General features: G+C 39.8%; 53 protein-coding genes (2 of these 53 only partly in view). 27 read left to right on the top strand and 26 right to left on the bottom strand.

The window, feature by feature from the left end; all coding sequences use genetic code 11:
• Positions 1-415, bottom strand: the 5' end (the start) of a protein-coding gene (locus tag HMPREF1320_RS07405) for a threonine aldolase family protein (protein WP_009418012.1). The gene continues 614 nt to the left of window position 1, outside the view; only the first 415 of its 1,029 coding nucleotides appear in the window; its start codon is at positions 413-415; its stop codon lies off the left edge, out of view.
• A gap of 152 nt (positions 416-567) precedes the next feature.
• Here HMPREF1320_RS07405 and HMPREF1320_RS07400 point away from each other — a divergent pair, with 152 nt between their 5' ends.
• The gene (locus HMPREF1320_RS07400) at positions 568-1,119 is read left to right on the top strand and encodes a 30S ribosomal protein S16 (RefSeq protein ID WP_009417988.1); all 552 of its coding nucleotides are present in this window, start codon (positions 568-570) and stop codon (positions 1,117-1,119) included.
• A gap of 4 nt (positions 1,120-1,123) precedes the next feature.
• Positions 1,124-1,657: a ribosome maturation factor RimM gene (gene rimM, locus HMPREF1320_RS07395; protein WP_034554348.1), complete on the top strand. Its 534-nt coding sequence runs from the start codon at positions 1,124-1,126 to the stop codon at positions 1,655-1,657.
• A 79-nt stretch (positions 1,658-1,736) separates the two neighbouring features.
• On the opposite strand, the gene HMPREF1320_RS07390 is transcribed toward rimM, so the two are convergent.
• Positions 1,737-2,690 (bottom strand): YbhN family protein, encoded by a 954-nt coding sequence (locus tag HMPREF1320_RS07390; RefSeq protein ID WP_009417995.1) that lies wholly within the window; start codon positions 2,688-2,690, stop codon positions 1,737-1,739.
• Positions 2,687-3,037: an aspartate 1-decarboxylase gene (gene panD / locus HMPREF1320_RS07385; RefSeq protein WP_002672875.1), complete on the bottom strand. Its 351-nt coding sequence runs from the start codon at positions 3,035-3,037 to the stop codon at positions 2,687-2,689. Before panD ends, HMPREF1320_RS07390 begins: the two co-directional genes overlap by 4 nt.
• Positions 3,038-3,361: 324 nt before the next feature.
• Between panD and HMPREF1320_RS07380 the strand changes: the two genes are divergently transcribed.
• The 5 genes from HMPREF1320_RS07380 to HMPREF1320_RS07355 all read left to right on the top strand — a co-directional run bounded on the left by HMPREF1320_RS07380 (position 3,362) and on the right by HMPREF1320_RS07355 (position 9,899).
• Positions 3,362-4,729, top strand: coding sequence for a TlpA family protein disulfide reductase (locus tag HMPREF1320_RS07380; protein ID WP_034554346.1), 1,368 nt, complete (start codon positions 3,362-3,364; stop codon positions 4,727-4,729).
• Between the two features lie 98 nt (positions 4,730-4,827).
• Positions 4,828-6,096, top strand: coding sequence for a M16 family metallopeptidase (locus HMPREF1320_RS07375; RefSeq protein WP_009417965.1), 1,269 nt, complete (start codon positions 4,828-4,830; stop codon positions 6,094-6,096).
• Positions 6,097-6,106: 10 nt separating this feature from the next.
• Entirely contained in the window at positions 6,107-7,477 is a 1,371-nt protein-coding gene (locus HMPREF1320_RS07370; protein WP_009417920.1) for a M16 family metallopeptidase, read from the top strand.
• 517 nt (positions 7,478-7,994) lie between these two features.
• A complete protein-coding gene (gene fbaA / locus HMPREF1320_RS07360; protein ID WP_002672889.1) occupies positions 7,995-9,062 on the top strand; it encodes a class II fructose-bisphosphate aldolase in 1,068 nt (355 codons plus the stop codon).
• 108 nt (positions 9,063-9,170) lie between these two features.
• The gene (locus HMPREF1320_RS07355; RefSeq protein WP_009410716.1) at positions 9,171-9,899 is read left to right on the top strand and encodes a Bax inhibitor-1 family protein; all 729 of its coding nucleotides are present in this window, start codon (positions 9,171-9,173) and stop codon (positions 9,897-9,899) included.
• Positions 9,900-10,005: 106 nt separating this feature from the next.
• Here HMPREF1320_RS07355 and HMPREF1320_RS07350 read toward each other — a convergent pair whose 3' ends face one another.
• The 4 genes from HMPREF1320_RS07350 to HMPREF1320_RS07335 form a co-directional block, all read right to left on the bottom strand.
• A complete protein-coding gene (locus HMPREF1320_RS07350) occupies positions 10,006-11,124 on the bottom strand; it encodes an ABC transporter permease (protein ID WP_009417992.1) in 1,119 nt (372 codons plus the stop codon).
• 7 nt (positions 11,125-11,131) lie between these two features.
• A complete protein-coding gene (locus tag HMPREF1320_RS07345; RefSeq protein WP_009418117.1) occupies positions 11,132-12,262 on the bottom strand; it encodes an ABC transporter permease in 1,131 nt (376 codons plus the stop codon).
• Between the two features lie 37 nt (positions 12,263-12,299).
• Complete coding sequence (locus tag HMPREF1320_RS07340) at positions 12,300-13,034, bottom strand: ABC transporter ATP-binding protein (RefSeq protein WP_009418106.1); 735 nt, start codon at positions 13,032-13,034, stop codon at positions 12,300-12,302.
• Between the two features lie 117 nt (positions 13,035-13,151).
• Entirely contained in the window at positions 13,152-14,057 is a 906-nt protein-coding gene (locus HMPREF1320_RS07335) for an ABC transporter ATP-binding protein (RefSeq protein ID WP_009418039.1), read from the bottom strand.
• A gap of 142 nt (positions 14,058-14,199) precedes the next feature.
• On the opposite strand from HMPREF1320_RS07335, the gene HMPREF1320_RS07330 reads away from it, so the two are divergent.
• Entirely contained in the window at positions 14,200-14,529 is a 330-nt protein-coding gene (locus HMPREF1320_RS07330; RefSeq protein WP_009410711.1) for a DMT family transporter, read from the top strand.
• Between the two features lie 8 nt (positions 14,530-14,537).
• Here HMPREF1320_RS07330 and HMPREF1320_RS07325 read toward each other — a convergent pair whose 3' ends face one another.
• The 4 genes from HMPREF1320_RS07325 to HMPREF1320_RS07310 all read right to left on the bottom strand — a co-directional run bounded on the left by HMPREF1320_RS07325 (position 14,538) and on the right by HMPREF1320_RS07310 (position 18,451).
• On the bottom strand, positions 14,538-15,095 hold the full coding sequence (locus HMPREF1320_RS07325) for a hypothetical protein (protein ID WP_009417941.1): 558 nt from the start codon (positions 15,093-15,095) through the stop codon (positions 14,538-14,540).
• Positions 15,096-15,208: 113 nt separating this feature from the next.
• Positions 15,209-16,138 carry an HlyD family secretion protein gene (locus HMPREF1320_RS07320; RefSeq protein WP_009417943.1) on the bottom strand — a complete coding sequence of 310 codons (930 nt, stop codon included), beginning with the start codon at positions 16,136-16,138 and terminating at the stop codon, positions 15,209-15,211.
• A 154-nt stretch (positions 16,139-16,292) separates the two neighbouring features.
• Positions 16,293-17,618: a TolC family protein gene (locus tag HMPREF1320_RS07315; protein WP_009418128.1), complete on the bottom strand. Its 1,326-nt coding sequence runs from the start codon at positions 17,616-17,618 to the stop codon at positions 16,293-16,295.
• A 218-nt stretch (positions 17,619-17,836) separates the two neighbouring features.
• The gene (locus HMPREF1320_RS07310; protein ID WP_034554341.1) at positions 17,837-18,451 is read right to left on the bottom strand and encodes a TetR/AcrR family transcriptional regulator; all 615 of its coding nucleotides are present in this window, start codon (positions 18,449-18,451) and stop codon (positions 17,837-17,839) included.
• Between the two features lie 829 nt (positions 18,452-19,280).
• Here HMPREF1320_RS07310 and alaS point away from each other — a divergent pair.
• The 3 genes from alaS to rpsA all read left to right on the top strand — a co-directional run bounded on the left by alaS (position 19,281) and on the right by rpsA (position 24,527).
• The gene (gene alaS, locus HMPREF1320_RS07305) at positions 19,281-21,914 is read left to right on the top strand and encodes an alanine--tRNA ligase (RefSeq protein WP_009417993.1); all 2,634 of its coding nucleotides are present in this window, start codon (positions 19,281-19,283) and stop codon (positions 21,912-21,914) included.
• The gene (locus HMPREF1320_RS07300) at positions 21,914-22,477 is read left to right on the top strand and encodes an ACP phosphodiesterase (RefSeq protein WP_009418041.1); all 564 of its coding nucleotides are present in this window, start codon (positions 21,914-21,916) and stop codon (positions 22,475-22,477) included. The genes alaS and HMPREF1320_RS07300 overlap by 1 nt, the downstream gene beginning before the upstream one ends.
• Positions 22,478-22,766: 289 nt before the next feature.
• Complete coding sequence (gene rpsA / locus HMPREF1320_RS07295) at positions 22,767-24,527, top strand: 30S ribosomal protein S1 (protein WP_009418094.1); 1,761 nt, start codon at positions 22,767-22,769, stop codon at positions 24,525-24,527.
• Positions 24,528-24,679: 152 nt separating this feature from the next.
• On the opposite strand, the gene typA is transcribed toward rpsA, so the two are convergent.
• Positions 24,680-26,485, bottom strand: a complete 1,806-nt coding sequence (gene typA / locus HMPREF1320_RS07290) for a translational GTPase TypA (protein ID WP_009418049.1) — start codon at positions 26,483-26,485, stop codon at positions 24,680-24,682.
• Between the two features lie 152 nt (positions 26,486-26,637).
• Between typA and HMPREF1320_RS07285 the strand changes: the two genes are divergently transcribed.
• From HMPREF1320_RS07285 to HMPREF1320_RS07270, 4 genes are all read left to right on the top strand, one after another.
• The gene (locus HMPREF1320_RS07285) at positions 26,638-27,894 is read left to right on the top strand and encodes an ABC transporter permease (protein ID WP_009417933.1); all 1,257 of its coding nucleotides are present in this window, start codon (positions 26,638-26,640) and stop codon (positions 27,892-27,894) included.
• A complete protein-coding gene (locus HMPREF1320_RS07280) occupies positions 27,869-28,318 on the top strand; it encodes an acyl-CoA thioesterase (RefSeq protein WP_034554339.1) in 450 nt (149 codons plus the stop codon). Before HMPREF1320_RS07285 ends, HMPREF1320_RS07280 begins: the two co-directional genes overlap by 26 nt.
• Before the next feature lie 76 nt (positions 28,319-28,394).
• Positions 28,395-29,048 carry a hypothetical protein gene (locus HMPREF1320_RS11685; RefSeq protein WP_232207539.1) on the top strand — a complete coding sequence of 218 codons (654 nt, stop codon included), beginning with the start codon at positions 28,395-28,397 and terminating at the stop codon, positions 29,046-29,048.
• Entirely contained in the window at positions 29,045-29,572 is a 528-nt protein-coding gene (locus HMPREF1320_RS07270) for a hypothetical protein (RefSeq protein WP_009418101.1), read from the top strand. Before HMPREF1320_RS11685 ends, HMPREF1320_RS07270 begins: the two co-directional genes overlap by 4 nt.
• 76 nt (positions 29,573-29,648) lie before the next feature.
• On the opposite strand, the gene HMPREF1320_RS07265 is transcribed toward HMPREF1320_RS07270, so the two are convergent.
• From HMPREF1320_RS07265 to HMPREF1320_RS07200, 14 genes are all read right to left on the bottom strand, one after another.
• Positions 29,649-30,959, bottom strand: a complete 1,311-nt coding sequence (locus HMPREF1320_RS07265; protein WP_009418028.1) for a phenylacetate--CoA ligase family protein — start codon at positions 30,957-30,959, stop codon at positions 29,649-29,651.
• A gap of 80 nt (positions 30,960-31,039) precedes the next feature.
• A complete protein-coding gene (locus HMPREF1320_RS07260; RefSeq protein ID WP_009418081.1) occupies positions 31,040-33,043 on the bottom strand; it encodes a hypothetical protein in 2,004 nt (667 codons plus the stop codon).
• Positions 33,044-33,132: 89 nt separating this feature from the next.
• Complete coding sequence (locus HMPREF1320_RS07255) at positions 33,133-34,386, bottom strand: NAD(P)/FAD-dependent oxidoreductase (protein WP_009418120.1); 1,254 nt, start codon at positions 34,384-34,386, stop codon at positions 33,133-33,135.
• 52 nt (positions 34,387-34,438) lie between these two features.
• Complete coding sequence (locus HMPREF1320_RS07250) at positions 34,439-34,795, bottom strand: 4Fe-4S binding protein (RefSeq protein WP_002672952.1); 357 nt, start codon at positions 34,793-34,795, stop codon at positions 34,439-34,441.
• A 416-nt stretch (positions 34,796-35,211) separates the two neighbouring features.
• Positions 35,212-36,561 carry a cell envelope integrity protein CreD gene (creD, locus tag HMPREF1320_RS07245; protein WP_009418068.1) on the bottom strand — a complete coding sequence of 450 codons (1,350 nt, stop codon included), beginning with the start codon at positions 36,559-36,561 and terminating at the stop codon, positions 35,212-35,214.
• Positions 36,562-36,703: 142 nt separating this feature from the next.
• On the bottom strand, positions 36,704-37,006 hold the full coding sequence (locus HMPREF1320_RS07240) for a winged helix-turn-helix domain-containing protein (RefSeq protein WP_009418140.1): 303 nt from the start codon (positions 37,004-37,006) through the stop codon (positions 36,704-36,706).
• Positions 37,007-37,012: 6 nt separating this feature from the next.
• A complete protein-coding gene (locus HMPREF1320_RS07235) occupies positions 37,013-37,759 on the bottom strand; it encodes a hypothetical protein (protein WP_009418038.1) in 747 nt (248 codons plus the stop codon).
• 16 nt (positions 37,760-37,775) lie between these two features.
• Positions 37,776-38,426, bottom strand: coding sequence for a hypothetical protein (locus HMPREF1320_RS07230; protein WP_009418013.1), 651 nt, complete (start codon positions 38,424-38,426; stop codon positions 37,776-37,778).
• A 180-nt stretch (positions 38,427-38,606) separates the two neighbouring features.
• Positions 38,607-41,534, bottom strand: a complete 2,928-nt coding sequence (locus HMPREF1320_RS07225) for a M16 family metallopeptidase (RefSeq protein ID WP_009417958.1) — start codon at positions 41,532-41,534, stop codon at positions 38,607-38,609.
• Positions 41,535-41,618: 84 nt separating this feature from the next.
• A complete protein-coding gene (locus tag HMPREF1320_RS07220; RefSeq protein ID WP_002672959.1) occupies positions 41,619-41,954 on the bottom strand; it encodes a 2Fe-2S iron-sulfur cluster-binding protein in 336 nt (111 codons plus the stop codon).
• A complete protein-coding gene (locus tag HMPREF1320_RS07215) occupies positions 41,955-43,067 on the bottom strand; it encodes an RHS repeat protein (protein ID WP_009418019.1) in 1,113 nt (370 codons plus the stop codon).
• Positions 43,068-43,099: 32 nt separating this feature from the next.
• Positions 43,100-43,453, bottom strand: a complete 354-nt coding sequence (locus HMPREF1320_RS07210) for a hypothetical protein (RefSeq protein ID WP_009417976.1) — start codon at positions 43,451-43,453, stop codon at positions 43,100-43,102.
• On the bottom strand, positions 43,443-43,694 hold the full coding sequence (locus tag HMPREF1320_RS07205; protein WP_009417916.1) for a hypothetical protein: 252 nt from the start codon (positions 43,692-43,694) through the stop codon (positions 43,443-43,445). Before HMPREF1320_RS07205 ends, HMPREF1320_RS07210 begins: the two co-directional genes overlap by 11 nt.
• A 66-nt stretch (positions 43,695-43,760) precedes the next feature.
• Entirely contained in the window at positions 43,761-44,819 is a 1,059-nt protein-coding gene (locus HMPREF1320_RS07200) for an NAD(P)/FAD-dependent oxidoreductase (protein WP_009418138.1), read from the bottom strand.
• Positions 44,820-45,503: 684 nt separating this feature from the next.
• Between HMPREF1320_RS07200 and HMPREF1320_RS07195 the strand changes: the two genes are divergently transcribed.
• From HMPREF1320_RS07195 to HMPREF1320_RS07140, 12 genes are all read left to right on the top strand, one after another.
• Positions 45,504-46,439: a DUF368 domain-containing protein gene (locus tag HMPREF1320_RS07195; RefSeq protein ID WP_009417979.1), complete on the top strand. Its 936-nt coding sequence runs from the start codon at positions 45,504-45,506 to the stop codon at positions 46,437-46,439.
• Between the two features lies 1 nt (position 46,440).
• The gene (locus tag HMPREF1320_RS07190; protein ID WP_009417929.1) at positions 46,441-47,772 is read left to right on the top strand and encodes an MFS transporter; all 1,332 of its coding nucleotides are present in this window, start codon (positions 46,441-46,443) and stop codon (positions 47,770-47,772) included.
• 2 nt (positions 47,773-47,774) lie between these two features.
• Entirely contained in the window at positions 47,775-48,002 is a 228-nt protein-coding gene (locus tag HMPREF1320_RS07185; protein ID WP_012796932.1) for a hypothetical protein, read from the top strand.
• Positions 48,003-48,115: 113 nt separating this feature from the next.
• Complete coding sequence (locus HMPREF1320_RS07180; RefSeq protein WP_009418037.1) at positions 48,116-48,442, top strand: YtxH domain-containing protein; 327 nt, start codon at positions 48,116-48,118, stop codon at positions 48,440-48,442.
• 6 nt (positions 48,443-48,448) lie between these two features.
• Positions 48,449-48,817 carry a phage holin family protein gene (locus HMPREF1320_RS07175; RefSeq protein WP_009418021.1) on the top strand — a complete coding sequence of 123 codons (369 nt, stop codon included), beginning with the start codon at positions 48,449-48,451 and terminating at the stop codon, positions 48,815-48,817.
• The gene (locus HMPREF1320_RS07170) at positions 48,804-49,046 is read left to right on the top strand and encodes a DUF6327 family protein (RefSeq protein ID WP_009418069.1); all 243 of its coding nucleotides are present in this window, start codon (positions 48,804-48,806) and stop codon (positions 49,044-49,046) included. The genes HMPREF1320_RS07175 and HMPREF1320_RS07170 overlap by 14 nt, the downstream gene beginning before the upstream one ends.
• A 17-nt stretch (positions 49,047-49,063) precedes the next feature.
• Positions 49,064-50,353, top strand: a complete 1,290-nt coding sequence (rodA, locus tag HMPREF1320_RS07165; RefSeq protein ID WP_009418146.1) for a rod shape-determining protein RodA — start codon at positions 49,064-49,066, stop codon at positions 50,351-50,353.
• Between the two features lie 2 nt (positions 50,354-50,355).
• The gene (locus HMPREF1320_RS07160) at positions 50,356-52,116 is read left to right on the top strand and encodes a MutS-related protein (RefSeq protein ID WP_034554335.1); all 1,761 of its coding nucleotides are present in this window, start codon (positions 50,356-50,358) and stop codon (positions 52,114-52,116) included.
• Positions 52,117-52,540: 424 nt separating this feature from the next.
• A complete protein-coding gene (locus HMPREF1320_RS07155) occupies positions 52,541-54,160 on the top strand; it encodes a CTP synthase (protein WP_009418076.1) in 1,620 nt (539 codons plus the stop codon).
• A 21-nt stretch (positions 54,161-54,181) separates the two neighbouring features.
• On the top strand, positions 54,182-56,047 hold the full coding sequence (gene yidC / locus HMPREF1320_RS07150; RefSeq protein ID WP_009418014.1) for a membrane protein insertase YidC: 1,866 nt from the start codon (positions 54,182-54,184) through the stop codon (positions 56,045-56,047).
• Positions 56,048-56,179: 132 nt separating this feature from the next.
• Complete coding sequence (locus HMPREF1320_RS07145; RefSeq protein ID WP_009417953.1) at positions 56,180-57,367, top strand: leucine-rich repeat domain-containing protein; 1,188 nt, start codon at positions 56,180-56,182, stop codon at positions 57,365-57,367.
• Between the two features lie 82 nt (positions 57,368-57,449).
• On the top strand, positions 57,450-57,671 hold the 5' end (the start) of the coding sequence (locus HMPREF1320_RS07140) for a phosphoribosyltransferase family protein (protein ID WP_009418135.1). Its footprint extends 273 nt past the window's final position; 222 of the gene's 495 nt are visible here — the first part of the coding sequence; it begins with the start codon at positions 57,450-57,452; its stop codon lies off the right edge, out of view.

Raw genomic sequence — 57,671 nt, 5'->3', positions numbered from 1 at the left:
TGTATACTAATCGGGGCACTACTTGATGAGGAAAATTGGTGTAACAAGTTGCTACTTCACGAATATCATCAAGTTGTATTTTGCCATCTATTGCAGGAGTTATGTGTATTTTATGTCCGGTAGCTTCGATAGCTCCCGTTTCGCTATCGCAAATATGAGAGGTTTCGCAGGTAATAACGCTTTCATAAGGACGTAACATTGCTCCTAATGCTAAGAGATTGGCTTGTGTACCTCCGCTTACGAAATATATTTTACTTTGAGGATTATTTAGTTTTTCGGCAATAAGAGCTTTTGCTTTATTAGTATAAGTATCGCAACCATATCCTTGTTGTTGTTCGAGGTTGCTTTCTAACATTCGGTTTAAAATAGAAGGGTGAGCCCCTTCGGAATAGTCGTTCTTAAATGATATTTTCATAGTTTGTTCAAAGGTAATAGAGTGCTACTATTACGAATTCAGAATGCAAAAGTAAAACTTTTTTATGTAAGAACGTTGTGAATATGAAAATTTTTATTACTTTTGCGCCCGAATTAATAACGAGGTCGTGAACCTCACTAATTAAATTTTTTATGCCAGTAAAAATTAGATTACAACGTCACGGAAAAAAAGGCAAGCCTTTCTATTGGATTGTAGCTGCTAATTCACGTGCAAAAAGAGATGGTAAATTCCTTGAAAAGTTAGGAACTTACAATCCTGTTAGCAATCCTGCTCAGATTGAAATAGATGTAGATGCAGCTGTAAAATGGTTGAAAAACGGAGCACAACCTAGTGACACAGCACGTCGTATTCTTTCTTACAAAGGGGTATTGCTTAAATACCACTTGCTTGGTGGAGTTGCCAAAGGAGCTTTGACCGAAGAACAAGCAGAGGCTAAGTTCAATGCTTGGATAGAAGAGAAAGCTAACAAAGTATCTACAAAAGAGCAAAAATTAGCTAAAGAGAAAGCAGAAGCAAAAGCAAAGGCTTTGGACGCTGAAAAAGAAACTAATGAGAAACGCAAGAACGCCGCTGTAGCCAAAGCTACCGAAGCAACAGTTGAAGCAACTGAAGAGGTTACAGAAGCTACGGAAGCCCCAGAAGCTGAAGCTCCTGCTGAAGAAAATAACGAAACTGAGGCATAACCCTATGACTTTAAAAGATTGTTTTTATATAGGAACAATTGTGTCGAAGTTTAGTTTTAAGGGCGAGGTGCTAATTAAGTTAGATTCCGACGACCCTGAAATGTATGAAGAAATGGAATCAGTATTTATTGCCTTAGGCAATAATCTGGTTCCTTTTTTTATTGAAAAGAGCACTTTACACAAGTCGGATTTATTGCGCGTGAAGTTTGAAGAGATAGAAACTGAGGCTGATGCAGAAGCTCTATTGAAACACAAAGTTTATTTACCTCTTGCGGTATTGCCTAAACTATCGGGGAATAAGTTTTATTACCACGAAGTGATAGGGTTTCAGGTGGAAGATGTGCACTACGGAGTAGTAGGAAAAATAGTTGGAATAAACGACAGTACATCTCAAGCGTTATTTGAAATTGAGAATGAGAACGGAAATGAGATACTTATTCCTATGGCTGATGAGTTTATTGAGAAGATAGATAGAGCCCACAAGAAAATTATTGTAAAAACTCCAGAAGGACTTATTGATTTGTATTTAGAAAATTAAGAACAAACATAAAATATAAAACAAGGTTATCAAAAGCTGTTTTGATAACCTTGTTTTTTTACCTTAATAAGAAAAAAATCTACGGATTATGCTTCTTCAACAAGGGAAGAAAGAAGAATGAAAAGCTACCCAATAAGAGCGTCATAGCAAATTGTGACGTCCATACAATCCAACCAAAGGCTGTACCCACAGGAGTAGCTACTCCAAACAAAAATAGTACTTCGGCAATAAAAAAAGGATAAGAACCAAAGCCTGCATTGGTGAAGGTCATTGCAAAACTACCCACCACAAAAGCTGTAAGCACATTGGGCAAACTGATATGTGCGGTTTCGGGTAGGGCAAAAAACGGAATATAGAACATCAAAAAGTACATTGCCCAAATGAAAAGAGTATGAAAAAGAAATAATGTTCTATGTTTTATTTTTACGACTGATAGGATTCCTTCCTTTATTCCGTTTAAAAAGACTTTTACCTTGATAAAAAAAGGTTTATCGGAAGCGTAAATGAAATACAAAAAAACTATAAACGAAAAACCTCCTATACCCATCAACCACATTAGTTTTTGAAAAGGGATTTTGGAAAGAAGAAAGTTGCTTATAACCTCGAATTGGAGAATGAAAGCGAGCATAGTGAATAGGAAAAGTAAAAGCAGGTCGATAATTCGTTCGGAGATGATAGTGCCTAATGATTTCTCGAAAGGGACTCCGTCGTAATTGCTTACTACTAAGGCACGAGAGACCTCGCCTGAACGCGGTATGGTTACATTCACCAAATAACCAATGAACACAGCCATTGCTCTATGTAAGAAAGCTGTGCGATAACCCAAAGGTTTTAGCAACAAATGCCAACGTATAGCCCGAGAAAGATCGCTTAAAAATCCTAAAAAAACAGCCAAAATGATATAGAAGTAATCGGCGTTTAGAAAAGTGTGTTTTATTTGGACAAACTGCTCTTCGTTAAATTGGCGATAAGCATACCAACACAAGAAAACGCCTACAAATATCGGGAGGGCTATCTTTAAGAACTTTTTCATTCGATTAGGTTGGTTGTTTCATTAGGGAAGATAATAGAAGGTTTAAAAGTTTTAGCTTCTTCAAAATCCATTAAAGCGTAGGATATGATGATGATGATATCACCTTTTTGTACTTTACGAGCAGCAGGACCATTCAGTACAATAGCACCTGATTTTCTCTTTCCTTTAATAATATAAGTTTCGAAACGTTCACCATTATTAACATCTACAATCGACACCTTTTCTCCCTCAATCATTTGAGCTGCCTCCAACAAATCTTCGTCAATGGTAATGCTTCCGATATAATCTAAATCGGCACCTGTAACCTTAACGCGGTGAATTTTAGATTTTAATACTTCTATTTGCATATTTGTATTGTTTGAAAAACGGCGCAAATGTACGTTAAAAAATTGAAACAGTTGTAAGCAAGAAAAAATTTATGCTTACCTCTGCCCTACCCTTAGCTTATACGAACCTTGGATGAATCTTGGACGATTGTTATATAAAGAGTGTTTATAAGTTTAATATTCAACATTTTAAAGAATAGTAATTTTATATAAATAAAGTTATCATACTCTTAGTTTTTAGTTAGAAAGATTTATTTTGCATAAATTACAATAGAAAAAAATAGGAAGAAAGTGCTTGTTTACTAAAAAATATTCTTATCTTTGCCACCTAATTATATTTTACAAATGATGATGAAAAGACTATTTATTTTGTCGTTAGCCGCAATAGGCTTTGTAGCTTGTAGTAAACGAGCTGATTATATAGTGCTTTCAGGAAAAGTAGAAGGCACTAATGGGATTCCTTTGGAGCTGAAGATAATAGGTGGTGAAGTAGACCAGCCATTGCATATCAAACCCGATGGTACTTTTCAAGACACGCTTCGCGTACCTTCTAATTACTATACTATTTTCAATCCTCAGGGAATAGAAATTCCGTTGTATTTGGAGCAAGGAGACGAACTTGGGGTTAATATCGACCTCACTAAGATGCCTTTAGAAATAAAGTTCTCGGGCAAAGATACGCTTGCAAATGCTTATTTGCACAAGAAAGCTGACCTTACAATGGAAATTCAGAAAAGTGGTGGTATGCAACAACTTTTAGTTAAAGCACCTGCAGAATTTAAAACAGCTGTAAATGAGTATAGCAAAAAGTATACTGACCTTTTGAAAAACACTAAGAACCTCTCTAAAGACTTCGTTAAAAAAGAGGAAAAGGCTATTAACTACGAAATGCTTTACCTAAAATCTATTTACAAAAATGCACACCAAAAACTCACTCAAGAAGAGGTAGCACTTCCTAAAGAGTTTGCTGATGAGCTCGCTAAGATAGATTATGACATCGCTGAAGATTATAATACCTACAGAGCTTACAAAGAATTAGTTACTAATAAACTATTCGATAAGTTTCAAGATAACGAAAACGACGAAAACCCTTGGGGTAAACTCATCGCACACGTAAAAGGTCTGAAATCTAAAAACATTAAAGCAGACCTTACTCGTTATTTTATCAGTGGAGTTTCAGTAGCTAACACTCCTGAAGAAAATGCTGAACTCATCAAAAGTATCAAAGAAAACGTGAAAGACACTGCCGCCTTAAAAGAGTTAGACAGACGTATAGCTGTGCTTGAAAGGCTAAAACCTGGCACGGATTTTCCTCCTTTTACAGCTGAAGATTTGAATGGTAAGCCAGTATCTTATGAAAGTCTTAAAGACAAATTGCTTTACATCGACGTTTGGGCAACTTGGTGTAAACCTTGTATAAAAGAAATACCAAGTATGAAGGCTTTGCAAGAAGCATACAAAGGCAAACCCGTTACTTTTGTAAGTATTTCAGTAGACCAAGACAAAGAGGCTTGGAAAGCTGCTGTACAACGTGAGAAGCTAAGTGGTATCCAACTATATACTAACCTAAGTATGAACCGCGATTTCATAGATAACTACGACCTAAGCGGTATCCCTCGTTTTATGTTAGTAAAGAATGGTAAAATCATTAGCATTAGTGCACCTAAACCATCAGATGCTAAGGTAAAAGAACTTATCAACGCGAATTTATAACAAATACTTTTTTCATATTGAACAACTTTGCTAAAGCCATACAGACTTTAGCAAAGTTTTTTTGCTAATTATCTCATTGACAAATCGACAAATTAACTATGGCTCAATCTCTCATTTTTGAAGAATACGACCTCTCTAATGGACTACACGTGATTCTTCACCGAGATAACTCAGCTCCTGTGGTTACCATAGGAGTAATGTATCACGTAGGCGCCAAAGACGAAGACCCTACCCGCACTGGCTTTGCCCATTTCTTTGAGCATCTCCTTTTTGAAGGCACTCAGCATATAGCACGTGGCAAATGGTTTGATATTGTATCGGCAAATGGCGGACATAACAATGCTTTCACTACGCAGGATAAAACTTATTATTATGAAGTCTTCCCGTCTAACAATTTGCAATTAGGCTTGTGGATGGAAGCTGAACGTATGTTGCACCCTATTATCAATGAGATTGGAGTAAGCACTCAAAATTCAGTGGTAAAAGAAGAGAAAAACCAACGTATAGACAATACACCTTACGGCAGAATAATGTACCGCTCGGCTATCAATCCGTACCTTTTTAAAAAACACCCTTATTCGGGAACAGTAATTGGAAAAGTGGAACATTTAGACGCTGCAAGCTTAGAGGAGTTTATCGCATTTAAGAAGAAGTTTTACAACCCTAACAACGCTGTACTGGTGGTGGCAGGCGATTTCGATACGGTACCGACCAAAGAATGGATAGAACAATACTTTGCGACCATTCCTAATACAGGTAATGCTATACAACGCAACAAAATAGAAGAAGCTCCTATCACTGAAACTATTGAGGTAACCGAATACGACCCTAATATACAAATCCCACTGAAACTATATGCCTATCGCACTCCTGCAATGACGGACAAAGATTCGTTTACTATCGACTTGCTTTCTAACATTCTCACTGACGGCAAAAGCGCTCGCCTCTACAAAAAGATGATAGACGAGCATCAAACAGCTTTGCAGGTATTGGCTTTTTCAGACGCTCAAGAAGATTATGGCGTTTATATAATGGGAGCACTCCCTATGGACGGTGTGAGTTTGGAAACTTTGGCACAAGAAATGGACGAAGAAATTACAAGACTACAAACCGAACTCATCAGCGAGCGAGAATATGAAAAGTTACAAAACCAGATAGAGGCTAACTTTGTGGCTCAAAATAGCCATATGGAAGGAATTGCCCTCTCTTTGGCAGATAACTATACTTTCTACAAAGACACTAACCTTATTAACAAGGCTATAGACCACTACCGCGCTATTACCCGAGAGGATATCAGAGAGGCTGCGCGCAAGTATTTGGACAAAAACCAACGTTTAGACCTCAATTATTTACCTTCAAATCTATAAGTAAACAAAAATGACACATATAGACCGCTCTATACAACCCACCCCAGGAGCTGCTCCTATCATTAATTTAGGGACTCCTGTTACTCATACCCTCCCGAACGGACTCACTCTCCTTATCGTGGAGAACCATAAACTTCCTCAAGTGGGAATTCGCCTTTCGTTAGACGAATGTCCGGAATTAGAAAAAGAAAAGAAAGGGATTGCTGACCTTATTTCGCTAATGGCGGGCAATGGCTCTACCTCTATCAGTAAAGACGATTTTAATGAGGAAATAGACTATCTCGCAGCGACTCTCTCTATCGCTTCTAATGGCGTTTATGCCCAAGTACTCTCTAAATACTTCCCGCGTGTGTTGGCTCTCATTGCCGATGCTGCCCTGCACCCTAACTTCACGGGAGAAGATATGGAAAAAGAAAAAGCGCGCATTATCCAAAGTATTCGTGCCAATGAAAGTAATGCCGAAGTGATTATGAAGCGCGTACAGCAAACCTTACGGTACAGTACGGCTCACCCTTACGGCGAATACATTACCGAAGCTCACATCGCTGCCCTCACCTTAGACGATGTAAGTAACTATTACTGCAAACGTTTTGTACCTAACAACGCCTATTTGGTTGTTACAGGTGATGTAAAGCCCGAAGAGGTAATTACTTTGGTAAACGAATATTTCGCTGATTGGCAACCTTTTTCAGAAGAAGCTCCTGCCTTATATATCCCTGAGAATGTAAGTGAAACACAAATCAACTTTATAGACTTACCCAGCGCGGTACAATCGGAAATAAGGGTTACGAACCTCATCGACCTAAAAATGTCGCACCCTGATTACTTTCCTCTGTTGGTAGCTAACAGTATTTTAGGTGGAGATTTTGGCAGTTATATCAATATGAATTTGCGGGAAGAACACGGCTATACTTATGGAGCTTTTTCTACTTTCAAAACGGATAAATGGACAAAAGGCAATTTTAGCATCAAGACCAAAGTAGGGAATGCCGTAACAGCACCTGCTATTAGGGAGATACTCAAAGAAGTGAAGCGCATACAAACTAGTGTAGTGAGTGAAGAAAAGTTGGCACAAGCCAAAGCACAGTACTTAGGTCAGTTTGTACTGGCCACCGAGCGTCCGCAGACGATTGCCAATTACGCTATCAATATAAAAGTGCGCAACCTACCCGAAGATTTTTACAAGAACTATATTGCGAACATCAATGCAGTAACCAAAGAAGACGTACATCGAGTTGCTAATAGCTATTTTCTATTAGAAAACTTCAGAATCATCATTGTAGGCAAAGGCAGTGAAATAGCAAGAGAGCTTGAAAATATTAGCTTTGACGGGAAAAAAATCTCTGTGAAGTATTTTGATAAGTATGGGGAAGCGATTTAGTAAAAAATGAATAGTTAAAGGTGCGAGTCGCACAGGCAGTCATAGCACAGTGCGAGCCACACGGGCAGATAGTGCGAGCCACACGGGCAGATAGAGAAAAGACGAACAAAATATCCTCTCCCCAACCCTCTCCCAAGGAGAGGGAGTGTAGTAACGGAAAAGTGGGACGAAGGAATGACGAACAAATGACGGTGCGAGCCACACAGGCAGATAGAGAAAAGATGAACAAAAGACGAACAAAAGACGAACAATGAACGAACAAAAGACGAACAAATGACGAACAAATGACGGTGCGAGCCGCACGGGCAGATAGAGAAAAGACGAACAATGAACGAAGAAAGGGAACATCTAAACCAAATATAAGTCGAAGATAAGTGGTGAAAAACACGAAGTAATTTTGGTTATTTGAACTAAAAAATATAAGATTTATTTTGAAGATATATGAGAAAATCGTATCTTTGCCGTCAATTATGACATAATGAGTAATTCTGAAAACTAAAATTAATTATATTAAAGAATGGCACATAACATTAAAAAAGGCGTAATTCTTGGAAAAGAAGTACAAGAAGTATTTAAATACGCTAAAGAAAAAGGCTTTGCTCTTCCTGCAGCCAACGTTATCAGTTCAAACTCTATCAACGCTGCATTAGAAACTTCAGTAGCTGTAAATGCCCCAATGATTATCCAATTTTCTAACGGTGGTGCTCAGTTTATGGCTGGTAAAGGATTGAATAACGACAACCAACGCGCTTCAGTTCTCGGAGCGGTAGCAGGTGCTAAACACGTTCACCAATTGGCAGAAGCCTACGGAGCATCTATCATTTTGCACACTGACCACTGCGCTAAAAAATTACTTCCTTGGCTTGACGGTATGCTTGAAGCATCAGAAAAACACTTCAAAGAAACAGGTAAACCATTGTTCAGTTCTCATATGATTGACCTATCGGAAGAACCTATCAAAGAAAATATTGAAACTTGCAAACGTTATCTTGAACGTATGAGCAAAATGGATATGACTTTGGAAATAGAACTCGGTATGACCGGTGGTGAAGAAGACGGGGTAGACAACTCACACGTAGATAGTAGCAGGCTCTTCACACAACCAGAAGACGTAGCTTACGCTTACGAAGAACTTTCTAAAATTAGCTCACAATTCACCATTGCAGCTGCTTTTGGTAACGTTCACGGGGTGTACAAACCTGGCAATGTGAAATTGACACCAAAAATTTTAAGAAATTCACAAGACTACGTTTCAAAGAAATACAATTTGCCTCACAACGCACTTGACCTCGTATTCCACGGAGGTTCAGGCTCTACCCTCGAAGAAATCCGCGAGGCTATTTCTTATGGTGTAATCAAAATGAATATTGATACTGACTTGCAATACGCTTTCACTGAAGGTGTTCGCGACTATATGAAAGCTAAATCGGCTTACTTGCAAGGACAAATAGGTAACCCAGAAGGTCCCGAAGCGCCTAACAAGAAATACTACGACCCACGTGTATGGCTTCGTGAAGGCGAAAAGACATTTGTTACTCGTTTGAAAAAAGCGTTTGAAGACCTTAACAACGTAAATACTTTATAGTAGTATTTACCCACCTGATAACTTTGCCAAGAAGCTACAGCAACCTCTGCCAATAGACTTTTTGGCAAAGTTTTTGATATATGAACACAAATATTTTTAATTAAACATATGGGATATAATTCAAATTACGACAGCTACAACACTAACTATCAATCACCTCAAATAGTAAGCTATGCTACTAATGAGGCACAAGCTACCTTTTACCGCAAAACTTACTCACACGTAGCAATGGCACTTTTGGCATTTATAGCTGTAGAAGCTATTTTGCTAAATGTAGTACCAGAAAGCCTTATCATCTCTATGGTAAGTGGCAAATGGGTATGGCTATTGATTTTAGGAGGCTTTTGGTTAGGCTCAATCCTTGCCAGCAAATGGACGCAAGCACAAGATAAGAATACCCAATATATGGGCTTAGGGCTTTATGTGTTACTTGAAGCTGTTATCTTTATGCCAATAATCTTTTTGGCGATGTACTTTACTGATGGTACGGCTATCCTTTCGCAAGCTGGTATTATTACACTTGCTTTGTTTGGCGGACTTACAGCGGTGGTATTCCTCACCCGTGTAGACTTTTCGTTCTTGCGTAGCATATTGGTAATAGGAGGTTTTGTAGCCTTAGGACTTATTGTGGCAGGAGCTATCTTTGGTTTCGATTTAGGACTTTGGTTCTCAGTAGCAATGGTTGCTTTGGCAGCAGGTGGTATACTATATGAAACTTACAACATCAAAAATGTATATAGCACAGACCAATACGTAGGGGCAGCTTTACAGTTGTTCTCTTCTATTATGCTACTTTTCTGGTATATATTGAGAATACTTATGTCGAGAAGAGACTAATCTGTTCTCCTAAAATATTAAAATGATAAGTTCCATCATTGAGTACAATGAGATTAGTACTCTTGATGGAACTCTTGTATTATATGAGGTTATATGAAGGATTATGTTAGCTTGTCTTCTTATAATTCCAAATAGCCCAACTATTAAGCAGCACAGCGAATCCTACAAGATACAAAAACTCTATGTGTAATTGTGCAAAACTACTGCCTTTGAGCACAATTAAGCGGACAGCATTCACAAAATGGGTTACCGGAATAGCATTACTTACTTGCTGACTCCAAGCGGGCATACTGTCTACACTGGTGAGGAAACCGCTCATCAAAAGGAATATCATTATAAAGAAATAGGCGATAAACATAGCTTGCAACTGTGAATCGGCATAGGTGGAGACCAGAAGTCCGAAGCCGAGAATCGCAATGAGATACATTGTGGCAAAGGCATACAAGGTGAGTAGATTTCCTGCGGGGAAGATACCATAGACTACATACATCACCGTAAGCCCCAAGGTGAAGAGGATTAACCCTACTACCAAAAAGGGTATGAGCTTTCCTAATATAAACTGCCACTTCTTAATAGGGGTAACATTAATCTGCTCGATAGTGCCTATTTCCTTTTCTTTGACTACATTGAGTGCTGAAAGAAAACCCCCGATAATGGTGAGCAATATAGCTAAAATACCTGGAACAATGTAGCGCGTATATTGCATATAGGGGTTGTACCAATGGGTGCTCTCCACCCCGATTTTGGCTACATTGCCTATGCGCTGAGGGGCTTTTACATTTACATCGAGTTGGGTGTTGAAGTCACGTATCACCGTAAGCAAATACGCTCCTCCTAAAGACGACTTGCTCCCATTAATCGCATCGATAGAGAGACCAAGTGTCTGCTTTCCTTCGCGTACGAGGTTGCGCTCAAAACCTTCGGGGACTTCTAAAACTACATCAGCTTTGCCGTCTTCTATCAGGGCGATACCTTCCTTATAGGAGAAAGGAGCCTTTACGAGCTTAAAGTACCCTGACGCAGTAATCTTCTGTATCAGTTGGTGAGAATAGGTACTTTGGTCGTGGTCGATATACACGAGGTTGATGTTCTTCACATCGAAATTGGCAACTAAGGGCAATATAATCAGTTGGAAGATAGGTGCCACAAACATCATTGCCAAGATCGTCTTATCTCGGAATATCTGCTTAAATTCTTTTTGGAGTATAAAGCTTAATACTTTCATTTCTTCTTTATTGTAATCTAATCTTAAACTTCTTCATTGCAAGGCTTAAGAAAACTACTGCCATTGCGATGAGAATGAGCGTTTCTTTCCATACGTAAGTGAAATCCAATCCTTTGAGCATTACTTTCTTCACGATAGCGTAGTAGTAACTAGAGGGGAAGACTTTGGATATTCCCTGAAAGATAAGAGGCATATTCTCTATGGGGAACATAAAGCCGGTAAAGAATGCCGTAGGAAGCATCATTCCCATCATAGCGATGAGCATAGCCGTTTGCTGTGAAGCGGTAACGGTGGATATGAGTAGCCCCAACGACAAACAGATGATGATAAACAAGGTGCTTTCGGCGTATAGCAACAGCAGATTGCCACGTATCGGGACATCGAGCATATAGACCGATAGCAGGAGTATCACGGTGAAGTTGATGAGCGAGAGAATAAGGTAAGGCACGGCTTTGGCAATGAGTATCATTATAGGTTTGAAAGGCGATACCAAAAGGATTTCCATAGTACCCAACTCTTTTTCACGCACCACCGCTACCGAGGTGAGGGCAGTGCTCACTATCATAAAGACGAGCGCAATCACCCCAGGGACGAAGTTCATAGAGCCATTTTGCTCCTCGTTGTACAACATTCGGTTTTCAACGGTTATCTGGTAGGGTAGTTGCACAGCAGGGTTCAGCTCTTGCTGATAGCTGGCTACCATAGCCGAGAAGTAGTTTTGCACCGTTTTAGCCGTATTGGGGTCACTCCCATCGGTGATGAGTTGTAGGGGGGTACCACTAGGGGTGTAGAGGTCTTTACCGAAATCGGGAGGGAAGATGAGCGCGGCTTTTATAGTACCACGCTTGAATTGGTCTTCTACTTGATCGTAACGAAACAAAGGGTCTTTCAGCTTAAAATACGGACTTGCCTGCAAGCGGTGTGTGATTTCTTGGCTATAAGTGTTGTTTGCCTCATCTAATACAGCGATACCGATATTCTTGACCTCGCTGCTGAGGGCTTGACCGAAAAGGATAATCTGCGCTATGGGGATACCAAAGAGTATCAGTAGCGTGCGACGGTCGCGGAATACGTGATAGAATTCCTTGCGTATAAAAGCGATGAGCTGTTTCATATTAATAGGTGGGCGAATTGCCATTTAATAGGTGGGCGAATTGCCATTCGCCCCTACGGGGTTATTCATTACGTTTTGCCTTACGGGCGAGTTGGTAGAAAACCTCGTCCATTGAATCGGTGTGAAATTGGTTTTTAAGGTTGGTAGGCGTATCCATTGCTTCCACTTTGCCATCTACCATTATGCTGATGCGGTGACAATATTCGGCTTCGTCCATATAATGGGTGGTAACGAATACGGTGATGCCCTGTGCGGAGGCTTCGTATATCATATCCCAGAACTGACGGCGCGTTATCGGGTCTACGCCACCGGTGGGCTCGTCGAGAAAGACGATTTCGGGACGGTGGAAGATAGCGACCGAGAAGGCGAGCTTCTGTTTCCAGCCCAGAGGTAGCGACCCTACGAGTTTGTTGGCTTCAGCCTCCAAGCCGAGCTTGGTGATAAGGTCGGTACTGCGGGTTTTGATTTCCTTTCGACTCAAGCCATAGACGCCTCCGTAGAAGGTGATGTTTTCCTGCACGGTGAGGTTGTCATACAACGAAAACTTCTGACTCATATAGCCGATGTGTTTTTTAATCTGCTCTTGCTGGCGATAGACATCAAAGCCTGCTACCTGAGCCTCGCCTGAAGTAGGGTAGGAGAGTCCGCAGAAGATGCGTATAGCGGTGGTTTTCCCCGCACCGTTGGCACCGAGGAAACCGAAGATTTCACCTTTTTCAACGGTAAGGGAAATGTTGTTCACGGCTTTGAAATCGCCGAATTGCTTTGTTAGGTTATGACAGTGTATTGCGTACATTTTATTAAATTAGCAAATTAGCAGATGTGAAAATTAGCAAATTAGCTCCCTCTCACTTACTCGGCAACTGCCGACAATCCCGAAGGGGGACAAGCCAGAAAGGTGATAAATATTGCTTTAATTTTCTTCCATTAGGCGGATAAAACTGTCCTCGATGGTGGGGGTAATGGCTTTCCATTCGAGGTGGGGGAAGGTGTTTTTCAGCTGTTGCTCGAATATGGGAATGTTGGTATTTTCTTTGAGAGTAACGTGTAGATACTCGCCAAAGGGGTAACAGCTATCAATGTTGGGGTGCTCGCGCAGGTGCTGGAGCAGTGCGTATAGGTCGGGAGCCTTGACAGCATAGAGTGTCGTAGGGTACTGGGCGATGATTTGCTCGGGGGTGCTGGTGGAAAGCACCTTGCCTGATTGTATTAAGGCTATGCGGTCGCACAGACTGGCTTCGTCCATATAAGGGGTGGAAACGAGTATGCTGATGCCTTGCGCCTTCAGTTTCTTCAGCATCTCCCAGAACTCTTTGCGCGAAACCACATCTACCCCCGTGGTGGGTTCGTCTAACAAGAGGACTTTGGGTTTGTGAATGAGGGCGCAACATAGGGCTAACTTCTGCTTCATTCCCCCTGAGAGCTTGCCCGCGCGACGGTTACTGAACGGCTTTATCTGCTCATAAATATCTTTGATAAGGTCGTAATTCTCGGCGATAGTCGTACCAAAAACGGTAGCGAAGAAGGAGAGGTTCTCCTCGACAGTGAGATCTTGGTACAGAGAGAAGCGCCCAGGCATATAACCCACGTGCTTGCGGATTTCTTTATAATCCTTGACGATATCCCAGCCCTCTATGGTTGCTGTACCCTCATCAGGCAATAGGAGGGTGGTGAGCATACGAAAGACGGTGGTTTTGCCTGCCCCATCGGGACCTATGAGCCCGAAAAGTTCGCCTTTCTCGACCTCTAAGGAAAGGTGTTGCACGGCGTGGGTATCGCCGTAGGACTTGCTGAGATTATGTATAATGATGCTATTCATCTTTCAATGAGTCAATTTGGTTACGAGCTGCAAGCTCTATTCTTGATAGACACGATCCACAGGCTCGCGCCAGCAGGGGGGGTTAATTTCATTTTCAGTAAAATTGTTATATTTTTGCCACGAATTTAGATATTATACTTATATGCATTACCTATACCTTACTTTAGCGATTGTTTTAGAGGTCTTAGCCACCGCTCTTTTAGGTAAATCGGAAGGGTTTACCAAGTGGTTATTTGCCGTAGGCTCGCTGTTGTCTTATGGTGTTTGTTTTTATTTTTTATCCTTAGCTCTCAAGAATATTCCACTGGGGGTAGCTTACGCTATCTGGTCGGGGGTGGGGATTGTACTGACTGCTATTGTGAGTATTCTTGTTTTCAAAAACAAAATAGACTTGCCTTTTGTATTGGGTTCCCTGCTTATCATCGCTGGGGTGGTGGTGATTAACCTCTTCTCAAAGGCAAATGGACACTGATTTTTCCCCTATTTTTTCTCTTTTCTTCTTGTTATCAAAATAAATACTACACATATTACCAGTCCTACAAGAGCGGGTTTGGCTACTGACCAACCGCTTGCACCACTGCTCGCTACACTCCATAACAGTTTTAAAAACGCTGCTAACACTACGGTGTAGAGCAATAAGCGCCATTTTCTCTTCCACGCTGAGACTATCAGCAGATAGAAAAAAAGCGGTACACTTAGTGAGAAAAGTATCTTTTTTGTGTCCCACGTGCCTTTGAGATAATCCATTTCGTAGGCTAAGAAGCCGAGCACCTTAGGGTCGGTTTGTTGTGGAGTGGGGAACCAAAACATACTAGTAAATAGGCAAAAGATACTCAATGACACTCCTGCATACGATTTTCTCAAAGCAAAATACACCATAGGCACAATAAAGAGTGGACGGACATACCAGCTCAATATATTGTGATGTCGCGCAAAAGTCCACTCAAAAAAGGAGTCATTAGTGAGAAAGACTACTATAAAAACTATGGTAAGCAGGACGAAAATCGTTGCTATTACTTTGTCGTATTTCTTTAACATAGGGTTGTATTTGTTAGTAAGCTACAAAAAATGTGCTAAGAATGTGAGCTACAAGCTCTATTCTTGATAGACACGAGCCATAGGCTCGCGCCAACGGGGGGTGTAGAGCGAGGTTATTTGAATAGCACTTCTCCGTACATTCCTATCTTTAAAAAGCCGTCGTTTTTAACCTTTACTTTGATAGCATAGACGAGGTTGGCGCGTTCAGATTTTGTTTGTATCGTTTTGGGGGTGAACTCGCTCTCTTGGGATATCCAGATAATTTCGCCTTGATAGGTGCGGTATTCACCTTTTCCGGCATCGGTGCGCACGGTAACTTGCTGTCCTAATTTGATTTGGGATAGTTGGTCGCCGGTGATGTAGGCTTTGAGGGTTAGTACATCAGTATTAGCAATCTTATAGAGAGGCTTCCCGAACGTCTGCATTTCTCCTTTTAGGGCGTAGTTAGTAAGCACAGTGCCCGCAATAGGGTTGATAATTTCACCCTGATTGATTTGCTCTTGAACGGCCTGAGCATTCTTTTGCAGAGGGGCTTCTTGGCTTAATACATTGCGGTTTTGCGTGTTGATATTGGTGAGACTGACCTTGAGTTGGTTTTCGGTTACGGCTATCTGCTTGCGAAGCTGGTCGATGAGGGCAGAGAGGTCGTCCAATTGCTTTTGTGTGGCAGCTCCACCACGTACTAAGTTTTGTGTACGCGTAAGCTCACGTTCCTGTTGGGCGAGTTGTGCGCGCTGTACTTCGAGTTGACTACGAATGAGTGCTACCTGGTCGGCAGGGTTCTGGGTCTTCTCTTTGAGGGAGGCAATAGTAGCCTCGACCTGCTCTTTTTGGAGCTTGAGGACTTCGACATTTATTTGCCCCACCTTTTGACCTTCGGTAAGAGTTTTGCCTTCTTCTACATCGTAGTCGATGAGTTGCCCTGTTTGCTGGGCAGAAACGATAACTTCGTCGGCTTCAAAGTTACCAGAAGCATCGAATTGATGTTTGTTATTGCAGGCGATAAGGGCTGCAAGGGCGGTGATGAGTGTTATTTTTTTCATTTTAGTTCCTCACCCCCGTTCCCCCTCTCCCAAGGAGAGGGGGGCAAGCCGTAAAGGACTCGTTACCTATCTCTCAAAGAAGCGGGACAAGCCGTAAAGGCGATGGGGGATTTTTTTTATGGGTTATTATTATTCTGTTTTATTGTTAGCCTCACTATAACTCCCCTCCTTGGGAGGGGTTGGGGGAGGATTGTCCTGTAATTAGTTTTTGGTTCTCTTGAGCTTGTAGGAGTTGTATTTGGTGCAGGATAAGGGTTTGTTGGGCAAGATGCCAAGCATTGACTTTCTGCAAGTATTCGTGAGTGGTGATGACCCCGTTATCCAACTGGACTTCGGCTGCTTTGGCGACGGAATGGCGCAAAGTTACTGAGGTTTCATCTTGTTCTATCAGCTTTTGTAGCTTTTTGAGTTGCTCGGACTGCTGAGTGAGTTCGAGTTTTGTGTTGAGTAAGAAGGTTTGGCGATCGGTTGTGAGACTCTCGCGGTTCAGGCGCAAAATATGTCTCTTGCTCGATAAGTTGTATAGCGGACTTAGATTCCACTGCAAACGGAGCCCTGTGATGTAATAGAAATCCGCTTGGTTGCTGAGCATATTGAGTGTGGGACGCCCATAACCGCCTTGAAAAAACGCACTGAGCTTAGGTATATATTCGCTATTGAGCTGTTTTTCTTGCGCTTTGAGCAACGATTCCTGTAGCTGAAACCCTTTGAGTTCAGGACGAAAAATATCGGTACTTAGGGTTTGAGACTGGGATTGAGGCGTAGGCTGTGCAAGCTGGGAAGCGCTGGTGAGCTCTTTGCCTATGAAAGTAGACAGCATTTGCAAGTAGGTAGCTTGGGTGGCTTCGTACTCAGTGGTTTGCATTGTCACACGGAGGATTTCGGCTTTCAGCTCGTTGACATTGCTGGGGAGGGTAGTTCCGTTTTTTAGGGCTACTTCTGCTTTGCGGAGTTGTGACTCCAACGTTTCGATATTGAGGCGGTTTTGCGATAACTGGGCATCAATGAGGAGCACCCCAAAATATAAGTTGCTCACACGTTGTTTTAGGGTGTACAATTGGGTTTCGACTGCTTGCGCTTGGACGGCACTTTGAGCTTTGGCAATAGCCTTCTGACTGTGAATCGCACCACCTCCGTAGAGGAGTTGGCTCACCTCGCCTACTACCTTATATTGCTCCTTGTCGATGGTAGGTAAAGAGACGTTAGGAGGCAGTGGGAGGGCACTTGCGACGGTTTTAGAGAGGTCGGTTACTTCCGACTGGTAAGTGGCTTGCCCTAAGATAGAAACCTGCGGGAGATAGGCACGATTGGCATTGGCAAGGGTATAGTCCTCAGTTTTGGCTACCAAATTGAGTTTTTTGACGGTAGGGTAATTCTCACGAGTAAGACGGTAGCAGTCCTCCAAAAAAAGGATAGCCTGCGCTTGCGCGGTGAGAGTGAGAGCTATCAATACGGTGAGTGTTAAGATAAGGTGTTTCATAGTGGCAATCCTCACCCCCGTTCCCCCTCTCCGAAAGAGAGAGGGCAAGCCATAAAACAGAGTAAAAGACTGATGAATTAGGGCTTTTAGGGGTATTATAGTGTTAATAAATTAGTTTAACCATTTGGTTAGGGTATAGATAAAAAAAATGTTATTTAGCCTCCGTTCCCCCGAAGGGAGACAATCCGCAAAGATAATTGTTTAAGAGAAACGTATTATTATTTCCATAGCATCGCTTTAATCCATTGGGGGATAAGGGTTTTACGCTGGAGCATTAGGGCTTTGTACTGTTCTTCGGGTATGTTGATAATTGAGGTTAGGATAGGTTTTGCAATGAAAGGAAATATCACCAACCCGATGACATTTAGGATAGCTTGCATTAGGTTAGGCTCTGTGATTTCGCCACGGGCTACGGCTTCGGCATATTGACGGGTGAGCACAGAGTGAGTAAGTGCCTCTTTAATAGGGTTTTGCTCTACAAATGCTTGCGGGTTAGGACGCACCTCATTGAGTATAAAGGTAGGTAATTCGGGTTCTTTGAGGAGTAAATCGACGTAGTTAGAGACGATGAGGTCTATTTTCTCATCGAGAGAGGTATTTTCGTCGTTCAGCATAAGGTTTACTCCTTTAAAGAATTGCGCCATTGTTTCCATCATTACCATTTCAAAGAGTTTTTCTTTACTACGAAAATAATAGTTCAGCATTGCGTGGTTGATACCCGCTTCTTCGGCAATGTCGCGAGTGCGTGTGCCTGCAAAACCTTTCTGATGAAAGACTTTGCGGGCAGCGGCTTTGATGCGTTCTTCGGTGCTTATATCTTTTGTCTTCTTCATCGTTACTTCTGATTTTCGGGGGCAAAGGTACAACGAGTTTTCGAATTAACCAAATGGTTAGAACAAAAATTTAAATTACATAGTACGTAGGTAGTAGTAACAATCTAAAAGTCATATATTTACATATATAAATAAAAACCTATGAGTAGGTGAAAAATTAGAAAATTAGCAAATTAGGGAATTAGCAAATGGGAAGTGTAGTTAATGGTTAATGGTTAATGGTTAATGGTTAATGGTTAATGGTTAATGGTTAATGGTTAATGATTAATGGTTAATGATTAATGGTTAATGATTAATGGTTAATGATTAATGGTTAATGATTAATGGTTAATGATTAATGGTTAATGATTAATGGTTAATGGTTAATAGTGAAATTGGGAGAGGGGTATACAAAGCTTATAGAATAATTAAAGAATGAGTGGCTTTTCAGTGGGTCTACAGTGGCTCTACAGTGGCTCTACAATGAAGACTAACCAAAGATTAATTGAATACTAACTGAATAGCAATTGAACTTAGAATGTCACTAATATCAATCAAGGGTTCAATTAATTGATGTGAAAAGAATGTAGCTTACGCTACAGAAATCTTACAAATTTTTACAAATAAAACAAATAGTCAGTAAGCTACCTGAAAGTCTTGCAAAGACTTCACGGATTGCACAGATTTAGCACAGATAATTCTTTTGTAAAACATCATTATTCTGCGGATTGCTCAGCTAAAGCTGAGGGAGAAATTAGCAGATTAGCAAATTTGTGAATTTGCTAATTAGTTCGTACCTTTGCGCCCTGAAAATGTTAATTATTAACTGTCAATCGTTAGTTAAAAATATATGACTTCGCAAGAAATAAGAGAACAATTCCTAAAATTCTTTGAAAGCAAAGGGCACACTATTGTCCCCTCGGCTCCTATGGTGGTTAAAAACGACCCTACCCTGATGTTTACCAACGCTGGTATGAACCAATTTAAAGAGTTCTTCCTTGGTAATGCTAAACCTAAATACAAACGCGTAGCCGATACTCAAAAGTGTTTGCGCGTATCGGGGAAGCACAACGATTTGGAAGAGGTAGGTCGCGACACGTATCACCACACGATGTTTGAGATGCTTGGCAACTGGTCGTTTGGCGATTACTTCAAAAAAGAAGCCATTAGCTGGGCGTGGGAATTGCTCACCGAAATATACAAAATTCCCAAAGAAAACCTCTATGTAACCGTTTTTGAAGGCAGTGAAGAAGACGGTGTGCCTTTTGACCAAGAAGCCTATGATATATGGAAAGAACGGATTGCTGAAAACCATATACTTCTCGGAAATAAAAAAGATAACTTTTGGGAAATGGGTGACCAAGGTCCTTGTGGTCCTTGTACCGAAATTCACGTGGACATTCGTTCGGAAGAAGAGAAAGCCAAAGTGCCAGGTCGCGACCTTGTGAATAACGACCACCCTCAGGTAATTGAGATTTGGAACAATGTGTTTATGGAGTTCAACCGCAAAGCCGACGGTAGTCTCGAAAAACTACCTTCTCGCAACGTGGATACAGGTATGGGTTTTGAACGCCTCTGTATGGTATTGCAGAAGAAACAATCAAATTACGATACCGATGTGTTTACCCCACTGATTCACAAAGTGGAAGAGATTACCCAAAGTAGATATACCTCAGGCGACCGTGTAACTGCTGAACAAGAACAAGTAAACATTGCCATTCGTGTGATTTCAGACCATATTAGGGCTGTGGCTTTTGCTATTACCGACGGTCAGTTGCCCTCTAACAATGGTGCTGGTTATGTGATACGCCGTATTTTGCGCCGTGCTATTCGCTATGGTTTTACTTTCTTAAACCAAAAAGAACCGTTTATCTACAAATTAGTAGAGACACTCTCTAACCAAATGGGAGGTACTTTCCCCGAATTGGAGAAACAACAATTCCTGATTATGAGCGTCATAAAAGAAGAAGAAGCCTCTTTCTTGCGCACGCTTGAACAAGGTTTGCTAATGCTAGATGTGATGATACAAAACAGTCCTGGCAAGCAACTATCGGGCGGTAAAGCCTTTGAATTATACGACACTTACGGCTTCCCCAAAGATTTGACAGCGCTCATTCTTTCGGAGAAAGGGCTCACTATGGACGAAGCCAGTTTTGAAGAACAATTACAAAAACAAAAAGAGCGTTCACGTGCAGCAGCTCAAATAAAAGCTGACGACTGGGTAATACTTCGCGACGACGATGAAGAGGAGTTTATAGGCTATGATACCTTAGAGGCTGTGGTGCGATTGGTGAAATACCGCAGAGTGGAAAGTCAGAAAGACGGTACTCATTTTCAGCTGGTATTCAACACTACTCCTTTTTATCCGGAAGGAGGTGGACAAGTGGGCGATAAAGGTACTCTACAAAGTGCTAACGGTGAGCTTATCTATATTTTAGATACCAAAAAAGAAAATAACCTTATCATTCACATTTCAGAACACCTACCTACTAATTTAAACGACCCTTTCAAAGCAGAAGTACATTCAATATCACGTGAAATGGCAGAAGCTAACCACAGTGCTACCCACCTATTACACCAAGCCTTACGCGAAGTGTTGGGTACACACGTTGAACAGAAGGGCTCACGTGTAGCTCCTGAAACTTTGCGCTTCGACTTCTCTCACTTTGCTAAACTTACTGAGGAAGAGCTCAAAAAGGTAGAGCAATTGGTAAACAAACGTATTTTTGAGAAAATTCCTTTGCAAGAGCATCGTAATATTCCTATGCAACAAGCCGTGGAATCAGGTGCTATGGCACTCTTTGGTGAAAAGTACGGCGACCGTGTGCGTATGATTCAGTTTGGTGATAGCAAAGAGCTTTGTGGGGGAACTCACGTAAAGAACACAGGCGATATTTGGTATTTCAAAATCATCTCAGAAGGTGCAGTAGCAGCAGGGATTCGCCGTATTGAAGCGATTACCCGTGGAGGAGCTATGAAGTATTTTACAGAACAAGAACAGCTAGTAGAACAAATAAAAGAAACGCTGAAAAACGCCCAAGACCCTGTAAAAGCGATTAGGCACTTGCAAGAAGAAAATGCAGCTTTACACAAAGAGCTTGAACAGTTGAGAAAAGAACAAGCTAAACAACTTAAAACAAGCATCAAAGCTGAATTTACAGAAGTAAATGGTGTTCAGTGTCTCGTAAAACGGGTAGATGCAGAAGTGGCAACTCTCAAAGACCTTGCTTTCGAGTTGGGTAATGAGGTAAAAAATGCTTTTGTATTCTTTGGATCAGCTCACGAAGAAGGCAAAGCACTCTTGTTATGCTATATCAATAAAGAATTGGCACAAGCCAAAGGATTAGATGCTGGTAAGATAGTACGAGAACTGGGCAAATACATTCACGGAGGAGGTGGCGGACAGCCATTTTTTGCAACCGCAGGAGGTAAAAACCCCAGTGGTATTACCGAAGCACTTTCTAAGGTAAAAGATTATTTATAATGAACTTTTTAGCTCATATCTACCTTTCAGGAGAAGGCGATGAACTGCTCACTATTGGCAACTTTATCGCCGATACCGTACGAGGCAAAGAATACTTACAATACCCCGAAGCAATGCAACGGGGTATTTTATTACATCGCAGAATAGATACTTTCACAGATGCACACGCCATTTTCCGGAAAAGTAAACACCGATTGGTGCCTACTTACAACCATTACGCAGGGGTGCTGGTAGATATTTTTTACGATTATTGTCTTGCTAAACATTGGAAAGAATATTCTGATAAATCCTTAGAACAATATGTTCAGCACTTTTACGATGCCTTAGAACGCCATCAGCACTTGCTCAACGATAAAGCTCAAACTTTGAGCAAATACATCATTGCCGAACGTTGGTTAGAAAGCTATCAAACCTTTGAAGGTATCTCTTCCATATTATACCGAATGGATAGGCGTACAGGCTTTGTTTCGAAAATGCAATATGCCATAGAAGATTTAAAAAGAGATGAAAAATTATATGAAGAAGAATTTACTCAGTTCTTTAAAGAAATACAAATGATGTAATTACAAAAACTTTTCAGTAGAATTGATTGTTTCTTAGTAACATTTCTACTTAACACAATATTCATATAATTATCTAATAAACAAATAGATACACATTTACAGATAAAAAAACATCTTCAAAAATCATAAAATTATTTGGCTAATTCAAAGATTATTCGTAATTTTGCCATAATTTTTTAAGGGCATAGAGTATTAATTTATCATTATTGTTTCATTCTTTCCTATTAGAAATAGCCCTACTAAAATACTCTCGTTCCTAATTAGGAAATACAAATTTTATTATCAGCAAATGGCTGAAAACACTCAAAATCCAGAAGAGTTCTTACAGAACTTTGATTGGGACAAATACCAAGAAGGTATTGACAGCGTACAAGAAGACCAATTGAAAAACTTCGAAGAATTGGTTAAAAACAATTTCGTTGACACTCAAGACAATGAAGTAGTAGAAGGAGTAGTAACTCGCATCACTGACAGAGAAGCGATTATCGACATTAACGCTAAATCAGAAGGCGTTATCTCTCTCAACGAGTTTCGCTACAACCCGAACCTGAAAGTAGGTGACAAAGTAGAAGTGCTTATCGATATCCGTGAGGATAAAAACGGTCAGTTAGTACTTTCACACCGCAAAGCACGTACGCTTAAAGCTTGGGATAGAATTAACTTGGCACACGAAAACGGCGAAATCGTAAACGGTTTTGTAAAAAGCCGTACCAAAGGCGGTATGATAGTAGATGTATTTGGCATCGAAGCATTCTTACCTGGTTCTCAAATCGATGTGAAACCTATCCGCGATTACGAACAATTCGTAAACAAAACAATGGAATTCAAGATTGTGAAAGTAAATCACGAGTTCAAAAACGTAGTGGTTTCTCACAAAGCGCTCATCGAAGCAGATATCGAAGAACAGAAGAAAGAAATCATCGGTCAACTCGAAAAAGGACAAGTACTCGAAGGAGTTGTGAAAAATATCACTTCTTACGGTGTATTTGTAGACCTTGGTGGCGTAGACGGATTGATTCACATCACCGACCTTTCTTGGGCTCGTATCAATCACCCAAGCGAAGTGGTATCGGTAGACCAAAAACTCAATGTGGTAATCCTCGATTTCGACGACAACAAATCACGTATCCAATTAGGTTTAAAACAGCTTAGCAAACACCCTTGGGACGCTCTTGCTGACGACCTTAAAGTAGGCGATAAAGTAAAAGGTAAAGTAGTGGTAATTGCCGACTACGGTGCTTTCGTAGAAATCGCTGATGGTGTAGAAGGTCTTATCCACGTTTCTGAAATGTCTTGGAGTACTCACTTGCGTTCTGCTCAAGATTTCGTAAAACTCGGCGACGAAGTAGAAGCTGTTATCTTGACTCTCGACCGCAACGAGCGCAAAATGTCTTTGGGTATTAAACAACTTACCCCAGACCCTTGGATTAACATTACTGAGAAATATCCAGTAGGTTCTAAACATACAGGTACTGTTCGCAATTTCACTAATTTCGGTGTATTCGTAGAACTCGAAGAAGGTATCGATGGTCTTATCCACATCACCGACCTTTCTTGGACTAAGAAAATTAAACACCCATCAGAATTTGTAAACTCTGGTGATAAGATTGAAGTAGTAGTACTTGAATTAGATCCCGAAGGACACAAATTGTCATTAGGGCACAAGCAAACCACTCCTAACCCTTGGGACAAATACGAAACTGAATTTGCGGTAGGTACAGTTCACAAAGGTACTATTTCTAAAATGGTAGACAAAGGTGCTACTGTTCCTTTCAACGACGATATCTTAGCGTTTGTTCCTTCACGTCACTTAGAAAAAGAAGACGGAAAGAAATTGGGCAAAGGAGACACTGCTGATTTCAAAGTAATTGAGTTCAACAAAGAATTTAAACGTGTAGTAGCTTCTCACACTGCTATCTTCAAAGAAGAAGAAGAGAAAATAGCTAAAGAAGCTGCTGTAAATACCAACTCATCTACAGTCGAAAAATCAACACTTGGTGACCTTGAAGCGTTACAAGAGTTGAAAGACAAGATGGAAAAAGAGAAGTAATTTAGTTTTTTTCATAATTTTTTGTTTTAATGAGGAAAAGTCGTTGCTGGGAAGTGACGACTTTTTTTATTATTTATGATATATCTATTATTCATAAAAGAAAGCCTCAGTATTTTTATATACTGAGGCTTTCTTTTATTAAATATTAAAGATTACTTAAACTCCTTTTCGTGGCGTTTGCGTTCATTCTCATCTAAGTAGATTTTGCGTAAACGCATATTTTTAGGAGTTACTTCTACATACTCATCTTTTTGAATATACTCTAAGGCTTCTTCTAAGGAAAACTTAATAGGCGGTGCTAATTTTACTTTTTCATCAGAGCCCGCAGCACGTACGTTAGTAAGTTTTTTAGTCTTCGTTACATTTACTACTATATCTCCACTACGAGAGTTTTCACCAATTACTTGTCCTGTATAAATATCTTCACCAGGGAAGATGAAGAACTTACCTCGGTCTTGCAATTTGTCGAGAGAATAAGGAATAGCAGTTCCTTGTTCCATAGAAATAAGCGAACCATTAATACGTCCTGCTATTTCACCTTTGAAAGGCTGAAACTCCAAGAAACGGTGGTGAATAATAGCTTCACCAGCAGTAGCTGTAAGCAATTGGTTACGCAAACCAATGATACCGCGAGAAGGAATGATAAACTTAATAATCATACGTTCACCTTTGGGCTCCATACTTAGCATTTCGCCTTTGCGAAGGGTAACTAAATCTACTGCTTTACCACTTACATTCTCAGGCAAATCAATAGTAAGTTCTTCTATAGGTTCGCATTTCACTCCGTCAATCTCTTTAATGATAACCTGTGGCTGACCAATTTGCAATTCATAACCTTCACGACGCATTGTTTCAATGAGCACTGAGAGGTGCAATACCCCACGACCATAAACGATAAACTTATCGGCACTATCAGTAGGTTCTACGCGTAAAGCAAGGTTTTTTTCTAATTCACGCTCTAAACGTTCTTTGATATGGCGAGAGGTTACAAACTTCCCGTCTTTACCAAAGAAAGGAGAATCATTAATAGTAAATAGCATACTCATAGTAGGTTCATCGATAGCGATAGTAGGGAGCGCTTCAGGGTTTTCGTAATCGGCGATAGTATCACCAATTTCAAAGCCTTCTAAGCCTGCAATCGCACAAATGTCGCCTGCTTGTACTTCTTCTACTTTCTTACGACCTAAACCATCAAAAATGTGTAATTCTTTAATTTTAGATTTTATGATAGTTCCATCGCGTTTCATCAGTGAAATATTCATACCCGATTTTAGTGTGCCACGGTGTAAGCGACCAATAGCAATACGTCCTGTAAAGGTAGAATAATCTAATGAAGTGATGAGCATTTGTAAGCTACCCTCTTCAATTTGAGGAGCCGGAATATGCTCTACCACCATATCAAGTAGAGGAGCAATACTATCAGTTTTCTTATGCCAATCTTCTGACATCCAGTTTTGTTTAGCTGAACCATATACGGTAGGAAAATCTAACTGCCAATCTTCAGCACCGAGTTCAAACATCAGATCGAATACAGCTTCGTGTACCTCATCAGGAGTACAGTTTTCTTTATCAACTTTGTTGATTACCACAATGGGTTTCAACTTCATCTCTATAGCCTTTTGGAGTACAAAACGCGTTTGTGGCATAGGACCTTCAAAAGCATCAACAAGCAAGAGCACGCCATCGGCCATATTGAGTACACGTTCCACCTCCCCACCAAAGTCGGCGTGTCCAGGTGTATCGATAATGTTTATTTTGATGTCTTTATAAACTACTGAAACATTTTTAGAGAGGATAGTAATTCCTCGTTCGCGTTCGAGGTCGTTATTATCTAATATCAGTTCGCCTGAATCTTGATTTTCGCGGAAGAGAGCGCAGTGGTGTAAAATCTTGTCTACTAAGGTAGTTTTGCCGTGGTCTACGTGGGCAATAATTGCTATATTTCTAATAGCGGTCATAGATATAATTTGTGTTTTAAAAATTTGAGGGTGCAAAATTACGAAGTAATTAGCAATTTAGCAAATTTGTAAATTGACAATTATTGCCTTTTCTGATATTATTGGAATCATTTGGTATTTATTTACTATCTTTGCCCCCTATTCAAACCGTTATGTTTCAATCTATAAAAAAAGAAGCCTTATTGCTACTTCGCGATGTGGGGGCACTTATCATTCTCTTTGCAATGCCATTACTATTAGTGGTAACCATTACACTATTGCAGGACGGAGCTTTTAAGAATATCAGTGAGCAGAAAACAGCCGTTTTGTTAGTGGATAAGGATGGCGGTGAAATTGCCAAAAACATCAGTAAGGGTTTAGAAGGAAGTGCTTTTGAAATGGTGAAAACGCTGGACGGTAAACCTATTGGCGAAGCTATGGCGCGTGAGCAGGTACTGAAAGGCAACTACCTGCTCGCTATTGTAATTCCTGCTGAACTCTCCTCCAGCTTGCAAACTAAAGTGCAACAGAATGTAGAGACGATTATCAGCACTTTTGCAGGTGAGACTGTAACGCCTACTGAAACGGCTTATGCTACCAAAGAAATACGCCTTTATTTTGACCCTACTTTGCAAACTTCCTTTAAGGAGAGTGTGAAGAGTGGTATTGACAAATTGCTATACCAAATAGAAAATCAGTTTATTTATAAAGCCTTTGAGAACCAGTTAGAGGAAGGGGTACGTTTACCTAAAACTGAAGCATTAGTGAGTTTTAGAGAAATCAATCCTAATACGGCTACTGCTGCTATCCCCAACACTACCCAGCACAACGTACCCGCGTGGGCTCTCTTTGCTATCTTCTTCATTACCATACCGCTATCGGCAAGTATTGTAAAGGAAAAAACACAAGGCACAGGACTCCGACTCTTCACGAGTCCCCTACCCTACTGGGCATTACTCACCGCTAAAATCATTGTTTTCTTGATGATTAGCCTATTGCAATTCGCTTTGATGGTAGTAATGGGTGTGTTCGTATTTCCTTACTTAGGTTTACCAATGTTAGAAGTGAGCGGTAAACTCTTACCATTGTTATTAGTCGCGATAGCCTCAGGGCTTTCGGCGATAGGCTTGGGGGTACTCTTAGGTACTTTGGCAAAAACACAAGAACAATCAGCACCTTTGGGAGCTACCCTCACGGTGCTTTTTGCAGCCATTGGAGGTGTGTGGATACCTACCTTTGCAATGCCTCATATTATGCAATTACTTTCTAATATTTCCCCTATGAACTGGGGCTTACAAGCCTTCTACGAGGTATTACTAAGAGGGGACTCTGCGAGTAGTTTATTGCCTAAAATAGGTGCTTTATTACTCTTTTTCATCACTTGCATTCTTATCTCTATTTATTATGACAAAGCCAAAAGAAACGTATAAACCTATGAATTTATCTGAGACTCTTACCATTACTGTACGATTTAGCGAAACCGATCCGCTTGGTATTGTGTGGCACGGCAACTACATCAAATATTTTGAAGATGGACGGGAAGCGTTTGGCAGAAAATACGGTATTTCTTACCTTGATGTAGAGCGCGAAGGCTATGCAACCCCTATTGTGAAGAGCGTATGCGAACACAAGAAAATGGTGCGCTATGGCGAACGCTTGCGTATTGAAACTCACTATATTCCCACTAATGTAGCGAAACTCATCTTTCAGTATTTTATCTACAACGAAGCCAATGAGTTGGTTTGTACGGGAGAAACTGTACAAGTGTTTACTTCTCTAAAAGATAATAACTTATCGCTGTACAAACCTAAGTTTTTTGAAGAATGGGAGAAACAATTGACAATTGACAATTGATAATTATCAAAAAAAACAGCTTTTCTCTTGTTTTTGAAGGTTATTTTTCTTACTTTTGTGAAAATTTCTAAGCACAATGAGAGGAGTTATATATACAGAAGTATTTGTAAAAAAGGTCTATGAAAAATTAACCAATGAAGGGTTTGATACAGACACAAAAAGAAGTTGTATAAATTTTATGTTTTTCACCAAAACAGAGGGAGAGCATCAGTTTGAAATTGGCCTTCGCTATACGAGAAATAGGTTCACAACATACGTAAACTATCGGAATCTCTTAGTTTTAGAGCAGTTGAAAGCATTAGGTATTACCCCTTTTCACAGTGAATTAATAGGGTGTACTTTTTCTGAGATCCCAGACAAATATTCTTTTGGTAGACGTTTGACACCTGAGGAACTTAGAAAACACACTATGATACGCAATAAAGAACCTGAGGAACTTTTTAAAGAATGGGAAGAATATTATAAAACTATTATGATACCTTTTCTCAATGAATGTTATGACATCAAAAAAGTATACAATTGGGTAGTTCAAGAAAATATAGAGACTAAACCTTACCTTTATGACCAATGTCTTTTTTTCTACTTTGTAGGCAAAATGGCAAACATATCTAATGAAGAACTAAAAAAATTATTCGATACATATAGTGAAAGAGTTAAAGAAGGAGCTCCTTACAACTCTTATGAGAAATTTTTACTTCTAAAAAATAAAGTACTAAAAGAATTAAAATGAATAAATTTATTGAAAAATTAGACTTCTACATAAAGTCTTACGATGTAGAAAAAGAACTTTACAAACGTGGGAAAAAATGGCGTAAAAAGGGCTTTCTCACAAAAAAACAATTTATGCAAATTTGCTTGTGGAAATCACGCCGCGCTAAAAAAAGATATGATTCCAACGATGCAACCCTTGTAAAGAAAATCACCAAAGAAGCCTTTGCAGAAAGTGATGAAAAGAAAAAAATAGAGAAGCTTACAGAACTCAAAGGTGTAAGAATCCCAGTTGCTTCTGCAATTTTAAGCGTAACAGATAGTGATAATAACTATCCCATTATTGATGAACGCTGTATGCAAGCTTTAAAGACTCTTTACAAAATTGAATGGAAAGTTATTACTTCTAATAGCTGGCTTAATTATTTAGATTTTATAAGAAAACTTGCAAGAGAACATAACAAAACAGCTCGAGAAATAGAAAAAGGGCTTTTTGCTTTCAATCGAATGGAGTTAGATAAAGATTTAACAAATCTCTATTCTTGAAAATCTTGGGCTGTTACAGCTAAAGTAACACATAAAAATAAGATTTGCTAATAGTTTTTTTGTTTTCATATACAATTTAATTTAACGGTTTGCGTTTATCTACAAATTTCATCGGTTTGCGACTGCCCAACGGATAGAGCTGCTGCTCAATGAGGGCTATATCGCAGAACTCAATCTTAGGTACTACCCTGAGTTTAGCACGGAAGTGATGACTTATTTGCTCGCGAAGAGCTTCAGTAGGGTTTTTTGTCCCTATTTTGATGAGAATTTCATCGGTGAGGATATCATTGGTATTGATTTCTATAATGTAATTCTCTATGGCTTCAAACCCCGTAAGCAAATCCATTAGGGCTGGCGGGTAGAGGGTCGTTCCTTTGTATTTAATCATCTGCTGTTTGCGACCCAGTACAGGGCTCACTCGTGCCGTATGTCGCCCGCACTTACAAGGGGTAGTGTGCATCGCTACTATATCGCCTGTGCGAAAACGCAATAGTGGCATACCTTCCACTCCCAAAGTGGTAATCGTGAGCTCTCCACTCTCACCATCGGGTACGGGGTGACCATCGTCATCTAATACTTCGGTAATGATGAGCTCAGGGTGGTGATGCCCTCCGTGTTGGTACTCACACTCAGTGAAAGTAGTGCTCATCTCGGTAGAAGCATAAGTAGAGTAGAGTTGCAATCCCTGCCATTTTTCGGTAATCTTTTTCGCTAAGAGTGTAGGGCTAAAATCCTGATTGCGCAACGCCTCGCCTATACACACCACTCCCTTTACGGAAGAAGCGCGATAGTCGATACCATTCTTTTCGGCATATTCTATCATTTTCAGCACAAAGGAAGGAACCGCAATAAGGTATTTAGGTTCGTACAATCGGATAGAATCCCATTGCAATTCGGGTATTCCTGCCCCTACCCTAATGATGCTCGCTCCCATTCGGCGTATGCCTAAAAAATAAGCCAATCCTGCCATAAAACGGCGGTCAATAGTGGTCATCAGTTGGACTACATCGCCTTTTTGAATGCCTGCACAAGCTAATGAGATAGCTTCGTTGTACGCCAAACGGTCTAAATCCCTGTCAGTGAGACCGAAAGTAACGGGCGTTCCCATAGTGCCTGAGGTAGAAGCATAGTCTACAATAGCAGTTTTAGGTACGCAGAGAAAAGCATCATTCTCGCGTTGCAAATCGTCTTTATGGGTTGTGGGTATTTTTTGTAAATCGGCAAGGGTGCGGATATCTTCTATACGGATATGGTGCTTGCGGAAGAGATTTTGATAAAAAACCGATTTTTCATTGAGATATTGCAATAGCTCTCGCAGTTTTTCTTCTTGAAAAGCGATAATCTCGGCTTCCGATTGGGTTTCTATGGTTGGAATAAGTGCACTCATTATTTTTGTTAATAAAACTTTGCCAAAGGCTCTAATGCCCGTGTGACTCACACCTTTGGCAAAGTTGTATGTAGATTTCCTTATTTAAAAAGTCGTTTTAAGGAATTTAAGAATCCTTTTTCTACCACATCGATACCGATACCGAAGTTGCTATCAGCCATAGTGTGATAATCTTCTCGAATAGGTTCCAATTTATCTAATGGCAATTCGATATTCGTGAGCGGATTGTACTCTACAATCACCTTACCTGAGTTTTTAGTGATAAACTTTTGGGTTTTATGGGTGAAATACTCGTTTTCGATATCACACTCTTGTACGGTGTATTTTTCCTTAGTATCGATATTCTCATCGGTTTTGAGCTCTATTTCGTAACGCTCGCTATCGAAGTTATGCCAAAAGCTTGCATCGCTGTGCTGGTGTTCACGAATGCTGTTTTTCAACACACTACCATCGTAGTACATCAAGAAACGACGACCTTCATTGTCTATAAAATAAGGCTGTTCAATAGTTGCTTCGTACTTCACTACAAATTCATTTTCCACCTTATCGTCCTTCACTATTTGCAAAGTAGCATCTTTGAATATCTCGCGGAAATCTTTGCCTTTGCGGTCGTTCACATAGTTGAGCGCATAGAACAAGGAGTTGTTCCAGCTGTCCAAACGTTCGTTTTTGTTGCTCGACTTGAAGTAAGCTCGCATAGAGTTTGCACGATTGTAACGATAAGTAGTAAGCAGTTGTATTTTGCCCGTATTACCTTTGGCTTCTAAGGTGATGTGCTCATCTATACAAAAATTGTCGAAATGGGTAGGTTTGCGCACTTGTAACTCTTGGTCAGGCAATATCTCCATAAAGTGACAAAAAGAAATCACTGCGCGTTTCTCCAATTTACCAAACTCATTACGAGCAGTTGCATCTACAAAGTATTCTTTACCTTCGTAATTGATTTTCACCACTACGTGATTGAATGAAAGCAACGAAGGGAGATAGAATTGCAAGTAATAATCAGAATTGTAGTTCACCAATATCACTGAAGCCTCTACACCGAGATAGTTGAGGATAGATTTCAACAATACGCATTTCGCTTTACAATCACCTTGCTTATTTTGGTAAGTAAGTGCAGGTGCTTGTGGTTTGTGTCCATTCATCTCATCGGCGTTGTACACGTAGTAGATGTTGTTTTGCACGAACTCTATGGCATATTGCAATTTCTCATCGAGGGTAGCCATACCGTTGAGTTTCTCCACCAAATCGGGGGCAAAATCAGCAGGTTGTGCTTTGAACACTTCCTCGTAAAGCGGATAGATATAGTTAGAAAGTTCTTTCCAAGTACTATCAGTAGCGAAATCTATAAAAGGGAAGATTTCGCGGTTAGGGTCTACTGGGTTGATGTAGTTTTCTTGTACTATCTCAAATGCCTCTCCTTGCGCTAAGTATTTCACCTGACTTGGGATTACGTTACCCTGCTCGTCGCGGAAGAATACATCTTTATAAGCTACACGCTTGTTGCGATTGTTGATGAGCTTGAAGTGGTATTTACCGTACGCCCAGTAAGTATCGGGGGTTACATATACGTATTTCATAAAGTCCCGACGCAAGAACTCTTTCTCAGTAAATACCTTTTCTTTGGTGTCTTCCAAAATAAGGATATCGTCTAAGTGAAGGTCTTTGATAGAGAAGTTCAGTTTTTTAGAACTGCTGATAATACCACGACCGCTTTGCCCTTCGTTGTCCAATACTTTTATAGTAGTATCAGCTGTTTTGTCAATCAGCTGACCGTTGCGATACACACTGATGCGGTGTATACTGAAATACTCATTTTCTTCGAGTATCATATCATACATCGAAGCACGTTCCAAGTTTTCGGGTTGGGTAAGGGTATAAGCCATCAACGTATAGTCAGAGGCACTATTATCGTCTATTTTGCTGTATTTATGTAAGAAATAGCAGTAGTCACGTCCCTCGTCGGTTTGCTCTCGAGAAAAGTCAGTCTCTACTAAAAGTTTTTCCATTTCACTATCTGAAAGGGAATTTGTCCAATCTCCCGCTTCTACAAAGCGATACAATTCTTTTTCTTCTGTTTGCACTTTTTTAGTTTAGAGTTTAAAATTAAGAGTTATAAGAGTATTTAAGTGGGCACAAAGGTACTACTTTTTTACCGTTCAGCCAAAAAAGTTTATGCCTCCTTCATTCCCAAACCGTTATCAATGGCATACGCCATATTTTCAATGATATGCTTGTGTTTGGTTACAAACGGATTGGTAGTATCCCACACGTAACCTGCGAGTACCGAACATATCTTCTTCTTCACCTCTTCATTTCCTTGCTGATGAAAGAAAAGCGTTTGTAGATTGCCGGTATACCATTCTCTTACATAAGAAGTAAACACCTCTATACCACGTTGCATATACTCGGCGTATTCCTTTTGCCAATCTACTTTTTCACCCGCAAGTTCGCGTTTTACCAATTTAGCCGCCAACATCCCCGATTCGGTAGCAAATGCCACTCCTGAGGAGAACACAGGATCTAAGAACTCGGTACTGTTGCCCGTGAGCACAAACCCTTCGCCAAAGAGTTTTTTCACCGAGCAGGAATAACTTTGTATCTTATTGGGCTTGAACAGAAAATCCGAATGTTCAAAGCGTGCTCGGTAGAAGTCAGAACGTTTGATTGCTTTGCGAAGCGCCTCTTCGGTATCTCCCGAAGCCGACAAAGCGTTGATATAGTGCGTAGGCCCTACAATGCCCACGCTAGTATTGCCGTTAGAGAACGGTATTACCCATAGCCATACTTCACGCTCCAATACATCAAATGAAATAAGCGTACCTTCTTCACCCGCAGGACGTACCTTCCCCTCTTTGATATGAGTAAAAATAGACGAGTGGTCGTCTAACTTCGAAGGCGAATTGAGGTCTAACAAGCGAGGCAACACACGCCCATAACCACTGGCATCAATTACAAATTTAGAGGTAATTTCGCTCACCTCGCCATTAGCGTCTTTCACCGTAGTGACCTGATGGTCGGGGAAGAATTGCACATCGGTAACTTCGGTTTCAAAAGTGAGATTTACCCCTTTTCGAATGACCTCTTGTGCCAAAACATTATCGAAATCTGCACGAGGCACTTGCCACGTCCAATCCCAACCTTTGCCGTACTTCTTGCCAAAATCAAACTGACATACTTGTTCCCCACGAATAAAACGGGCACCCCATTTTACTTCGTACTTTTGGGCTTCCAAGGCTGGCATAAAACCCGCTTCCTCAAAATGATCCATCACACGCGGAATAAGGCTCTCTCCTACTACCAAGCGCGGGAATTTAGTTTTCTCTACCACGCGCACCTTCACACCGTTGTTGTGCAAATAGGCTGCTGATACACAACCCGAAGGACCTGCGCCAATTACCAATACATCTGTTACTTCTTTTTTCATAGATACTCTTTTTTAAAAGTATGGGGACAAATATACTACTTTTTTTGTAAAACTACGCTTCTTCGTCGTGAATAAAGCGTTTTTTAGCCAAAAGTTCTTCTTCTGTTTCTTGGTAGGCATCATCGGGCACACAACAATCCACAGGACATACAGCAGCACATTGGGGTTCATCGTGAAAACCAATGCATTCAGTACACTTGTCCGCCACGATAAAGTAAATATCATCACTGATAGCTTTCTGGGGCTCGTCCGCATCTACTTCTAATCCGCTCGGTAATACCACACGTCCCTTTAAGGTCGTACCATCGCTATAACGCCAATCGTCAGCACCTTCATAAATAGCATTGTTAGGACATTCGGGTTCGCAAGCCCCGCAATTGATACAATCGTCAGTTATTATTATAGCCACTTGAGTTTTATGTTTTTAGTTATGAATTATCAGTTAAAAAGGGTGCAAAGATAATACTTTTATTTCTATTATTCAACAACTACCCATAATCACCTTCTACAAACTCCACTTTTCCTACTATTTTGCAAGTCTTATCCTTCATCATTTCTCCACCTTTTCTTCGTTCATTGTTCGTTCATTGTTCGTTCATTGTTCGTTCATTGTTCGTTCATTGTTCGTTCTTTGTTCGTTCTTTGTTCGTTCTTTGTTCGTCTTTTGTTCGTCTTTTGTTCGTTTATTGTTTATTTGCCTGTCGTGCTACGACCTCACACCGTCATTAACTTGGTATTATTAGCATTTTTGTGACATTATGGTATAAAAAAGACTGCCAGATATTCTCTAACAGTCCTTTTTACCTTTTATCTTTTATCTTTTACCTATTTACCTGAATCCGACCATTCCACCTTCCGCGACACATACATCACAATAGCCAAAATGGTAAATAAACCTATACTTCCCACTAATAAAGCATAACTTTCCAGCTGAATAATCACGTAAATAAAACCGTAGAGTGCTGCTAATGAAAGTCCTATAAAAGTAGGGAACTTCTTGTTTTTCAGTATAGAAACCGAATACAAACTGATAAGTCCTACCGTCATTACCGATGATATAAAGTAAGCAAGTGAGAAACTACTGTGTTCTGTAATCGATATGAGCAAAGTATAGAACAACACCAATGCCAAGCCTATCATTGAGTATTGGAAGATGTGAATCTTTATCTTGCTAATGCTTTGTATCAAGAAGAATATCAAGAAAGTGAGGAATATTACCAAATAACCGTATTTAGTAGCGCGTTCATTCTGCTGATATTGGTCTACGGGAATGATAAAATCTACATCGTAAGTGTATTGCGAAATGTTCGGCAAACTCCCAAACGATTGTTGTGCAAACGGACGGTTGATGTGCAATACCTTCCACGAAGCGTTAAACCCATTGCCGTTTATCTGTTTGGTGTAAGGCAAAAAGCTACCTGTAAAGCTAGGGTTAGCCCAGTTAGAGGTAAGGGTACTCTCGGTAGTCTTCCCTATGGGCACAATAGCTATTTTCTTACTACCGTCGTACTGCACCGTAAAACTAAACGAAGGGTTAGGCAAAAACTCCTGATAGTTGATAAAGCCTGTTTCGAGCGATGCCACCTCATTAGCCTTACTATCATTCTCATAGTAATAATCCTCGTCGTCTTTTTGCTCATAGATAGGTTCAAAAGCGTAATTCTTGCCACCTAATTGAATGCTTACCCCATTCTTAATACTCGCGAGGTTAGTGGTGCGAATGAGAATAGTAGCCTTATCCCAACTGATATCTTCGTTAGGAATTCCTTTGGCTATAAAATTAGGCGCCACATAACTACCCGTAAAGTCCATAGACGCATTAAACACCACCGATTCGTAGTTGTTGCGCTTCTTCACCTCAGTCTTTACATTCGAAGTATTTTTCAGTTCCTCGGGGAAGAAATAAGCGTACTGTGTCTCAAAAGCGTTTTTATTCTTGTCGCTGTACACTTTGTAAGGAATTTTGAGGATAGGTCCATAGAAAAAGACCTCGCGCCCCCACTTGCTATCAATCTCATTGATAACCTCCTGCTGACGTTCTTTGCGCTCTCTCACTAAGTTTTGCACTAATAAGAGCGGAATGAGCAATACCAAAGTAAGTGCCCCAATAAGCACCAAACGAAAAGTGTTTGATTGCCATACATTAGATGTTGTTGATGGTTTTTCTGGATACATAATATTTAAATTTACAATTAATAATTAACAATAAGAAAAGTACTTTGTATTTCAAAGTATGTCTATAAAAAAGAAAGGAGATAATGTTACTCCTTTACGGATTGTCCCCCTTCGGGGGTTCAGGGGCAAATCGACAAATCTGCTAATTTCCTAATTTCCCAATAATCTTCTCGAGTGCATTCAAATGTTCTTGAAAAGCCTCTTTTCCCTTTTCAGTTACCTTATAACTCGTATTCGTCTTCCTTCCCACAAACGATTTTTCAATAGTGATATACTCTTCAGCTTCCAAGGCACGGGTATGGCTTGCCAGATTGCCGTCGGTTACCCCTAAGAGTTCTTTCAGGGTATTAAAGTCGGCACTGTCATTCACCATCAACACCGACATTATCGCTAAGCGAATGCGATGGTCAAAAGCCTTATTGATATGTGCTAAAAAAGTCTTCAATTTTCTTTATCCGTCCCACCCTATATCAGTGATTTCTTTGTCGTCAAAATCTATTTCTAACGAATGGTCAGGGGTGAAAATATCCCCAGCAGATATATGAGCAGCGACTCCTGTACTCCAAACATTCATACGACCTCTATATACCTCTAAAGTATCATACCAATTATCATCAGCTTGAGGTGTATATTCAGTACAATGCTCATTATAATAGCTAAAGAGTGTCTCCTTAGCATCTGAAAGCCACTCTAAGTATTCTTTTATACTATGCAAACAACTTTCTAAAGGAGTATCTTTGTTTACAAAGAATGAAAAATACTCTCCTTCTACCTCTTTGTTAAAAATAACTACTTTTTTCTTTGAGAGTATATACTCGCATTCCGACTTAAAATCTTCTACTTTCTTGAAATCACTAATTTGAAAAGGTTGCTGTTTTTGCTTTGCTCTCAGTTTACGAATATCCTTGATACAAAAAGTGTTGTTATGTGTTTTAGCTTTGTCTGCTAAAACGGAGAACTTGCTTTTCTCCTTATAATTAGTAAGGTCGGCAATACGTGCGAAAGTCTCATAAGCCGAAAGGTGGTATTCTAATAAGGTGTACGTATCAGCGAGGATACGCTCCTCTTCTTTAGTGCGCTGGGTTTTAGCTTGCAAGTCGTACAACAAGTCGTATAATGCGATAGCTCCTTCGTGAGAGCCTCCTGCTTTGCGAAAAGCATTAGAAGCATCTATATAACGTTTTAAGATTTCGGTCATAGTATCATACTCTATTCTACTCCTTTTGTGGATTGTCCTCCTTCGGGGGTTCGGGGGCTCGTTCATATTTGAAGTGCATAATGCCACCATAGAGAATATGGCACACACCAAAGCCCAATGTCCAGAACAAGAGTCCGTAACCAGGGAAATATACCGCTAACAAGCCTAACACAATCTCGGTAATTCCCAAATAATGTACATCTCCAAAGGTGTATTTACTCACGTTCACACACGCCAATCCGTAAAAAATAAGCGTCATTGGCGCAAGCAGTCCGTAGTACCCATTTTTGATGAGCAATACACTGAGTATCCCACCCGTAAGTAGCGGAATAGCAAAGTTATACAAAGCACGTTTGGCGGTAGCATTCACAAGACTTTCTCCACTGCGCTTCGCCTTACGTGCTGAAAACAAGTAAGCCGTCACCAATGAGGCTACAAGCACCGCTAATGCAATTGCCATAATAGCTTTAAAGGTACGACTTTCTATAAGCACATAAGGATAATAGATGTAATGATGTTCCAACAACATATATACTCCTGCTGCACCTATTAGGGCATACACACCTGCCAATACCCCGGAAAGTCCGCTAAGCGAAAGAAAAAGGGTAGACTTACGCATTATCTGGCGTATCTCGTGTAGGTCGTTTAAGTATTTATTCTCTTCCATAATGAAGCACTTTGTGGCGCAAAGTAACGGATAATAATAATAACTACCAAATATTTTTATCACAAATCTTTAAAATATTTTAACTGAGTATTGTAAATGAGTATATTATATATAAATAATCAGTGTTAAAGTCGTGCGACTTTAACACTGATTATGAGAAATAAAAAATAATTTCTTATTCTAATATCCGAAGAGTTCTTCTAATGAAAGCTTTTTAAAGTCTCCTATTTTTTGGAGGTCATCTTTTGAGAGTTTCTTTTCAGAAGCTAAAATCACATAAGTATAAGGTTTTTTAGAGAGATATTTGTCGTGGAAAGCTTTGATGTCTTTCATTGTAATACCATCTACATTTTGATATACTTGCTTGCGTATATCGTCTTTAAGACCCAATTCTTGTGCGGCTAAATAGCTATAAATAATACCGTCTTGTGTAATGCGCTCGGTTTCTATTTCTTGCTTGATTTGTAGTTTAGCTAATTGGAGATTAGCAGGCAATTCAGGCATTGTATTGAGCAGTTCATTCATTGCTTCAACGGCTTCTTTAAACTTATCAGCTTGTGAACCTACATAGGCAAGCATATAGTATTTATCAGCTTTCTTTCTTGGGGAAGCGTAGAACCCATAAGTGCTATATGCCAAAGCTTTACTTTCGCGAATGGTTTGGAATACCAAAGAGCCCATACCCCCACCGAAGTAGTTATTGAACGTACTAATTACAGTGCTTTCAGCCGGATTGAAAGGAACGGTATTGCGTATCCAACGGGTTTCAGCTTGTACCATTTCATAATCGGCAAAGAGTACTTGGTTTTTAGTTTGCTCTACTTGTTTAAACTCTTTTTTAGGAGCTACCTTAGCAAACTTAGCAGGCACTTTATGCAAAGTTTTTAGTTTATTAGTAAGTTCTGAAAGGGTAGCAGGCCCATAATAAATAACTGTTTGCTCTACATTGTTTAGGTTCTTGAGTTTATCTACCAACTCTTTCCCTGTAATAGCCTCAATTTCGGCATCAGAGAAGGTGTAGTTAGATTGGTTCTTAGCCCCATACATTGCGTAATTTGTTAAGGCTTGCATAATAGCATTTCTATTAGCTTTGGCATCTATACGCGATTTAACTACACGCGCTTTCAAGGCTTTAAGCGCTTCTTCATCTACTTTAATATTGGTAATAAAGTCTTCGTAAAGTTTCACTGCTGTCTCAAAGTTTTCTTGCAAACCTTCTATATTTACAGTGGTATACTCTCCACCCGCCGAGATTCTAAAGCTTGAAGCTATTTTATAGAACTCTTTGGTAAGCTGTTCAGCTGATTTTTTATCAGTACCCAAAAACTGACTATAATTAGCAGCCATTGCTAATTTCAAATCATTAAGAGTACCTACTTTATAACGGAAAGTAAGGCGATACAATTCATTGTCTTTGTTTTGCACGTAAAGTATTTCTGCTTTGCCTAATTTTCCTTTTTGTAGGTCTTTATTATAATCTAAGAAAACAGGCTTTACAGGAGTACTTGGCATCTCGTTCACCATTTTCACAAAAGCTGATTGTTTATCGGCATTGGTCTCAACGGGAGTAATAGCCGGTTTTTCAATCTTCTCTACATTAGGGCGAGTTCCTTTCTCTTTATACACAGCTACGTAGTTATTGCCGAGGTATTTATTGGCAAAAGCTACGATATCAGCTTTGGTGAGTTTAGAAAGGTTGTTCACATACGCTACTTGGTCTTTCCAGTCGAGATTATCAGTAAAAGCTGACATTAGCATATTAGCGCGGTTGCCATAAGACTCAGTCCCTTGAATGGTTTGCTTTTTCAAGTTGTTGATGATAGAAGGAATAAGGTCATCATCAAAGTTACCTTTTTTGAGGTTTTCTATTTCCCCCAACATAAGGTCTTTTACTTGTTCTAACGACTGCCCTTGTAGAGGTCTTCCAGAGAGGTATAATACGCCATAGTCTATAAGCGTATAAGCAAAGGCACTTGCCCCAAGGAGTTTTTGTTTTTTTACAAGGTTCAAGTCAATAAGACCTGCTTTACCATTAGTAAGAATTTCTCCTACTAAATCGGCTAAGAGGGCATCTTTATCTTGGTTACCAGGCAAGCGGAATGCCATCGAAACGCTTTCGGCATCGGGTCCTACTACCTTCTTAATAATAGGTGCTGTAATAAGAGCTTCTTTCTCAAAAGTATATTGAGGCACTGCTTTGGGTTGCATATAGCTAAATGCCTTATCAATTTGAGCGATAACAGTATCGGGGTTGAAATCTCCTGCCAATATTACTGCCATATTGTTGGGCACGTAATAAGTATGGAAGTATTTGCGAATTTCTTTCAGTGAAGGATTTTTCAAATGCTCTACTGTACCGATAGTAGTTTGCAAGCCATAATTGTGCTTTTTGAATAGCTCAGAGAAGAGAGTTTCAAACACCTCGCTATTATCGCTATCCAAAGAGCGGTTTTTCTCTTCGTATACAGCTTCCAATTCAGTATGGAAGATACGCAGTACAGGGTTGCGGAAGCGTTCAGCTTGTACAGTAATGTACTTGTTGATAGCATTAGCAGGCACATCGTCAGTATATACTGTTTTTTCAAACGAAGTAAAAGCATTGGTACCTTGTGCCCCCATAGCAGTCATCATCTTGTCATACTCATTAGCGATAGCATACTTACTGGCTACTCCTGAAACCGAATCTATCAGTTTATAGATAGCTTTGCGTTTAGCAGGGTCTTTGGTGTGATTGTACTCTTCGTAGAGGGCGTCGATTTTGTCGAGTTCTACTTTTTCCTTAGCCCAATCAAGTGAACCATATTTATCAGTTCCCTTAAAGAGCAAATGCTCTAAATAATGTGCAAGCCCTGTATTAGTAGCAGGGTCGGTTTTACTACCTGCTTTCACAGCTACATAGCACTGAATGCGAGGTTCTTTATTCGTAGGACTCAAAATAACTGTAAGTCCGTTTTTCAAGGTATAAAACCTTGCATTAGTGGGGTCGTGCGTTACATATTTATAAGTGTAACCGCCTCCTTGAGCTTCTTTCCACTCATAGTTTTGAGCGGAAGCACCGAATGTTATAGCTACTGTAAAGAGCCATAAGAATAGATTCCTTTTTAACATATTTGGCGAATTAATATTTAAACTGTGCAAAAGTAGTAATTTAATGCTCAACTACAAAATACTTCTCGATATTTTTTATCTTTCTTATGCAAATGGTGCTAATACCACTTCCAAACCATCTATTTCAGGTGTAATCGGAATTTGGCAACCTAATCTGCTATTAGGTTTCACGTAAAAAGCCTCCGAAAGCATTGCTTCTTCTTCTGCTGACATCTCAGGAAGCAACACCTCTTCTGCATTCTGAATATAACACTGGCAAGAGGCGCACATTGCCATACCTCCACAGATACCTATCTCGCCATCTTGGGCAATTTCATAAGCACGCATTACCTCCATAAGGTTCATATTCATATCAGTAGGGGCTTCTATTTCGTATAGAAGCCCCTCGCGATCGGTTATTTTAAGATGTATCTCGTTCATTTATTTTGCGGGGAAGTACTCTATTCTGCGAACGCGAGCACAAACGGGCTTGTCGTTCTCAAACATTATAATCTGTGTCCAGTTACCCATTTTATCAAAAGTATAACGGTATTTATAATTGAAATCAGGAGTAGTATAAGCAGTAAGCAAGTTGTGCTCATCATACACTTTGGTCGAGGCTACCCCTTTCCGTGTTTTAATAGTCTGCGTCTCCCCAAATTTGTTAAACATATAATTCGTCTCTATGTAAAAGTTAGGATCGTCATTAGCCGTACAAATGGTCTGTATGAGTTGCCCTGCTTTGTTGTATTTGTGCTGGCATACGGTCTCTTGTCCTGCTTGGTTAATATACGTCGCTTTGGTTAAATTCTTATCCTTGTCGTATTGGTTCTCTGTTTTTAAAAACACATTCTTGTTGAGCACTTTTTCCTCTGTCTCGCTCACTTTGTTCATATTGTTGTATTTATACGACTTCTCTTTGGTGTACTCCGGACGTATTTTCTGTTCCAATACAAGGTTCTTCTGCTCATATCGTTGAATATCTTTCTCCAATGCCGATACACTAGCTACCTTATTCTTCTCAATGCAGTTACCTAAATCGTCGTATTTATACGTGATAGTGATAAGCCATTCATTGGTCACCCCATCATTCTCATCAATCTTTACCAACTGATTCTTCTCATTGTAAAAATACTGTCGGTTCACTGTCAGTTCTCCGTCTCCCAAGGTAAACACCGACTGACTTTTATTGATTTTTCCCTTCTTGTCATAAAAGAAGCGCATTCCTCCAAAAGGTCGATTTTCAGCATTATAGGTTTTAATTTCAAGATTGCGCCCTCCGTTGTCAAACAGATAAGATATATTAGTTTTAGAATACTTCTTTTCGTCTTTTTCCACCTTCCATTCTTCGGAATAAGGAAAAACGTTATAAGTGTTCCCATCAAAGGTTTTAGTACCTTTCGGACTCGCTTCCAGAAGAAATGAATAATCCTCTACTTTCTTTACTTTTCCTTTCAGTTGTAGGGATTTACTACCCAAAGTATCTATTTGGGCGTGTAGCGAAACACTACCTGCCAATAAGACACTTGCTAATAGTACATTTATGTTCTTCATTTTATATTTAGTTATTAGTATTTTAGAAGTAATTATTCCGAATAGTATTCTTGAACAATTTCCTTTACGATATCCATATCCACTGTATCATATTCACTTTTGTCATAAATAACAGCAAAAAGAATATTTCTTGTTTCATCTTTCTCATTTACATTCACGAGAACTTCGTGGGTGATAACACGCCCTCCTCCTCTTTTTCCCTTATTTTTAGAAGTTATTTCAAGACGTATCTTCTTATATCCTTCTCCTAAATCTGTTCCTAAAAGAGGATTTGTCTCTATCTCTGCTTTAAGATTTTCTATATCTTTCTTCAGACTCTTATACTTTTTGCTCAACCTTTTAAGTTCTCTATCAAAAGTAGCAACTGATAAAAATTTACAATTCATTGAGGACTTCATCTAAATCACGCGCTTTCATTTTTCCCTCTCTTACCGCTTTCACTTCTTTCATTCCTTGCAAAAGCATCTTCTTGAATTTTTGTTCTTTAGGTGTGAGCGAACGTTTAGTTTTAGGCAACGCTTCATCATCCTTTGTTTCTGCATACTGTACAAAACTAAGTTTTTTAGCATATTCCACAAAAGCCAATGCTGAAGCACTCGTCTCATTAATAGTTAGTGTTATGGGCATATCCTTTTATTTAATCATTAGTTTTTTTTATTTCTTTTACCTTTTACCTCTTATCTCTTACCTCATCTAAATCGCTTTCACCACTGCCTTTTCAGCCTCTTTCCGAGACCCATCAAAACCGTCTATACCCACTACCGTAGTGTATTTTAACACGTATTTTTTATTAGGGTAAATGCGGTTGTACACACTTTGGCACATTAAGGTCGCTTCGTGAAAGCCACAAAGTATTAGTTTCAGTTTCCCTGGGTAAGTATTCACGTCGCCTATGGCGTATACTCCCTCTATACAAGTTTGGTAGTCTAAGGCATTGTTCACCTTCACAGCATTTCTTTCAATCTCCACGCCCCACGTAGCAATAGGTCCTAATTTAGGAGTAAGTCCAAACAAAGGTATAAAAGCATCAGCTACAAGAGTTTCTCTTTCGCCCCCTTCCTGCTCCAATACTACCGATTCCAAATGCTTTTCTCCACCTAGTCCCACTACCTCATAAGGCGTTTTTAAGTTGATTTTCCCCGCCTCTTTGAGGGCTCTCACTTTCTCAACCGAATCCAATGCCCCTCGGAACTCATTACGGCGGTGCACTAAGGTAACCGAAGCCGTTGCTACTTTCTCGGCTAAGTAAATACTCCAATCGAGTGCAGAGTCGCCCCCTCCGGCTATCACCACGTGTTTGCCTGCGTAACTCTCAGGGTGTTTCACAAAGTAAGCCACTCCCCTATCTTCGTATTGTTCAAGGTTCGGCAGTTCAGGCTTGCGAGGTTCAAAAGTTCCTAATCCTCCTGCAATAGCTACAGCTTTCCCTTTTATTTGGGTGCCTTTATCAGTAGTAACCACAAAAGTATCATCATCATTTTTAGTAAGAGTCATCGCTGTTTCACCAAGCGTAAATTCAGGCTGAAACTGCTTGATTTGCTCCATTAAATTATCCACTAATTCCGAAGCCCCTACACTCGGGTATCCTGGTATATCAAAAATAGGCTTCTTGGGGTACAACTCAGTAAGCTGACCGCCCACCTGAGGCAGCGTGTCTATCAAATGACATTTTAACCTAAGCAATCCTGCCTCAAACACAGCAAACAATCCCGTAGGTCCCGCCCCTATAATGATGATATCCGTTTCTTTCATTCATTGTTATTTTGGGTGCAAAATTACTAAAAAAAACTGAAAAGCAAAAAGCAAAACAGCAAAATAAGTATATTTCCCGTATTTCTATTCACCAAAATACCTATTGATTACCAGCATCTTCTTAATACGCTTTTTGCATACTATCCCATAAGGTTCATCTTTTGTCTCTCTGTCCGTACATTGTTTGTCTTTTCATTATATACCTGTCGTGCTACGACTGCCTGTGCAGCTCGCACCTACCTGTGTGCTCACACTGTCTTACCTTTGTTTTTGCATCGCTACACTCCCTTTTCACAGTGTGGACTTTCCCAAAATTTGAAACTTTGGCAAAGCTGAAAGCTCCCAATAGTCTCTTTCTTACCTCCATTATATCCTTAATTTAAATTTGTTATTTGTTCGTTCATTGTTCGTCTTTTCTTCGTCTTTTGTTCGTTGTAGACCCACTGTAGACCCACTGTAGACCCACTCATCGTTCGTTTATCCTATAAGCTTCTTATAAGCTTTATATAATCCTCTGCCAATTTCTCCATTAACCACTAACCACTAACCATTAATCATTAACTATTAACCTTGCTTCCAAAGTGAATAACAAAGATTTTTAAACTTCTATCTTTTTGGTCAATGAATATTATTTTATTACTTTTGCACCCGTTAAGTTCAATATTGAAACAGAAACCGTTTTTTATGAAACGCACATTCTTAGATTACTTTTTTATCACCCTCAAAGGGCTCGCTATGGGTGCTGCCGATGTAGTACCAGGAGTCTCAGGGGGAACTATTGCCTTCATTTCGGGCATCTATGAGGAGTTAGTCGATTCTATCAGCAAAGTAAACTTACAAGCCTTCAAACTCCTTTTTACAAAAGGGTTAGTTGCTTTCTGGAAACACATCAATGGGAACTTTTTTGTAGCTCTCTTTGCAGGGATAGGTATCAGTATCCTTTCGCTTGCCAAAGGTATGAAATGGTTGTTAGAAAATCACCCCATAATGGTATGGTCTTTCTTCTTCGGACTAATGATTGCAAGTATCTTTTTCCTAACAAAAGAAATAAAACGTTGGAATCTCGCCGCTGTCTTAACTATGATAGTTGGAGGGATTATTGCTTATATTATCACCGTCGTTCCTCCTTTGGTAAATGGCAGTAACCAAAGTATTATCTTTATCTTTTTCTGTGGTGCCTTAGCCATTTGCGCTATGATACTCCCAGGTATATCAGGAGCTTTTGTATTGGTACTTCTGGGGGCTTATCACACTGTTTTAGATGCGCTTAGTTCTTGGAATTTTAAAGTGATTGGCGTTTTTGCTATTGGGGCTATCACAGGTATTCTTAGCTTTTCAAAAGCCTTAAAATGGTTATTTGCTAAATTCCGAAACCTTACCTTTGCAGGACTCACAGGCTTTATTATTGGGTCACTAAACAAAGTATGGCCTTGGAAAGAAACTCTCGAAACAGACCCTACTAATGGCAGTGTGATATGGGAAAAAAGCATATCGCCTTGTGCTTTCAAAACAATCACCAATACCAATCCGCAAATCCTAACCGCTATCTTATTGGCTATTATAGGTTTCTGTGTGATTTACTCTATTGAAAAGTTAGGCGCAAAACGCACTCAAAATTAATATGAAACCATTAGAACGAGGACATAAAAAACTACTCAATGCGTGGGCTTTTTACGATTGGGCTAACTCTGTCTATTCTCTCACTATTGTCTCTACTATCTTCCCTATTTTCTACGGATTGTTATTTCGTATTGCAAAGCTCACCCATATTGAGCTCTTTGGAATGGTGATTAAAAGCACTTCTGTGATTGCTTTTGTAACCGCTTTAGCTTTTGCAGTAGTGGTAGTACTCTCCCCTATCCTCAGTGGTATCGCCGATTACTTAGGGAATAAAAAGAGCTTTATGCGCTTTTTCTGCTATTTAGGAGCTATTTCTTGTGTAGGGTTATATTGGTTTTCCTTAGAACATATTTACTTCGGACTCTTGTGTTATTTTTGTGGCGTAGTAGGCTTTTGGGGGAGTATCGTATTCTATAATTCTTATTTACCCGATATTGCCCTCCCTGAACAGTACGACGCTGTAAGTGCCAAAGGATACAGCTTAGGGTATACAGGTAGTGTATTATTGCTTATTTTTAACCTCATAATGGTAATGAAACCACAATGGGTAGGCTTTACTACTGCTGATGCTGAAACTACTCTCACCACTATGCGCATCTCGTTTATTACAGTAGGAATATGGTGGATAGGTTTTAGTAGTATCCCTTTCTATTATCTCCCCTCTTATAAAAAAGGCAGAGGGGAGTTCAGCAAAAGCATTCTTTTCAACGGTTTTAAAGAACTGCGCAAAGTATGGCAATCTCTCTCAGCTTCTCCTCGTTTGAAGTGGTATCTTATTGCTTTCTTTGTGTACAGTATGGGTGTACAAACCGTTATGCTGATAGCCACTTATTTTGGAGAGCAAGAAATACAATGGGCAAACTCCGAAGAAAGCACTATGGGGCTCATTATAAGTGTACTCATTATTCAATTAGTAGCTATTTTAGGAGCACACCTTACGGTTTTAACAGTGCGCAAATGGGGTAATATTGCAGTGCTCATTGGGCTTAATGTTATATGGGTAGGCATCTGTTTGCTTTCATATTGCGTATATAAACCTACTGAGTTTTATGCAATAGCTATTTTAGTAGGGCTTGTAATGGGGGGCATACAAACGCTATCACGTTCCACTTATTCTGCTTATTTACCCGAAACTAAAGATACTACCTCTTTTTTCAGTTTTTACGATGTAACTGAGAAATTGGGTATTGTAATAGGAATGGGGGTTTATGGTATGATAGACCAATTTACCAATAATATGCGCAATGCTACTATTTCACTAATAGTTTTCTTTGTTTTAGGAATGTTACTGCTTTTTAAAGTGCGAAAAGTAAGTCGTGTAGCTAATGAATGATTATGAAGATATTTTCTGAATTTAGGTTTTTCCTTGAGAAATACGGCTTTGCAGTATCATCGCGTTTAGCCGAGAAGTTGGGAATGCGTGCCAAAGACGTTCGTATTGTTTTTATTTACGGTACCTTTGCCACCTTAGGAGCTTGGTTTGGTGTATATTTGCTTTTAGCATCACTTTTAAGAATTAAAGATTTGTTCTTTGCTAAACGCACCTCTGTATTTGATTTGTAATTATTTTTTTCTTTAAATTTGCACGTTTCAAAAATACTTTGTATATTTGTGCGTTTATTAGAGTATAACTACTAATAACTTCAATCGTAAGTAAAACTAAAATTTATTATATTATGGCAAAAACAGGAAACATATTATTAGGATTGGCAACAGGTGTTGCTATTGGAGTGGGCTTAGGTATTCTCTTTGCCCCTGATAAGGGTAAAGTCACCCGCGAAAAGATTAAAGATAGCGTGAGTGACAAGGCTGAAAAGCTAAAAGAACAACTTGACCGTTTAACTGAGAATGTAAAAGAAAAATCAGCGGAACTAAAAGGTTCTTTAGAGGAAAAAGTAGACACCTTACTTTCCAAATCAAGCTATAAAGCCGAAGACGTGATTACTTTCTTAGAAAAGAAATTAGCCGCCTTAAAAGCAGCTAACGCTAAATTGCAGAAATAAGCACATATGTCTATCCACTCTATCAAAGAAACTTTTGAGGAAGTTCCTACAAAAGCAAGTACCGCTCTCAATTCGCAGATAGCTTACTATAAATTATTCCTTTTTAGGTTTATAGGTAAATCGTCTTACGGACTTATAACCTTTTTTATAGTAGCCTTTACGAGTTTGTTGGTATTGTTCTTTTTGTCTTTCGCCGGAGCGTATGCTATTGGTGAAGCACTTGGTAGCAATGCCTTAGGTTTTGTTATTGTAGGAGCTTTCTATGTGTTGATTGCCGTAATAATATTGGCTTTCCGCAAAAAACTTATTGAGAAGCCTCTATTAGAAAAACTCTCTGAAATCTATTTTAAAGCTGAACCCGATGACGAAGAATAAAATCTATAGCTCTTTCGAAGAAATTGATAACGACCTTAAAATACTGCGCTTAGAAAAGGAAATAGACCGACTATCTCTTACCAATCAAGTATCGGCAGTGGCAGAGAGTTTAACACCTAAAAACTTACTCGCTCATACGTGGCTTTCTTTTTTGTATAACGAAAGAAGATGGCTAAACTTAGCTATTGAATACGCTATGTTTTTCCTTTTCAGAAGAAAACGCAAATAACCCACTTATAACTTACAATGAGACATAGCCTTGTAAAGAACCTCGATTGGACTTCAGTAATACTATACTTACTATTGGTAATGTGTGGTTGGATAGCTATCTTTTCCACTACTTACAGCGACTTAAATGTTACTTCTATCTTCGACCTCAATCAGTTTTACGGAAAGCAGTTGCTTTTTATTGGGCTTAGTTTCTTGCTTATTATCTTTATCTTAGCCATAGATAGCAGGTTTTATATCAACTTTTCAGTAATATTCTACATCATTTCTATTATACTATTAGCCGGACTGTTTATTTTTGGTAAAGAGACAAATGGAGCTAAAGCTTGGTATGCCTTTGGATCAGTTACGGTACAACCCAGTGAGTTTGCTAAAGTAGCTACAGCTCTTGCCTTTTCGCGTTATGTGAGCGATATCCACACCGATATTCGCCGTACTCCTGACCTCTTACGGGCTATTGCAATTATTTGTATTCCTGCCGTACTCATCTTATTACAACCCGACGTAGGGAGCTTATTGGTGTTCTTTTCATTAGCTTTTGTACTTTTCCGCGAAGGTATGCCCTCTGCCCTACTCTTCTATCTATTTTTCTCAGGAGTAGTATTTGTTTCCTCACTAAAGTTTGGAACAACTTTCACTCTGTTTGCTTGTGCAGCTTGTATTGGATTTTACGGCTTTTGGCATAAGAGAAAAACAAAACGCATTCCGTTTCAAAATATATTTATCTTATCGGTTATATGCTTGCTTACGGCGTTTGTTACGCACCCAGTATACGATAACGTACTCAAACAACACCACCGCAATCGTTTGAACTTATGGCTACGTCTTGAAACTGACCCTCAGAAGATAGCTGCAATGAAGCGCGACTTTGCCTATAATACTAATATGGCTGAATCGGCGATAACCTCAGGAGGTACTTTTGGGAAAGGTTTCTTGGAAGGTACTCGTACCAAAGGTAGCTTTATCCCTGAACAACATACCGACTATATCTTCACGACCGTAGGTGAAGAATGGGGCTTTATGGGTACTGCCTTAGTGGTCATACTCTTCTCATTTTTACTATTGCGACTTATAGTACTTGCCGAGCGACAGAAATCTAAGTTTAACAGGGTGTATGGGTATTGTGTGGTATCAATACTGTTTGTGCATTTCTGTATCAATGTCGGTATGGTGATTAGCTTAATTCCTACCATTGGGATTCCGTTGCCTTTCTTCAGTTACGGAGGTTCTGGGCTTTGGGCGTTTACTATTCTGCTGTTTATCTTCTTACGATTAGATGCTAACAGACTGAACGATTGGATTCGATAATAATGACGAATGACAAATTACGAATGACAACAAATTCATATAAAGAAAAACTTTCAGAGGCAACACAGCAATACCTAAAACTTACTAAACAATACAACCAAATTAGCTTCCTCCGATTAGCTGAAATGCTACTTATCATTTGGTCAGTATACAAACTTATAAAAGCTCCATCAGTAGTAATGGGGCTATTTTGTATGCTTACTATTGTGGTTTTCCTTCTCTTGATAGTAAAACACAAGAAAATAAGTACGTTGCGCAGTATTGCCCAAACAAAAATACGCCTCAATGAGCAAGAAATTGCATTTTTAGAACAACATACTTTCTTCACCGATAACGGCAAAGATTTTCAAGAAGAAAACCACCCTTATGCTTACGATTTGGATATTTTAGGTGAACATTCACTTTATCATTATCTTAACCGTACGCATACTTTCTTAGGCAAAAAACTTTTAGCCAAGCGACTTCTCTCTCCTTCTTCTGAGGACATTATCAACACACAAGAACAGATAAAAGCACTTACTCTCGACTTAAGCTGGCGACAAACCTTTACTGCTTATGCTCAACAAATAGATGACAGCAAAGATTTTTACATTAAACTACGCACTTGGGCAAGCAGTACTGCAAAACTATTGAGCAAAACAATGCAATATACTCTCATTGTTCTACCTATATTCCTTATCATAAGTCTTTTGATAGGATATGGGAACGACAATGAACTACTAAAAAGCGTTGGAAAGCTCTTAATCACTGTAAACTTACTACTGTTTTTCTCTTTTATTGGTAAAATGACGAAAGAAAAACTCGGTTTTGAGCGTACTTATACGATGTTATATGCTTTTAAGGAGTGTATTGCGCAAGTAGAAGCGCGTTTCCCTGAGAAAAACAAACAAGCAAGCGCTAAAATAGCTCAACTTTCCCGATTGTTAGACGATTTGGATAACGTGAGTAATATATTAGTCTCTATACCCCTAAACCTTTTCTCTTTTTATCACGTACATCGTTATCAGCAACTTTTGCAATGGAAGGCGCAATATGCAAGCTGTATTGAAGAATGGTTAGAGTCGGTGGGGGAAACGGAAGTGTTGTGCAGTTTTGCTAATTTTAGTTATAACAACCCTGAATTTGTTTATCCTACCCTCAATAATGATTATAAAATAGCTTTTGAAGCCGTAGGACACCCGCTTATCCCTTCTGAACATCGGATTACCAATGATATTACGTTGGACAAGCACGCTTTTGTATTGCTTACAGGCTCTAATATGTCGGGTAAGAGTACTTTCTTGCGCACTTTGGGGGTTAATATGTTGCTTACCCTTGTTGGGTTACCTGTTTGTGCGCGCAAAGCCAATGTACACCCTTTGCGTTTGCTCGTCTCTATGCGTCTTGCTGATTCGCTTAACGACGGCAAATCGTATTTCTTTGCTGAAATCAATCGTATACAGCAGATAATGGAGACCTTAGAGGACGAACGTTGCTTTGTACTCTTGGACGAAGTACTACGGGGTACTAATTCAGAAGACAAACAGTACGGCACTATTAAGATTATCGAACGATTGCTTTCCTTACAAGCTTTGGGTGTGCTGGCTACTCACGATATAGAAGTGTGTAAACTTACTGAACAATATCCTCATCAACTTCAAAATAAATGCTTTGAGTCTGACATCACCAATGGAGAACTCACTTTCGACTATAAGTTAAGAGAAGGTGTTTGCCAAAACAAAAATGCTACTTTCTTGATGAAGAAATTGGGAATCATTAGGTAATACCGAATTAATGCCAATAATACCAAAAATGCCAGAATACCAAATAAAGATTAGCAAATTAGCAGATTTGAGAATTAGCAAATAGGAAGTGTTGTTAATGGTGAATGGTGAAATTGGGAGAGGATTATAGGAAGCTTATAGGATAAACGAACAAAGAGTGGGTCTACAGTGGCTCTACAGTGGCTCTACAGTGGGTCTACAACGAACAAAAGACGAACAAAGAACGAACAAAAGACGAAGGAAGAACGAACAAAAGACAAACAATGAACGAAGGAAGAGTGTAGCTAAGTTAGTACTAAGTAGAAGAATACTTGAACGTGTAAGGCAAGTTTCTTCTTTTTTTTATGCCTTTAAACTAACATTTTAGGCTTTAAATATTGTTAGTTGGTAATTATTCACTACCTTTGCACCAAATTAAATAGAAATGGCAAATACCAAATATATATTTGTAACTGGGGGCGTAACTTCTTCTTTGGGGAAGGGCATCATTGCGGCTTCGCTTGCCAAGCTCTTGCAGGCTCGTGGCTATAGGGTGACGATACAAAAATTTGACCCTTACATCAATGTAGACCCTGGTACGCTCAACCCTTATGAACACGGCGAATGTTTCGTGACCGAAGACGGTGCTGAGACTGACCTCGACTTGGGACATTATGAACGCTTCCTAAACGTACACACTTCACAGGCTAATAATGTAACCACAGGACGCGTTTACCAAAGCGTTATCGAGAAAGAACGCCGTGGCGAGTTCTTGGGCAAAACGGTGCAAGTAATACCACACATTACCAACGAAATTAAGGAACGCATTCAGATACTTGGCAAAACAGGCGAATACGACATTGTGATTACCGAAATAGGTGGTACGGTGGGCGACATTGAATCGTTGCCTTATATAGAATCAGTAAGACAGCTTTTGTGGGACTTGGGAGAGCACAATGGCATCGTGATACATCTTACCTTAGTACCTTACCTTGCTGCGGCGGGTGAACTGAAAACTAAACCTACGCAACACAGCGTGAAAACCCTGATGGAAAGCGGTATTCAAGCCGATATACTGGTTTGCCGTACCGAACACGAACTTTCGGACGAGCTTCGATACAAGCTGGCGCTTTTCTGCAATGTGAAGCGAGAGGCAGTAATCCAGTCTATTGATGTGCCTACTATTTACGATGTACCCAATATGATGCTTTTAGAAGGGTTGGACAAAGTGGCACTCAAGAAGTTGAACCTCCCTTGTAAAAACGAACCCGACCTCACCCAATGGAACACTTTTTTGCAACGCTACAAGAACCCCAAACACCGCATAAAAGTAGGGTTAGTAGGCAAATACGTAGAGTTACAAGATGCGTATAAGTCGATTTTAGAAGCCTTTATACACGCCGGAGCGGCGAACGAAGTGCGCGTGGATGTGGAGAGTATTCATTCAGAACACCTCAATGAAGAAAATATAGAAGCCAAATTAGGTCATTTGGATGCTGTGCTCGTAGCCCCAGGTTTTGGCGGGCGCGGTATTGAAGGCAAGATAAAAGCTATTGAATACGTGCGTGAACACCGCATTCCGTTTTTGGGAATTTGCCTTGGAATGCAAATGGCAGTCATTGAATTTGCCCGACACATAGCTGGACTTAAAGGGGCTAATTCTACCGAAATGAATGAGCAAACACCTTATCCGGTAATCAGCTTGATGGAAAGTCAGAAGGAAATTACTCACAAAGGAGGCACTATGCGCCTGGGGGCTTGGGCTTGTGAGCTTAGCAAAGGCAGTAAGATATACGAAGCCTATGGCAAGAAAGAGATTTCGGAACGACACCGCCACCGCTATGAATTTAACAACGACTATAAAGAACAGCTCGAAAAGGCAGGCTTGCAGTGCACTGGTATCAACCCCGATACGGGTTTGGTGGAAGTGATAGAATTGCCAAATCACCCTTGGTTTGTGGGCGTACAGTATCACCCCGAATATAAGAGCACCGTTGCCAATCCGCATCCGCTATTTGTAGCTTTTGTGAGGGCAGCCTTAAACAATAAACTAAAAAAGAACTAAAACACGGATAAAAACACTTATATGGAAGAAAAAAAATTCGATTTAAAGAGTATTATAGGTTTTACCTTGATTTTTATACTTTTGATGTGGTTTATGAATAACAATAAACCAAGTGAAGAAGAATTAGCTAAACGCAAAGCTCAACAAGAACAACAAGCAAACCAAGCTACTAACACCCAAAAAGACACCCATACCGCTACCTTTCAAGGTATCCCTACTGATTCGGTAGCCTTAGAAAAGTACAAAGCCAACTTAGGTGCTTTTGCCTATTCGGCTACTCTACCGTCGGCAAAAGACGGGGTAACTGTATTGGAAAACAAAGACATCAAGCTCACTATCAGCAACCGAGGCGGACAACCCAAGGAGGTTTTGCTCAAAGAATTTAAAACTTATGATTCTTTACCTGTTTACTTAATTAAAGATTGGAATGCTACTTTTAACCTCAGTTTTACTACTGCTCAGAACCAAACCCTAAGTTCTAAAGACTTGTACTTTGAGCCCACGCTAAGCGAAAACAACGGCAACAAAGTGCTTTCGATGAAGCTCAAAACTTCAGAAAACGCTTATTTAGAATATGTGTACACCCTACCAAAAGAGGGTTATATGTTGGACGTGGCAGTGCGCTCACAAGGTTTATCGGGTGTTGTGAATACTTCTAAGCCTATGAATATCGACTGGAAGTTACAGGCACGCCGTATGGAGAAGAGCGTCACCTATGAAAACCGTTATACGCAAGCGACGGTGCAGTACGACGGCGACCGCATTAACCGCTTAAGTCAAGGAGGTAATGACGAGCAAAAAGAAGAGAAAGTGAACTGGGTGGCTTACAAACAGCACTTGTTTACATCGGTGCTCATTTCTGACAACCCGTTTGCCAAAGGCGATTTTGTTTCTCACAATATCGCTATGAGCGAAGGAAAAGATGTAAAATATACCAAGAACTTCCTTACTTCTTTGCCTATACAAGCGAAAAGCGGAGAGCTAAGCGAGTCGTTGCACTTCTATTTTGGACCTAGCGATTACAACGTGCTCAAACAGTACAATGACAAGTATGAACTTACTGAGCTCATTCCGTTAGGCTGGGGTATTTTTGGTTGGCTCAACAAATGGTTGTTCATTCCGCTTTACAACTTCCTCACTGATTATTTCTCGGTAGGATTGGTGATTATCTTGATGACTATTATCGTGCGTTTATTATTGTCGCCTATCGTTTACAAATCGTACGTATCGCAGGCTAAGATGAAGGTATTGCGCCCTGAGATTGAGGAAATCAACAAGAAATATGAAGAACCTATGAAACGCCAACAAGAAACTATGGCACTCTACAACAAAGCAGGTGTGAACCCGCTCAGCGGTTGTATTCCTGCTCTGTTACAGTTGCCTGTGTTCTTAGCACTCTTTAACTTCTTCCCTACCGAATTTGGGTTGAGACAAAAGAGTTTTTTATGGGCTCACGACCTATCGTCATACGATGCTATTTTTGAACTTCCTTTCTCTATACCGTTCTACGGAAGTCACGTGAGTCTGTTTCCATTGTTGGCTTCTGTGGCTATTTTCATCTACTCAATGATGACAATGGCACAGACTGCACAACCTCAGCAACCTGGGATGCCTAATATGAAGTTCCTCATCTACTTATCACCAGTGATGATGTTGTTCTTCTTTAACAACTACGCCAGCGGACTGAGTTTGTACTACTTTATATCTAACCTATTGACCATAGGCATTATGTTGGCTATCAAGTATTGGATTATAGACGAGCAGAAGATTCACGCACAGATACAAGAAAACAAGAAAAAACCTAAGAAGGAAAGTAAATTCCAAGCCAAGATGCGTGAGATGATGGAGCAAGCCGAAGCCCAACGCAAGGCACAACAGAAGAGATAACCGAAGGATTAAAAAATAATTATAAGGTACTCCGAGCCCTTAACATAAGGGAGATGGAGTACTTTATAAGTTGTGGAGAATATCCCAAAAGTCTTTAACAGAGTAGGAAAGAAGATTAATAATTAAAAAACGATGAGAAAAGTTATTCTTATAGCAGTAGCAGTGCTAGTAGCACTGACTGTTAGCAATTGTGGGAAAGGAGGCGATGACGCTCCTAAGGAGCTAAAAACTAAGATTTACGAGAATTTTGAAATTACTGAAGATGGCTCAACATTAGTGAAATGGCTTACTGATGAAGAAACTACCATTGATATGGCAGCAGACGAGATGCTGAGCAAAGTAACTGCTATCTCAGATTATGCTTTTGCAGAACACCGAGAAATAACCTCAGTGACTTTGCCCAAAGGCTTAAAGAAAATGGGGAAATGTGCTTTTAAGAGCTGTTCAAAATTAACTTCGATTGTTATTCCTGAGGGGATAACAAGCATAGAAGAGGGTTCTTTTGCGTGGTGTGGAGGCTTAACTTCGGTTACCATCCCGGGCAGTGTTACAAGCGTAGGATATGCGGCTTTTTCCCAATGTACCAATTTAGCCAAAATTACTATTCCTGACAAAGGTTTAGTAACCATAGGAGAGCGCGCTTTTTCGTGCCCTGCCTTAAAATCGTTTACTATCCCTACTACTGTAACAAGTATAGAGAAAGACGCTTTTTTTGATTGTCAAAAGCTTACTTCCTTAGTTATTCCTACTACTGTAAGAAGCATAGGAGAGGGTGCTTTTAGAAACTGTAAGGCTATAACCTCTATAGTAATTCCTAAGGGAATAACAAAAATTGAAGATTCTACTTTTATGAATTGTGAAGCTTTGACCTCGGTTACTATCCCTAATACCGTAACAAGCATAGGTAATGGCGCCTTCAGTTCTTGTATGTCTTTACCTTCTATTGCCATTCCTAATACTGTAACAAATATAGGAAAAAGTGCTTTTAGTTCGTGTTCTGCATTGAAGACATTCACCTTCCCCGATAATAATAGCATTACTAGCATTGAGAATGATACTTTTTTAGGAGCAGGTTTAACTTCTATTACTATTCCTAATACTGTAAAAAGTATAGGAGATGGTGCTTTAGCTGGATGCTCAGCATTAAAGTCGGTTACTTTAAAAGGAGGTACACCTCCCTCCATAAACATCGACAGTTGGGCTGGTACTTTTATCGATACTGAGCTTAATGCTATTTATGTGCCTGCTAATAGTGTAGAGACTTATAAAAAGGCTGATGGTTGGAATAAATTTGCCGATAAAATACAAGCTATTAAATAAGTTATTTGATAGATAACCTATTTTTTCTTGCTTTTTAGCAATACAATTTGTATCTTTGGCACATTATATAAAAAAGTATACAATGACACAGATATTAAACCACACTGATATTGAACACAAGATAAGACGGATTGCTTATCAGATTTACGAAACACACCTCAATGAAGAGGAGATTGTGCTAGCAGGCATTAATGGCAATGGCTATGTGTTTGCTGAGAAACTTGCGGTAGCACTTGCAAGTATAGCCCCTCTGAAAGTAGTTTTATGCCAAATTATAATGGATAAGAAGAACCCATTGGCAGGC

Origin of the sequence: Capnocytophaga sp. oral taxon 335 str. F0486 (assembly GCF_000277665.1) — a bacterium.
Taxonomy (GTDB): domain Bacteria; phylum Bacteroidota; class Bacteroidia; order Flavobacteriales; family Flavobacteriaceae; genus Capnocytophaga; species Capnocytophaga ochracea.
Note: the sequence above shows the minus strand (reverse complement) of the source record. Positions and strands in the feature narration are given on the sequence as shown.

Excerpts from the sequence above, each read along its gene's own strand:
- HMPREF1320_RS07400 (WP_009417988.1), top strand. The coding sequence starts at position 568 with ATGCCAGTAAAAATTAGATTACAACGTCACGGAAAAAAAGGCAAGCCT.
- rimM (WP_034554348.1), top strand. The coding sequence starts at position 1,124 with ATGACTTTAAAAGATTGTTTTTATATAGGAACAATTGTGTCGAAGTTT.
- HMPREF1320_RS07390 (WP_009417995.1), bottom strand. The coding sequence starts at position 2,690 with ATGAAAAAGTTCTTAAAGATAGCCCTCCCGATATTTGTAGGCGTTTTC.
- panD (WP_002672875.1), bottom strand. The coding sequence starts at position 3,037 with ATGCAAATAGAAGTATTAAAATCTAAAATTCACCGCGTTAAGGTTACA.
- HMPREF1320_RS07380 (WP_034554346.1), top strand. The coding sequence starts at position 3,362 with ATGATGATGAAAAGACTATTTATTTTGTCGTTAGCCGCAATAGGCTTT.
- HMPREF1320_RS07375 (WP_009417965.1), top strand. The coding sequence starts at position 4,828 with ATGGCTCAATCTCTCATTTTTGAAGAATACGACCTCTCTAATGGACTA.
- HMPREF1320_RS07370 (WP_009417920.1), top strand. The coding sequence starts at position 6,107 with ATGACACATATAGACCGCTCTATACAACCCACCCCAGGAGCTGCTCCT.
- fbaA (WP_002672889.1), top strand. The coding sequence starts at position 7,995 with ATGGCACATAACATTAAAAAAGGCGTAATTCTTGGAAAAGAAGTACAA.
- HMPREF1320_RS07355 (WP_009410716.1), top strand. The coding sequence starts at position 9,171 with ATGGGATATAATTCAAATTACGACAGCTACAACACTAACTATCAATCA.
- HMPREF1320_RS07350 (WP_009417992.1), bottom strand. The coding sequence starts at position 11,124 with ATGAAAGTATTAAGCTTTATACTCCAAAAAGAATTTAAGCAGATATTC.
- HMPREF1320_RS07345 (WP_009418117.1), bottom strand. The coding sequence starts at position 12,262 with ATGGCAATTCGCCCACCTATTAATATGAAACAGCTCATCGCTTTTATA.
- HMPREF1320_RS07340 (WP_009418106.1), bottom strand. The coding sequence starts at position 13,034 with ATGTACGCAATACACTGTCATAACCTAACAAAGCAATTCGGCGATTTC.
- HMPREF1320_RS07335 (WP_009418039.1), bottom strand. The coding sequence starts at position 14,057 with ATGAATAGCATCATTATACATAATCTCAGCAAGTCCTACGGCGATACC.
- HMPREF1320_RS07330 (WP_009410711.1), top strand. The coding sequence starts at position 14,200 with ATGCATTACCTATACCTTACTTTAGCGATTGTTTTAGAGGTCTTAGCC.
- HMPREF1320_RS07325 (WP_009417941.1), bottom strand. The coding sequence starts at position 15,095 with ATGTTAAAGAAATACGACAAAGTAATAGCAACGATTTTCGTCCTGCTT.
- HMPREF1320_RS07320 (WP_009417943.1), bottom strand. The coding sequence starts at position 16,138 with ATGAAAAAAATAACACTCATCACCGCCCTTGCAGCCCTTATCGCCTGC.
- HMPREF1320_RS07315 (WP_009418128.1), bottom strand. The coding sequence starts at position 17,618 with ATGAAACACCTTATCTTAACACTCACCGTATTGATAGCTCTCACTCTC.
- HMPREF1320_RS07310 (WP_034554341.1), bottom strand. The coding sequence starts at position 18,451 with ATGAAGAAGACAAAAGATATAAGCACCGAAGAACGCATCAAAGCCGCT.
- alaS (WP_009417993.1), top strand. The coding sequence starts at position 19,281 with ATGACTTCGCAAGAAATAAGAGAACAATTCCTAAAATTCTTTGAAAGC.
- HMPREF1320_RS07300 (WP_009418041.1), top strand. The coding sequence starts at position 21,914 with ATGAACTTTTTAGCTCATATCTACCTTTCAGGAGAAGGCGATGAACTG.
- rpsA (WP_009418094.1), top strand. The coding sequence starts at position 22,767 with ATGGCTGAAAACACTCAAAATCCAGAAGAGTTCTTACAGAACTTTGAT.
- typA (WP_009418049.1), bottom strand. The coding sequence starts at position 26,485 with ATGACCGCTATTAGAAATATAGCAATTATTGCCCACGTAGACCACGGC.
- HMPREF1320_RS07285 (WP_009417933.1), top strand. The coding sequence starts at position 26,638 with ATGTTTCAATCTATAAAAAAAGAAGCCTTATTGCTACTTCGCGATGTG.
- HMPREF1320_RS07280 (WP_034554339.1), top strand. The coding sequence starts at position 27,869 with ATGACAAAGCCAAAAGAAACGTATAAACCTATGAATTTATCTGAGACT.
- HMPREF1320_RS11685 (WP_232207539.1), top strand. The coding sequence starts at position 28,395 with ATGAGAGGAGTTATATATACAGAAGTATTTGTAAAAAAGGTCTATGAA.
- HMPREF1320_RS07270 (WP_009418101.1), top strand. The coding sequence starts at position 29,045 with ATGAATAAATTTATTGAAAAATTAGACTTCTACATAAAGTCTTACGAT.
- HMPREF1320_RS07265 (WP_009418028.1), bottom strand. The coding sequence starts at position 30,959 with ATGAGTGCACTTATTCCAACCATAGAAACCCAATCGGAAGCCGAGATT.
- HMPREF1320_RS07255 (WP_009418120.1), bottom strand. The coding sequence starts at position 34,386 with ATGAAAAAAGAAGTAACAGATGTATTGGTAATTGGCGCAGGTCCTTCG.
- creD (WP_009418068.1), bottom strand. The coding sequence starts at position 36,561 with ATGTATCCAGAAAAACCATCAACAACATCTAATGTATGGCAATCAAAC.
- HMPREF1320_RS07235 (WP_009418038.1), bottom strand. The coding sequence starts at position 37,759 with ATGACCGAAATCTTAAAACGTTATATAGATGCTTCTAATGCTTTTCGC.
- HMPREF1320_RS07230 (WP_009418013.1), bottom strand. The coding sequence starts at position 38,426 with ATGGAAGAGAATAAATACTTAAACGACCTACACGAGATACGCCAGATA.
- HMPREF1320_RS07225 (WP_009417958.1), bottom strand. The coding sequence starts at position 41,534 with ATGTTAAAAAGGAATCTATTCTTATGGCTCTTTACAGTAGCTATAACA.
- HMPREF1320_RS07220 (WP_002672959.1), bottom strand. The coding sequence starts at position 41,954 with ATGAACGAGATACATCTTAAAATAACCGATCGCGAGGGGCTTCTATAC.
- HMPREF1320_RS07215 (WP_009418019.1), bottom strand. The coding sequence starts at position 43,067 with ATGAAGAACATAAATGTACTATTAGCAAGTGTCTTATTGGCAGGTAGT.
- HMPREF1320_RS07210 (WP_009417976.1), bottom strand. The coding sequence starts at position 43,453 with ATGAATTGTAAATTTTTATCAGTTGCTACTTTTGATAGAGAACTTAAA.
- HMPREF1320_RS07205 (WP_009417916.1), bottom strand. The coding sequence starts at position 43,694 with ATGCCCATAACACTAACTATTAATGAGACGAGTGCTTCAGCATTGGCT.
- HMPREF1320_RS07200 (WP_009418138.1), bottom strand. The coding sequence starts at position 44,819 with ATGAAAGAAACGGATATCATCATTATAGGGGCGGGACCTACGGGATTG.
- HMPREF1320_RS07195 (WP_009417979.1), top strand. The coding sequence starts at position 45,504 with ATGAAACGCACATTCTTAGATTACTTTTTTATCACCCTCAAAGGGCTC.
- HMPREF1320_RS07190 (WP_009417929.1), top strand. The coding sequence starts at position 46,441 with ATGAAACCATTAGAACGAGGACATAAAAAACTACTCAATGCGTGGGCT.
- HMPREF1320_RS07185 (WP_012796932.1), top strand. The coding sequence starts at position 47,775 with ATGAAGATATTTTCTGAATTTAGGTTTTTCCTTGAGAAATACGGCTTT.
- HMPREF1320_RS07180 (WP_009418037.1), top strand. The coding sequence starts at position 48,116 with ATGGCAAAAACAGGAAACATATTATTAGGATTGGCAACAGGTGTTGCT.
- HMPREF1320_RS07175 (WP_009418021.1), top strand. The coding sequence starts at position 48,449 with ATGTCTATCCACTCTATCAAAGAAACTTTTGAGGAAGTTCCTACAAAA.
- HMPREF1320_RS07170 (WP_009418069.1), top strand. The coding sequence starts at position 48,804 with ATGACGAAGAATAAAATCTATAGCTCTTTCGAAGAAATTGATAACGAC.
- rodA (WP_009418146.1), top strand. The coding sequence starts at position 49,064 with ATGAGACATAGCCTTGTAAAGAACCTCGATTGGACTTCAGTAATACTA.
- HMPREF1320_RS07160 (WP_034554335.1), top strand. The coding sequence starts at position 50,356 with ATGACGAATGACAAATTACGAATGACAACAAATTCATATAAAGAAAAA.
- HMPREF1320_RS07155 (WP_009418076.1), top strand. The coding sequence starts at position 52,541 with ATGGCAAATACCAAATATATATTTGTAACTGGGGGCGTAACTTCTTCT.
- yidC (WP_009418014.1), top strand. The coding sequence starts at position 54,182 with ATGGAAGAAAAAAAATTCGATTTAAAGAGTATTATAGGTTTTACCTTG.
- HMPREF1320_RS07145 (WP_009417953.1), top strand. The coding sequence starts at position 56,180 with ATGAGAAAAGTTATTCTTATAGCAGTAGCAGTGCTAGTAGCACTGACT.